Genomic DNA, 57,671 nt, shown 5'->3' with positions numbered 1-57,671 from the left:
GGTGTCGTATTCCTCGGCGACGGCGGCGGCCCAACGCGCAGCGGCGATGCTGCGCTCCGATCCGTCGATCCCGACGACGACCGGTGAGGTGGTGTTCGGCATGTGCTGTCCCTTCGGTGGTGGCGTCGATGCCTCAGGTGCGGGTGAGGAGGACCTTCAGCGCGCCGGTATCACCGGGCCGGCTGAAGACGTCGTAGGCCAGGTCGAACTCTTCGAGGCCGAAATGGTGGGTGATCATGGGCGAGGTGTCGAGCTGCCGGCCCGCCACCAAGCCGATCAACCTCGGAGTCGAGCGGGTGTCCACCAGACCCGTGGTGATGGTGAGATTCTTGATCCAGATGTCTTCCAGATGCAGAGTGGCGGATTTGCCATGTACCCCGATGTTGGCGACATGGCCGCCGGGGCGCACCAGCCGGACGCACTGCTCGAATGTCTCGGGGATGCCGACTGCCTCCATCGCCACATCGGCCCCCAGGTCGCCGGTCAATTCGTCGATGACCGCCCGCGCATCCTGGTTGGAGGCATTCACCACGACGTCCGCGCCGACGTTTTTCGCCGCCTCCAGCCGGCTGTCGGCAATGTCGATCACGACGACGTGGCTGGGACTGTAGAGCCTTGCGGTCAGAATCGCCGCCAGGCCGATGGGGCCGGCGCCGACGATGGCGACCACGTCGCCGGGCCGCACCGTCGCGTTGAGTACACCCACCTCGTAGGACGTCGGGAGGATGTCGGCCAGCATGACCATCTGCTCATCGGTGACGCCCGGGGGCACCCGGTGGGTGGAGTTGTCGGCGAACGGGACACGAACGTATTCGGCCTGGGTTCCGTCGATGAGGTGACCGAGGATCCAGCCCCCACCGCCCAGACACTGACCGTACTGCCCGTCCCGGCAGTACCGGCAACTGCCGCAGGCGCTGATGCAGGATACGAGGACCCGGTCCCCAACAGCGAGTTTCTGTACCGCCGAACCGATTTCGATGACAGTGCCCACCGCTTCGTGGCCGAGGATGCGGCCTGGTTGTACTTCGGGAACGTCCCCGTTGAGGATGTGCAGATCGGTGCCGCAGATCGTCACCGCATCGACACGGACGACGGCATCGGTGGCTTCTTCGATCACCGGATCAGGCACCTCCTCCCAGGACCGGCTTCCGGGGCCGTGATAAACCATCCCGTGCATGCTGTTCTCCTTCAGGGCAGTTGGATCAGATGGCCAGGCAGCAGATCTGCTGAGCCTCGGCCAGCGACTCGGCCAGCGGACGGCCGGTGTCCACGTGGTGGGCGTCCGGCCAAGGGGGCGTGGTGAGGTCGGCGGCGATCTGCGCAGTGGCGTCCGACGTCGTCGACGCCCGCTGTTGGATGCGTTGTTGCGCGGCCGCCAGCGTCGTCGTACACGCCAGCTCGACGTACGCCGCCGATGTGCGCTCGGCCGTCTCCCGCGCCGCCCTGCGGTGAGCGGGATCGCGCCAGGTCCCGTCCAGGATCACCGACTGGCCATGATCCAACAGGGTCTGAGCGCGGAGCAGCACGGTGTCGTAGACGAACTCGACGCTTTCGGGCGCATAGAGGCCGGCGTTCAGGGCGCCGGTTTCTCCGTCGAGGAGTCCGCGCGTCTGCAGCTCCCGGCGGACGACATCGGTCGAGATGACCTGAGCGCCGAGCGCTGTGCCGAGGCCGCCGGCCAGGGTGGTCTTGCCGGTGCCCGGCCCTCCGCCGACGAGCACGAGTCGGACCGTGGTGGCCCTGAGATGGTTGGCGGCCAGCTCCAGATGCCAGCGGGCGTCCGCAGCCGCAGTGCCGTGCCCCTGGCTCACCCGGATGCAATCGACCTTCGCGCGCACGACCGCGCGGTAGGCGATGTAGAAGTCGATCAGCGAGCGCGGAGCGGTGTCGCCGGCGCGCTCGCGGTAGGCGTCCAAGAAGAGGTCGGCAAGGTCTTTTCGACCCAGGTATTCGAGGTCCATGGCCAGGAAGGCGGCGTCGTCGATGGCGTCGACGAACCGGAGTCGATCGTCGAACTCCAGGCAGTCCAGCAAGACCGGACCGCCGGGCGTGCAGAAGATGTCGTCGGTCAGCAGGTCGCCGTGTCCGTCGACGATGCGGGAGTCGGCGATGCGGCCGGCGAACAGGGGCTCGCGACCGGCGAGGTAGCGGATGGCCAGACGGCGGATCTCGGTGACGGTCGTTTCCGGCAACACGGTGTCGGTGTAGTCGTCGAGGACGTCGAGGGTGTCGGTCCAGCGCCCGGTGACGGCGACCGCCGTGCCGCTCGCGTCGATGTCGGCCGACCGGGGGGACCTGGCATGGAAATCCGCCAGCAGGCCGGCGATCCCGATCAGGTGGCGATCCACGGATTCGCCGCGCAACACCATGTGTCGCAACCGATCGTGATCTGGGTAACGTCGCATCACGACCACCGGCTCGGCCGTGGTCCGGCCGGGCAGCTGGAGATGGCCGACACCGAGATAGCTCTCGGCCGCCAGGCGGCGGTTGAGCTCCACTTCACGCCGGCAGGCGCGTTCGCGGCGTTCGGTCGTGCTGAAGTCGAGGAAGTCGGTGAGCACCGGCTTCTTGATCTTGTACGCGCGGTCGCCGAGCAGGACCACCACACCGGTGTGTGTCTCGTGAGCCGCGGCGGCCATGTCGACGGCGGGCGAAGTCTCGTCGGCGGCGGGGGAGTCCTCGATCGTCGTCATAGGACGATCCTGGTCTCCTCAGGCCGACTGCCACAGCGGCCTTCTGCCCTCTGACCTGGTCAGAAGGTCCTCGCCACACAGGGCCGAAAGTCCTCCGTGCGGCGCGCGGTGACGAAGGACCCTTACGTCCCGACGGCCATCCTGTGACCCTGAGGCCAACGGTGACAGGAGGACCAGCCATGACCAGGACATGTCCGCAGATCGAGACGATCCAGGACGCCGTCGAGCTGGCGTGCCGGGCGCCGTCGGTGCACAACAGCCAGCCGTGGCGTTGGATCGCCGACAAGATCGGGCTGCAACTGTTTCTCGACGCCGATCGGGTGGTGCAGACCGACCGTTCGGGCCGCGAAGCGCTGTTGAGTTGCGGTGCGGTCCTGGATCACCTGCGGGTGGCCATGGCCGCCCGCGGCTGGATCGCCCACATCGACCGGTACCCCGATCCCTCCGATCACCGCCACCTGGCCAGCATCGACTTCTCGCCGATGACCTACGTCACCGACGGGCACCGTGCCCGGGCCGAGGCGATTCCCCGCCGGTACACCGACCGATTGCCGTTTGGGCCGCCGCCGGACTGGGAGTCGATGGAGGTGATGCTGCGAAGTGCGATCGACGAATCGGTGGCCATGGTCGATGTGGTCTCCGATCAGGACCGGCCGCAACTGGTGAAGGCAGCCAGACTCAACGAGTCGCTCCGCTTTTACGATTCCGAGTACCATGCCGAATTGAGTTGGTGGAGTAGGGCGTTCGCCGTTTCCGATGGAATTCCCCGCAGTGCCCTGCTGTCCGCTGGGGAGCAAGAGCGGGTCGACATCGGCCGCGTCTTCCCGGCCAACGGCGATCGCAGCGAGCGGCGGCCGAGCATTCCGGAGGACCGCGCGAAGATCCTGGTCATCTCCGCCCACTCCACCGCCGCGCGCGACATCCTCGGCTGCGGTGAGACGCTCTCCCAGCTCCTTCTCGAGGCGACGATGGCAGGAATGGCGACGGGCACGCTGAGCCACCTGACCGAGCTGCACACCATCGAACGACTTCTCGCGTCGGTGATCGGGCGTGACCATCCGCAGTTGGTGATCCGCGTGGGCCTGGTCCCATCGCTGGACGGCGTACCGCCCCCCACTCCGCGCCGCCGGATCGCCGACGTCCTGGAAATTCGGCAGTGATGCGGTGACTTCCGGCCCTAATGCCGTCACCGCACCACCCCTACCGTCGAGTCAACCGATAAGGACTGGGGACGCCATGAAGCACTCGTCACACCTACCGTCCCGGGCCGTCGTCGTCGGTGTGGACGGCTCCCGTTCGGCCGTCACGGCCGCCCTGTGGGCGGTCGACGAGGCGATCAGCCGGGACATCCCGCTTCGGCTGCTGTGCGCGATCGCGCCGCAGGACGACCCACCTCGGGTGCAGGACGCCGCGCGTGACCTCGCGACGGCCGAGATCGCGGTGCGGGAGGTGTTCATGGCGGTCGAGTCGCTGGAGCGACCGGTCAAGATCGAGGTCGAAATCGTCCAGGAGCGCCCCGATCGCGCGCTGATCCTGGCATCGCGCACGGCAGAGATGGTCTGCGTCGGCGCGTTGGGGCGCGATCACGCCGCGGGCCGGCGGGTGGGTTCGGTCGCGGCAACATTATCGAGGGCGGCACACTGCCCCGTCGCCATCATCCGTCAGCACGATCCGGTCGCGGCCCGAGGGTGCTCGGTGGTGGCCGAATTGGACCAATCGCCCGACAGCATCAGCGTTCTGGAGACGGCGTTGCAGGAGGCGCACCTGCGCGGCGCGCCGCTGCGGGTGCTGACCACCTGGCAGTCCCGGCCCGCCGAGAGATTCGACCCGCGCGCCGTGCGCGACAACGACAGGCTCAGCCGCGCACACCTGGAGAGGCGACTCGAGCGCTTCCGGCGGGCATATCCCGAGCTGGAGGTCACGGCGGTGGCTGAGCCCGGTGCGACCGCCGACTATCTCGCCAGGCACGTCGATTCGATCCAGCTGCTGGTGGTCGGGCAACAGCGCGGAGGTGGTCTCGCCGCGGTGGCCGGCCCGGCCGCTCAAGCTGCGCTTCACGACACGAACTGCTCGGTGTTGATCTGCGAACGGCGCAGCGCATTATGAGGGCCTCAGAGGTCATAATGTCCTCGCAGCGGCCGCGCTTCGCTACGCCAGAGCCGGTCGGCACGATCCCGAGAGGCGAGGAGTCGTCCATGGTCACGGTGTTCCTTGTCGATGATCACGAAGTGGTGCGCCGTGGTCTGATCGACTTGCTCAGCGCCGATCCGGAACTCGAGGTCATCGGTGAAGCCGGTTCGGTGTCCGAGGCGATGGCGCGCATTCCCGCGCTGCAACCGCAGGTCGCCGTGCTCGACGTCCGACTGCCCGACGGCAACGGCATCGAACTGTGCCGCGACCTGCTGTCCCGGCTGCCCGATCTGCGTTGCCTCATGCTGACCTCGTTCACCTCCGACGAGGCCATGCTCGATGCGATCCTGGCCGGTGCGAGCGGATACGTGGTCAAAGACATCAAAGGAATGGAACTGGCCAAGGCGATCAAAGAGGTCGGGGCCGGGCGTTCGCTACTGGACAATCGCGCCGCCGCGGCTCTGATGGCCAAACTGCGCGGCGCCGTCGAACGGTCCGATCCGCTGTCGGGTCTCAGCGAGCAGGAGCGGGTGCTCCTCGGTCTGCTGGGGGAGGGCCTGACCAACAAGCAGATCGCCGCCCGCATGTTCCTCGCCGAGAAGACGGTGAAGAACTATGTATCCCGGTTGCTGGCCAAACTGGGAATGGAGCGCCGCACCCAGGCCGCCGTGTTCGTCTCCAAACTCGACCGACGGCATCTGCCCGGCGAGAGCTGAAAAGCCGGTCGAGAGGTACCGGACTCTTCACCCGCGCCCATCGGTGGTGCCAGACTGGGTGCCATGACCGGGGTCGGGCCGGACGACGACCGAAACGTACGTCCCATTCGCGAAACGCTGTCACAGTTGCGGCTGCGCGAACTGCTGGCCGAAGTGCGCGACCGTGTCGAGGAGATCGTCGAGGGACGGGACCGCCTCGACGGTCTGGTGGACGCGATGCTGACCGTGACGTCGGGTCTCGATTTGGACGCGACGTTACGCACCATCGTGCGCACGGCGATCGAACTGATCGATGCGCGATACGGGGCGCTGGGCGTCCGCGGTCACGACCACGAACTCGCCGAGTTCATCTACGAAGGCATCGACCACCAGACGCGGGAACTGATCGGGCCGCTGCCGCAGGGCCGCGGTGTCCTGGGGGTCCTCATCGACGATCCGCAACCCATCCGGCTGGAGAACATCCTCGATCACCCGGCATCGGTGGGCTTCCCCGCCCATCATCCGCCGATGCGGACCTTTCTCGGCGTGCCCATCCGGATCCGTGACGAGGTCTTCGGCAACCTCTACCTGACCGAGAAGATTTCGGGTCAGCCGTTCAGCGAGGATGACGAGGTGCTGACCCAGGCGCTGGCCGCGGCCGCGGGTATCGCGATCGACAACGCCCGCCTGTTCGAGCAGTCCCGTATGCGTCAGGCGTGGATCGAGGCGACCCGCGACATCGCCACCGAACTCCTCGGCGGGGCCGACCCGGCCAGTGTCTACCGATTGCTGACCGAGGAGTCGCTCAAGCTGACCGACGCCGACGTGGCATTCGTCGCCGTGCCCGCCGATGGCGATGCGCCGGCCGGCGAGATCGACGAGCTGGTCATCGTCGAGGCCGCGGGGGATCTGCGCCGCGACGTGTGGGCGTCGGCGGCGGTGCCCATCGTGGGCAACGTGGTGGGAGGGGCCTTCGTCAGCCGGAAACCGTTGTCCTCGAGCAGGATCGATGTCCAGACGAGTGTGCTCGACGACGCCGGTCCGGCGCTCGTGCTGCCGATGCGGACCACCGAGGCGGTGGTCGGCGTCGTTGTCCTGCTACGGCGCACCGGCAGCCAGACGTTCACCGCGGAGCAGTTGGAGGCGATGGCGGCTTTTGTCGACCAAGCGGCGCTGGCCTGGCAGGCGGCGGTGGCGCAGCGTCGCATCCGCGAACTCGACGTGCTCAGCGATCGCGACCGCATCGCCAGGGATCTGCACGACCACGTGATCCAGCGGTTGTTCGCGGTCGGTCTGGCGCTCCAGGGCACCATTCCGCGCACCCGCGCGCCGGAAGCGCAACGTCGCCTGAGCGAATGCGTCGACGACCTCCAGAATGTCATCCAGGAGATCCGCACCGCGATCTTCGATCTGCAAGGTGGCGCCGTGGGCAGTACCCGGTTGCGCCAGCGTCTCGACGAGGCGATCGCCTTCTTCGCCGGCGCCGATCTGCGGACGACCGTTCAATATGTCGGGCCGCTGTCGGTGGTAGACGCCGAGCTCGCCGACCACGCCGAAGCCGTTGTCTCCGAAGCGGTCAGCAATGCGGTACGTCATGCCCACGCGACGGAGCTGACGGTGCTGGTGAAGGTGGACGACAACCTGAGCATCGAAATCGCCGACAACGGAATCGGCATCCCCGACAACCTCACCGAGAGCGGTCTGGCCAACCTGCGGCATCGCGCCGAAGAGTCCGGCGGGGAACTCACGGTGGCCGCCAACGACGGCGGCGGAACATGTCTGCGCTGGACGGCCCCCCTGCCCTGACCGCCGCAGTCCACCGCCCGGCGGCGCCTCAGGCCTGTCGGGCGACGATCACCGGCATCCGAGCCGATTGCACGACCGCGGAACTGACCGAACCGAGCAGCATCCCGGCGAACCCACCCCAACCGTGACTGCCCACCACCGTGAGCTGGGCGCTCTCGGATTGTTTCAGTAGTTGGTGGGCGGGGTGATCGTGGACCGCCAGCCGCCGCACCGACACGTCGGGATATTGCTCCTGCCATCCCGCCAGCCGTTCGGCGAGCACCTCGGCCGCGGGCGCCGTGACGGCGGCCCCGGCATCGTCAGGTGAGGAGTAGTACGTCGGATTGCTCCACGCGTGCACCGCCACCAACTCCACCCCACGACGAGACGCCTCATCGAATGCGATGGCCACGGCCTGCTCGGATGTCGGCGATCCGTCGACGCCGACGACCACCGGAGCCTCGCTGGGATGGGGCATCAACGGATCCTCGTCGTGAATGACCGCGACCGGGCAGTGCGCGTGGTGAACCACCCCTGCACTGACCGAGCCTAGGAGCGCGCGCCCCACCTTGCCCAGGCCCCGGCTACCCACGACGACCAGGCGCGCCTCCTTGGACAGATCCACCAGGGTCGACACGGCGTTGCCCTCGACCATGCGTGAGCTGATGGAGACGGGCTGTGCACCCGCCGCAGCGTCCTCGGCGACCTTCACGGCATTGTCGAGTATCGCCCTACCGTCTCGCTCGGCGGCCTGCCAGAACTCGGGCGGAATCGGTATGTCCAACCACATCCGAGCATCAGCGCTCGGTAACGCGTACACCAGCGTCAGCGGTACCCGGTGCAGAGCTGCTTCGCGGGCCGCCCAATCGACGGCGACCTTTGCCGCCGGTGACCCGTCGACGCCTACCACGACGCCCTGATGCGTTGCCGTCGAGTCCATTTCGTCTCCTTAACCTGTTGAGAAATCCCCGTTAGGTCGCCGGATTCGCCGGCGTCGAGGGCCAATGGTCATCAGTGCGCAGGCCAACGGCCCCGCGCCTGGGCCAGCTCGTTGTCCCACTGTCTGAATCGGGTGCGGTCGGAGAAGCGGTGAACCAGGTACATGATCAGCAGGGCGGTATTCAGAACGGCCAGCCAGCTCAGCACCGCCACGCCCGTGGCCACCTTGGCCGCATCCGATGGCGATTGTGGTGCCGGCATCGGCTTTCCGTCCGCATTCACCCAGATGGTGATTTCCTCGCCGGCGCTGACGCGGCGCGAGGAAGGGAACACGGCCGTGTGAACGCTGCCGGCGGCGGTCCACCGCGCCGACACCGCGTGGGTCGTCGCATCCGGGTAGGTGGGCATGGTGCTGTCCTTGACGGCCACGGCCGTGATGGGATGGCGGTCCTGGGATTGCCGCGCGTACTGCTCGGACTTCTGGTCGTACACCGTGGTGCCGATCGCCCCCGCGACAGCGACGAAAGACACCACCACAGCCGTCAGGGTGATCGCCACCAACGACTCGAAGCGATCGATGGCTCGGATGAGCGGATTGCGACTCCACAGCCGAGTCAGTCGGTTGGTGCCGACAGTGACCGCCGTCTCGGACATGAGAGCCTCCTGAGGTCGACGCCGTGCGGCGATAACCAGGGTGCCGCGCGGTAACGACCGGGGCGAAGGGCCAGATGTCCCTTGGCCGGGGGTCATTGGTAGTGAACGGCGGTTTCGGTGTTCTTCGGTGACTTTGGTCCCTTCGACTGGGGGACAACGTATCCGTGGTGCAACGGTCCGGATCCGTATGGTCGGTCTGCGCGACGCCGAGGAGAGGATCGACCATGACGACCGATCGTGGTGCGGCTGTGGTGGTCGGTGTGGACGGATCGGATGCGGCCCTAGCTGCCGTTCGCGGGGCGTCGGAGGAAGCGGTGGCCCGCGGTGTCCCGCTGCGCCTGGTGCATGCAACGGGGCGGACGCAAACCACGTCGCAGTCAGTGACGGAAGGTCGGCCGGAACTGGGGTATGCGGAGGCCGTACTGCACGCCGCCGCCAGCGTGGTCGACTCCCGGGCCGGCTCGCTCGTCCAGACCGAGATTCTATGGGGCGCAGCCGTTGACGAGCTGGTCGCGGAGTCGACCCACGCCGCGCTGCTGGCGGTCGGCAGCCTCGGAATGGGGAGGATCGCGCGAACCATCCTCGGTTCCACCGCCGCTGCGGTCGCCGGTGCAGCGGCGTGCACCGTCGCCATAATCCGCCCCGATGCCTACGGCGTAGCCCCCGCCGGCTGGCTGACGGTCGTCTTCGACGAGTCCCCGGACAATGACAAGGTCGTGACAGCCGCGATGCAGGAGGCCCGACTGCGCGGTAATCGGGTATTCGCGGTCGCTGCGCGTCGAGATGGACCGGAGTTGAGCTATGACGCATTGGACCGCCGGGTCGCCGAGCTGACCACGCGGTTCCCGGACGTTCGGGTTGCGCTGGTGGCCACCTCGAACGGGATCGCCCGCTTCGTCGCGGAGAACTGGCACGAAGGCATCTGCATGGTGGTCATCGGCGACACCGATGCCGACGCGATCCCCCGACTGGTGGGGCCGTGCGGCGACGGACATGTCAGGCATGCGGGCTGCTCGGTGCTGCTCGTGCGCTGAGCCGACCAGCTGGATGAACCGTTACTCGAAGGGTGATCCGTCCAGCCAGGTCGCCACCTCGGCCAACGGACGCCGCGGTGTCGAGGGCAGCGGATCGGCGTTGACCGGCGCCCAGCCGAGTCGAAGCAGCATCTGCGGGAAGGCTGCGCTTCCGAACGCATCCTGCCGGAGCGCGTCGCGGGTGCTGCTGATCTCCAGCGGCTCGGTCACCGGACAACTAGCCAGCCCCAGCGCCGTGGCCGTCAGCATCACCAGACTGCTGGCCTCTCCGGCGCGCAGCCGTGCCACCGTGTCGTCAGTGGCGGTACCCAGGGCGAGCAGGATGGCGTTGTCGTCGACCGGATCGGTGCCGGCCGGTTGCTCCATCGCCGCCCCGGGGAACATGCGGCCCGGGATCGATGCGTCGGCGACCGAGACGGGAATGTTGCGTGCCGGAACGCCCGCCGTCGAGGCGTGTCGTCCGCTCCACATCGACAACTCGCGTAGATAGTCGTCGTCCGACACATGTTCCCAGACCGATTGCGCCACAATGTCCCTGAAGTGTGCCGTGGCGTCGATCCGGCGCAGGGTCACCCCGGCCCGGGCCGCGCGGGCCCCCATCAGGGCCACGTCGCCCACCGCGACCGGCCATGCGTTGAAGTGGCGCCGGTCGGTGCGCCGCCGCGGAATCGCCGCGGCGAGGCTGATATCGGTGTGATCGGGCGTCTGCCGGTGCAACTCCAGCGACGCCAGATGCAGCGGGTCGCCCGGGTTGGGCAGCCGGTGGATCACCGAGCGCCAGCCAAGGGCTGCGAGGGCGATCGTGCAATGGTTCAGCGCGGCACCACAACTGACCACCAATTCCCGCGCGTCAGGGTCGGTGTGTTCGAGGTGCAGTGATGGCTCGGCATAGAGATGCAGGCTTTGTTCTCCGACCCGCCATCGCCATGGCTGCGAATTGTGCACCGACGGAGCGCGGACAGCCAGAGACAGCGCGGCCCGTAGGGTCGGAACGTCGGGTCCGTGTGCCGTCATGTCGACGCCTCCCGCGCCAGGAATGACGCGAGCCTCGGCGGCGTGGACGAGCTGGTCATGTCATCTCCTGGTTTCAGGTGGTCGGCAGCTCATCCGAGTCCACCGCATCGCGCCCAGGGCGGCTAGGGACCATCGGCCCTCGTGTGGCGGCGAAAGCCACTGCGACAGTGAGATCAGGCCGGCCCGATCGCGTCTGCACGATCCGGCCCGCAGAGCAGAACGCGGCCGCATGCTGATCGTGACGGTTGCTCGGAAGCGGGGTTCGATGGCTCGATGTCTGCGCTCGACGGCGTACCTGGTGGCCATGCCGCTGGCCTTCGGGCTGGCGGTGCTGGCCGGACGTGCCACCAGGCTGGCTGGTGGCGAAGTCGCCCTGGTGTGGCCTGCAGCTGCGGTGGCGGTCATCTGGCTCCTCGCGATCCGATCGTGCGGACGCCGCGAACGGGCGCTCCACGTCGGCCTGCTCGGCCTGACGACCGTGGCGATGAACATCGTGACCGGCGCTTCGTTGGCGCTGAGCCTGTGGTTCGTGCTGGTCAACGTGTCCCTTGCCGTGGTGACGGTCGGGGTTCTGACCTATCGGCGGTCCGAGGTCGCACTCCGCGATCCCGCGGATCTGGGGCGCCTGCTCGTCGCGCTGACCGCCGGCACCTGTTCGGCGGCCCTGGTCGCGACGGCGTTCCTGGCGCCCGTGACCGGCGCCCCGGTGGGGGAGACGTTCGCGCTCTTCGCCGTCCGTAATGGCGCGTCCGCACTGCTGGGTGTGGCCATCTGGTTGCGGTTGCGCGACGTCACGTGGTCGCGCCCCCGCTGGTCACCGGCCGAGCTCGGCGAGGCGCTGCTGTACGGGATCGGCGTCGGTTTCGTGTTCGTCTGGGTCTTCTGGTGGAACACCGGTCTGCCGATGGCCTTCCTGCCAATGGTTCCCGCGATCCTGTTGGCCCTGCGGTACAGCACCACGGTCAGCACACTCTTCCTGGCCGCTGCCGGTGTCTGGATCGTCGTGGCCACCCTGCTGGACCGGGGTGTCTTCATCGTCGCGGAGATGCAGACGCGGGCATTGCTGGCCCAGGCCATGGTGTGCAGTTTGACGGTGGTGGTTCTGACCCTGGCTCTCTACCGCGACTCCCGCGCTCGGCTGATCGGCGAACTGCGAAGGGCGCGCGACCGGGCGGACCGGGATTCGGAGCTGTTGGCAGCCGTACTCGACAGCATCCACGACAGTGTGATCCTGGTCGATCCCGCCGGCGATGTCGTTCTGCAGAACGCGCGGGCCGCCGACACCGATCTGGTGAACGCTGTCGTCTCGGCGGCGCTGATCGATCAGCCCGGCGCTGAGCCGGTACGGGCGATGTCCCGCGACGTCGAGGTGGCCACGGACACATCGCGCGTCGTCGAGCTGACCGTGGCCCCGCTGGCGCGGGAAGCGCTGTTCAGGGTCATGGCTTTCCGCGATGTGACGCATGAACGCAGGAGTGCTCAGCAGCTGCGGGAGGCGCGCGATCTGTTCGCGGGAGTGCTGCAGGCCGCGTCCGAGCAGGCCATCATCGGCACCGACCCGGGCGGGCGCATCACCGTGTTCAACAACGGGGCGGAACGGCTGCTGGGTTGGACGGAATCCGAGATGATCGGTGCCGCGGCGATGGACTTCCATCTCCCCGCGGAGGTGGCGGCGAGAGCCAAGGCATTGTCCGTGCCCGCGGGGTTCGACGTTCTGGTGCACAATGTCCGGCCGGCGCGCGCCGAGGTGCGTCAGTGGACATACGTGCGGCGCAACGGAACCCACGCGACTGTCAGCCTGGCGGTGTCGCAGATGACCGCCCCCGACGGCAGCTGTGCGGGATATATCTGCGTCGCGACCGACATCACCGATCAGAAGGCCGCCGAGCAGGCGCTGGCCGAAAGCGAGGAGCGATTCCGGCTCGCCTTCGATACGGCGCCGATGGGGATGTTCATGTTCGAGGCTGCGCCACGCCGGGCGGCGCACATCACGCGCTGCAATCACGCCATGGCCGACATCCTCGGATGTACGACAGCCGAGGTGCTGGGCATGACGGTGACCCAGCTGGTCGAGCACGGAATCGGACCGGACTCCTCGGGTCTGCAGAAGCTGCTCCTGCTGGAGGCCGGACAGTCTTTCGAGGGCGAGACGCAGTTCCGACGCGCCGACGGGACAACCGTGTGGGGCGCGGTGTCCGCGTCGGTGGTGTCGCCCGGAGGCTCACGCCCGTACGGGATCTGCCTGGTCGAAGACATCACCAGCCGTAAACGTGCCGAGGCCGAACTGCAGTACCTGGCCCTGCACGATCCGCTGACCGGGCTGGCCAACCGCGCGTTGCTGCTCGATCGTGCCCGCCGGGCCCTTTCCGAGGTCGCGGCCGGGCAGGGCGCCGGTGACGTCGGATTGATCTTCCTCGACCTGGACGGGTTCAAGGCGGTGAACGACACCTGGGGTCACGCTCAGGGCGATCATGTCCTCGAGGAGGTCGCCCGGCGGATCGAAGCTCTGGTCCGCGACCGGGACACCGTCGCGCGGCTGGGTGGCGACGAATTCGCGGTGCTGTGCCCCGGCATCTCCAGCGTCGACCAACTGCGGGGCGTCGCCGAGCGCATCCGCGCCGACGTGCGAGGGCCCGTCGCGCTGGCCACCGGAGACGTCTACGACGGGCTCTCGGTCAGTGCCGGTGTGGTGACGTCGCGTCCGGGTTGGACCGCAGAGACGCTGCTGCAGCGCGGCGATGCGCTGATGTATGACGCCAAGCGCGCGGGTAAGGATTCCGTGACGATCGACGAGCTGGGCAGCGGTGACCGGGTGACCGGCGATGCCCCGGCGCGAGCGCGCGACGGTGGGCGGGACCACGGGCAGAGTCCTACTCCACGGTGAGGACGATCTTGCCCTGGATATGTCCCCGTTCGGCCCGTTCGTGAGCAGACCGGGCGTCCTGGAGCGGCGCCGTGCTGTCGATCACCACCCGCACCGTCCGGTCGTCGAGCAGGGCCGCCAATTCCCCGAGCTGCCGACCGTTGGATCGCACCTGGGTCATCGACACCGTCACGCCCAGTTCGGCGGCAACCGGTGCTTCGGAGAAGCCGGGGAAAACCGGGAACAGCGCTCCGCCCCGCTTGAGGGTCCGCAGAAAGCGGCCGGTGGTGGGGCCACCCACGGTGTCGAGGACGAGATCGGCATCGCGCACCAGGTCCTCGGGCCGGCGCTTCGTGTAGTCGATGACCTCAGCGGCACCCAATTCGCGCAACAGCGCTTCGTGCCTACCGGATGCGACCGCGATGACGCGTGCGCCCCGCGCCGCGGCCAGTTGCACGGCGATATGCCCCACTCCACCGCCGGCGCCGTTCACCACAACGGTGCTGCCCTCCAGTGGTACGGGCCGATGTGCCTGCTGTTGAAAGGGATTGGCTTCTTCGTGACCGACGTCGATGAGGAACTGCCATGCGGTCAGCCCGGACATCGGGGTCGCCGCGGCATGCACATGATCGATGCCGCGGGGCTTGTGCGCCACATCAGATGCGGGCGCGGCGACATACTGGGCGTAGGCGGCACTGTCGCCGAAGCTCGGGAACCGCAGCATGCCGAAGACCTCGTCGCCGGCCGCGAAGCCCACCACGTCATCGGCCACGGCCGCCACGACGCCCGACACGTCCGATCCCGGGATCGCGGGCAGCGAGATCAACGGCTTCACCTCAGCCGGCAACTGCTGACCTTCGTAGCCGTCCCTCAGATACCAGTCGGGTGGGTTGAGCCCGACGGCGTGCACGCGTACCAGGACCTCGCCGCGCCGCAGCTGGGGGACCGGCACCGCCTCGTAACGCAGCACCTCCGGGCCGCCGAACTCATGCAGTCGAACGGCCATCATCTCGGTCGGCATCGGCAGCTTCCCTTCTCCGGTGCGTCGGCGGCTGTTCGCCGATCGCGGCTGTCGCCGACTCAACGCAACTTGGCGGGGCTTTAAGATGTTCCCCTCTTGCGCCGAGCTGGCCTGAGTCGGCGCCGGGCGTGACGTGACGAGAGGTGTGCGATGACGACTTCGGACGAGCCGCCGGTGGCTGTCGTGACCGGAGCCAGCCGCGGGGCCGGCCTGGGAATCGCTCGAGCGCTGCGGATGTCGGGTTGGCGGGTCTATCGCACCGGCCGTTCGGTCACCGACATCGGTGACGGCTCCATCGCGGTGCCGCTGGACCACACCGACGATGTGGCGGTGGCGGAATTCTTCACCCGCGTCGAACAGGACAGCGGCCGACTGGACCTGCTGGTCAACAACGCCGCCGCCGTCCATGAAGCGCTGTCGAGACCAAAACCATTCTGGGAGAAGCCGATTGCACTGGCTGACATCCTCGACGTGGGACTGCGGTCGGCCTATGTCGCCACGTACTTCGCTGCGCCACTACTGCTGTCGAGTGCGCGCAGCCTCGTGGTCTTCACATCGTCACCGGGCTCGGTCTGCTACATGCACGGTCCGGCCTACGGTGCCCAGAAAGCCGGTATCGACAAGATGGCCGCGGATATGGCCGTCGACTTCCGGGATTCGACCGTGCGGACGGCGGCGATCTGGATGGGCATTCTGCTGACCGAGAAACTTCGCCGCGCTTTCGACGCGGATCCGGCCGGCCTGCAGGCGTTCTCCGAACACGCCGAGACGCCCGAGCTGACCGGACACGTCATCGACGCCTTGTTCGCCGATCCGCATCTCGACGAGCTGAGCGGCCACACGCTCATCACGGCCGAACTCGCCCGGCGCTACCGGATCACCGACGAGGGCGGCCGGACGCCGCCGTCCCATCGCGACACGCTGGGGGCACCCCGAGTGCCCAGCGATGTCGTGGTGCGCTGAGGCGCGTCGCTCGTGTCCTAGCCGGCACGGCTGAGGAACGACAACACCGTCGCCTCGAAGGCGGTCTTCGCCTCGATCATCGCCCAGTGTCCGCACTTCGGGAACACGTGCAGCTCGGCATCGGGGATGGTGCGCATGGGAAGGAGCGCCATGTCCAGGGGGCTGACCCGGTCGTCGCGGCCCCAGGTCAACAGGGTCGGTGCGGCCACCCGGTGCATCTGTGCCCAGGGCATCGGTGCGTCGGAACTGCGCATGAACGCCATCATCTGGGCGAACGCGGCCTTGCCGTACATCCGGCGGGCGGCGGCCAGGGTCTGCGGATCGGTGGCCAACCGCCAACGCTCCTCGATCAGCTCCTCGGTCACCAGCGCCGGGTCGTACACCATTGACTGCAACCAGTCGACCAGCCGCTGCCGGGTCGGGTCCTCGGTGAACTCCTGTAGCAATCGGATGCCTTCACTGGGGCCCGGGCTGAAGATGTTCGTGCCGATACCCCCGATCGTCACCAGGCGCCGCAGGCGCTGCGGGTGGTGGATGGCGAACGTGATGCCGACGCCGCCGCCCATGGAGTTGCCCACGATGTCGACGCGCTCGACACCGAGTGCGTCCAGGAACGGCGGGACCACGCCCTGCGCGGTGACCATGGGATGACCACCCTGGTCCTCGGTCACGCCGAATCCGGGGAATTCGAGAACCAGGCAACGGAAGTGCGCGCGGAAGGCGGGCAGGACGCCCCGGAAGTTCCGCCAACCGGTGACCCCCGGTCCGGATCCATGCAAGAACAGCAGCGGGGGACGGTCGCCACCGGTGTCGTAGTAGCGCAGCGTGCCGGCCGGCGTCGTCACGTCCTGCAGGGCGTCCTCGCGGACAAAATCACCGTCGGTCATCGGTCAAGCCTGTCACCCGTTGCCGGGCCCGCACCGAACCGGTGCCGGTCAGTTGCCGGGCACGGGGTCGAACACCCCGCCCGGCACCGGCGGCGGTGTCCTCACCGGCGGCGGCGGCGCCAGATCACCACACCGGCGACGACAGCGAGGATCGCCGCGACCGCGGCCGCGGGGATCGCCGGCTGCTGGCGGGCGGTCTGCTGCGCGGTGTGCGCGGTGTCGGAGACGCGCTGTTTGGTCTCGTCGACCTTGTCGTGCGCGCGCTGTTTGACGTCGAGCTTGGCCTGCAGCGCCTCGACGGTGTCGCCGAGCTCCTGACGGGTGGCTTCGATGTCAGCCTCGATGTCGTCCTTGCCGGCGTCGGGTCCGGGCTCAGGACGAGGTTCCGGTGCGGTCATCAGGTGCGGTCCTTGATCTCTTGGAGGTCGGCCTTGACGGTCTGCGCGGTCCGGGGTGCCGTCGGCGTGACCTCCTCGACCTGCTTCTTACTCACCAGAGCGGCGACGCCGGCGACGACGAACAACACGGCCGCCACGATCAGCGCGGCCGCCCACACCGGCAGAATCAGCGACAACGCCGCGACCGCGGCCGCGATCACGGTGACCAGGCCGAGAAACGCGAACAGTCCCGCGACACTCAGCAGCCCCGCCCCGATACCCGCGTGTCTGGCGGACTCCTGGAACTCTTTCTGCGCCAAGCGCAGTTCGTCGCGCACCAGACGCGACGTCTGCGCCGACAGCTGACCCATCAACTCACCGACCGACGCATCGGTCGTCGGTTTCGATTCAAGACTCATCACTACCAACCCCTGCGTTGCCGTTACGGGCTTTGTGGTGCCCCCGAGTAGGGGGTGTGAAACACCGTCGGCCACGGGGCAGGCTCTCGAGAGTGCAGTCATCGCGCCGAGTGTGAACTCACGGTGGCTGCGGGGCCCCGATCGCCGCCATGGGTTCACACTCGGAAACCACGGCGCACACTCGACAGCTCAGCCCTCGGGCTTGGCCCCGGCCACCAGATCGGTGGCGATCCGGATCAGCGGCACGTTCGAATCCTGGGACAGTTTGCGCAGCAGCTCGAAGGCCTGCACGGCGTCGACGGCGTACCGCTCCATCACCATGCCCTTGGCCTGACCGATCACATCTCGGCTGGACAGGGCCTGCTGGAACTGCTCGACGCGCCGCGCCGACTTCCACGCCACCGACGAATGGACGGCGAAGATGCGGCCGATCTCCCTGGTCTGCGGTCCGAACGCATTCGGTTGTTCGGCGTAGACGTTCAGCGCCCCCATCGTCTCGCCGGCGATGAACATCTGAAACGCCATGATCGAGCGGATCGGAGTCTGTTCGACCGCATCCCGCCGGTACAGCGGGAACCGGTCGTCCTGCTCGAGATCGGCGACGTGCACCAGCCGCTCCTCCCACGCGGCCGACAGACACGGACCCTCGCGGTGGCGTTGCTGGATTTCGTCGAGCAGGATCGGCCACTTGTCCGTCGCCGCAGGCGTGTCGATGCGTCGATCGTCGCGGGTGATGGTGACCCCGGCGTATTCGGCGCCGGGAATCTCGACCGCCGCGTGCTCGACGAGTTCGGCGATCACGGTGTCGGCGTCAGCATCCAACCGGCCGTGCAATTCCTGTACCAGATCCGCGATCCGGCTGTGCACTCCGTCGACCTCGGCAGATTCGTTCACCAGGACCATCCGATCAATGCCCTCCGATAAGTTGCTCAAGGCTACTCAACACACGCGCTGGAGGAAGCATGGACAGCGTTGCGCACGGCCGCCGCGGTCCGATCACCCGCGATGCGACCGGCTCGGCGAACGCCGAGGCCTTCGTCCTGATCGCGATCGCCACGATCCTGATCACCCGGCTCTATCTCGAGCTGACCGGATATCCGCAGATCGGCGGCGGCACCCTGCACATCGCGCATGCGTTGTGGGGCGGGGCTCTGATGATGTTCGCCCTGCTCATCGGGTGGCTGACGCTGGGCGCCGGGACGCGGACGCTGGCCGTCCTGCTCGGCGGTATCGGCTTCGGCCTGTTCCTCGACGAAGTCGGCAAGTTCGTCACCAAGGACAACGACTACTTCTACGGGCCGTCGGCCGAGATCATGTACATCCTGGTGGTTGCCATCCTGGTCGGCGCCCGCATCGTCCGCGACATCCGGCCGCTGACCGCCCGGGAGTGCCTCGCCTCGGCCACCGCGATCGCCGCCGACGGCGTGGCCCGGGGATTGGCCGACCACCGCCGCGAGGTCGGCCTGGCGCTACTGTCTCAGGCCGACAGTGGCGGCGCGTCGGGTGACGAGGTGGCCCACGTCCGCTCCCTGCTGCTGACTGCTGACCACGCACCCGACCGTCTCTACCGCCTGCAGCGCTGGGCGCCCCGGCTGATCCCCGGCTTCTTCCGCAGCCCGCGGTGGGTCCCGGTGGTCGGCTGGCTGCTGGTGCTCAGCGCCGTGGGCGGACTGGTGTTCGGCGTGCTGGGTATCGCCCTGGGCGGCTATTACTACGAGGACGACGCCGTGGTCCTGGAACTCGACGGACCCACCCCGGCATCGGTGATGCTGCTGGTCGTCGCCGCCACCACGGCCGCGATCGCGGTGCCGGCGATGATCGCCCGCCGGCGCACCGATCGGGTGTGGCCGCTGCGCTGGCTGCGCAACGCAGCGCTCATCTCCACATTCCTCAATGCCTTCGTCGATTTCGCGACCGACGGGTTCGGCGCGCTGGTGGGGGTTTCGATCGGGCTGTTCACGTTGGCGATCCTCAACCACCAGATCAGCGTCGCGGTGCTCCACGATGTGCGAGAAGAACTCACAGCGCCCGCAGATAGCGTGCGGTGACCACCCGCTGCAGCACCGACGTCACCGGTCCGGCGAGCCGGCTCCACCACGTCGCGTGCCGGGAGAACGCCGCGACCTCCGCGTAGACCCGTTCGGTGGCCGGGTCGTAGCGCACCGCGAACAACTCCTCGCCCGATTCGGCGTGCCCCGGCAGAGTGCCGTAGGCGAAGCCGCGCCGGTCCGGCTCGTCGATCACCCAGACCACCCGGCACGGCGCCCGCACCGGACCCATACCGACGATGACCTCGGAGCCGACCGTCGCCACCTCCGTCGTGGCGACGACCGCCAGCCCCGCACCGCGCAGCATGCCCCACCGCATCACCGCCTCGGCGGCCTCCTCGAACCGGCGACGGCCGGAACCGATCTCACGGGACCTGCGCACGTGGTGGTATCCGGCGGGCAGCGGGCCGGCGGTCGCGCCCACCTCGTCGTAGGTCAGCGGTAGTGCGGCCAGCTCGCTCAACTTCACCCCGCCACCATGCCAGCACCGCGCGTACGGTCGGGGCATGACCACCTTCTCCCTGGGCGGCGACCTCACCGTCGCGCGACTCGGCTTCGGCGCGATGCGCCTCACCGGCAAGGGCGTGTGGGGCCCGCCCGCCGACCGCGACGAGTGTCTCCGGGTGCTGCGCCGGGCGGTCGAACTCGGCGTCAACTTCATCGACACCGCGGACTCCTACGGGCCCTATGTGTCCGAAGATCTCATCCGGGAGGCGCTGCACCCGTACGGCGACGGCCTCGTCATCGCCACCAAGGCCGGGCTGCTGCGCACCGGACCCGACGAGTGGACGCCGCTCGGGTTCCCCGCCTATCTGCGGCAGGAGTGCGAGATGAGTCTGCGCCGCCTCGGCGTCGACACCATCGACCTGTTCCAGCTGCACCGCATCGACGACAAGTTCCCCGCCGAGGACCAGATCGGCGAGCTGGCGGCACTGCAGCAGGAGGGCAAGATCCGGCATATCGGGCTCTCCGAGGTCAGTGTCGACCAGCTCGTGGCCGCGCAGCGGACCGCGACGATCGTCTCGGTGCAGAACATGTACAACGTCGGGGCGCGCGGATCTGAGCCGCTGGTCGACAAGGCTGCCGAGGAGGGCATCGCGTTCATCCCGTGGTTCCCGCTGGCGGCCGGCCCGCTGGCGGCCCCTGACGGGCCGCTGCAACGCATCGCCGCCGACCACCACGCCACCCCGTCGCAGCTGGCGTTGGCGTGGCTGCTCAAGCGCTCGCCGACCATGCTGCCGATTCCGGGCACCTCCAGCGTCGCCCACCTGGAGGAGAACGTGGCCGCCGCGCAGATCACACTGTCCGACGACGAGTTCGAGACCCTCAGCCGAGCCGGTGCGGCCCAGTGACGCAGCGCCCCATATCTTGAGCGGTGTGGCGACTGACCCGACCGAGACGCCGTCCGGTGGCGGATTCAACCCGCCGGTGCCGACCACGCGCGGCGGTCCGGACTACGGGCGCTTCGTCGAGGCGGTGCGCACCCTGCAGGACCTGGCCCGCAGCGCGGACGCGCCCGACGAGGTGATCGCCGACGCGGCCGGGATGATCGGCCAGGTCAACGATCTGCTGGACGCCTACCGGGCCGACGAATGGCATTCGCCGTCCGGCCGGCGCGTCGACCTGCCCAACCGCGGCAACATCCTGCAGGTCCCGATGGTGCTCGAGCGCACGGCCGACGGCCGCATCGCCGGCGAGGCGGTGTTCCGGCGCTTCTACCTGGGCCGCAATGGGGCGGCGCACGGCGGGGCGATCGCGCTGCTGTTCGACTCGGTGCTCGGCTACACCGCATACAAGCTCACCGAGAGCCGCTATCAGCGCACCGCCTTCCTGCACGTGAACTACCGCAACATCGTGCCGGTGGAGCAGCCGCTGCGGGTGGAGGCCGGGATCGATCGCATCGAGGGCCGCAAGATCTTCGTCGACGGCCGGCTGCTCGACGGGGACACCGTGCTCGCCGACGTCGAAGCGCTCTTCGTCCGCCTGAAGCCGGGACAGCCGTGAGCGACACAGCCTCCGATGACGCCGAGGAGACGGCGCGGTTCGCCGGCGTCCGGCGCCGGTGGGGCCGGTGGCGTGACGGTCTGCGCGAACGGCCCCGGCTGGAATTCTGCTACCGCATCGCCGTCGGCGTCGTCGGCACCGCGGTGCTGGCGGTCGGTATCGTCGCGATCCCGTATCCGGGTCCGGGCTGGGCCATCGTGTTCATCGGCCTGGGCATCCTGGCCACCGAATTCGACTGGGCGCAGCGGCTGCTCAAGTACGCCAAAGAGCGCTACGACACGGTGATGGACTGGTTCCACCGGCAGGGCGCCATCGTGCAGATCCTCGGCGGGCTGCTCACAGCGCTGGTGGTGTTCGGCACGCTGTGGCTGCTGGGCGCGCTCGACTGGGCCGGCGAGATCCTGGGAGTCGAACAATCGTGGTTGAACAGTCCCATCGGGGTCGGAGACTGATCGCCCGCACCGATAGCATGGTCGCGTCTCGCCACACCCCGAACGCTTGGAGAACCACCGATGACCGCCGTCGCCAGCCCCGCCCCAGCAGCCCCGATCCGGGTCGCTGCCGGGACCACCGCGGGAGCGGCGGTCCGCGAAGCGGGACTGCCCAGCCGCGGCGCGCCTGACGCCGTGGTCGTCGTGCGTGACCCGGACGGTCGCCTGCGTGACCTGTCGTGGGCGCCGGAGACCGACGTGGAGGTGACGCCGGTCGCGGCCGACACCGAGGACGGCCGCAGCGTGATCCGGCACTCGGCCGCCCACGTGCTGGCCCAGGCCGTGCAAGAGCTGTTCCCGCACGCCAAGCTCGGTATCGGTCCGCCGATCACCGACGGCTTCTACTACGACTTCGATGTGCCGAAGGCCTTCACGCCCGAGGACCTCGAGGCGCTCGAGAAGAAGATGCGCCAGATCGTCAAGGACGGGCAGCTCTTCTCGCGCCGCGTCTACGCCTCAAGGGACGAAGCCCGCGAGGAACTCGCCAACGAGCCCTACAAACTCGAACTCGTCGACGACAAATCCGGCGCCGACGATCCGGAGGTCATGGAAGTCGGCGGTGACGAGCTGACCGCCTACGACAATCTCAATCCCCGTACCCGCGAGCGGATCTGGGGCGACCTGTGCCGCGGCCCGCACATCCCGACCACCCGCTACATCCCGGCCTTCAAACTCACCCGCAGTTCGGCTGCCTACTGGCGCGGCAATCAGGACAACGCCAGCCTGCAGCGCATTTACGGCACCGCGTGGGAGTCCCAGGAGGCACTCGATCGCCACCTCGAGCTGATCGAGGAGGCGCAGCGCCGCGACCACCGCCGGCTCGGCGCCGAACTCGACCTGTTCAGCTTCCCGGACGAATTGGGTTCGGGCCTTCCGGTTTTCCACCCCAAGGGGGGCGTGGTGCGACGCGAGCTGGAGGAGTACTCGCGCCGCAAGCACATCGAGGCCGGCTACGAGTTCGTCAACACCCCGCATATCACCAAGGAACAGCTGTACATCACCTCGGGCCACCTCGAGTGGTACGCCGACGGCATGTTCCCCCCCATGCAGATCGACGCGGAGTACAACGCGGACGGCACGGTGCGCAAGCCCGGGCAGGACTACTACCTCAAGCCGATGAACTGCCCGATGCACCATCTGATCTATCGCTCGCGGGGGCGCTCCTATCGCGAACTTCCCTTGCGGCTCTTCGAGTTCGGCAGTGTCTACCGGTACGAGAAGTCCGGGGTCGTGCACGGGCTGACCCGGGTGCGCGGGATGACACAGGACGACGCGCACATCTACACCACCCGCGAGGAGATGCGCGAGGAGCTGACCCGGATCCTGCAGTTCGTTCTCGAGCTGCTCGCCGACTACGGACTCGACGACTTCTACCTCGAGCTCTCCACCAAGGATCCGGACAAATTCGTCGGCTCCGACGAACTCTGGGAGGAAGCCACCGACACACTGCGGGAAGTGGGCGAGAGTTCAGGGTTGGAACTCGTCCCCGATCCCGGGGGCGCGGCGTTCTACGGCCCGAAGATCTCGGTGCAGGTGCGCGACGCGCTGGGCCGCAGCTGGCAGATGTCGACGATTCAGCTCGACTTCAACATGCCCGACCGTTTCGAACTCGAGTACACCGCGGCCGACGGAACCCGCAAGCGGCCCGTGCTGATCCACCGCGCGTTGTTCGGCTCGATCGAGCGGTTCTTCGGCATCCTCACCGAGCACTACGCAGGAGCGTTCCCGGCCTGGTTGGCGCCGGTGCAGGTGGTCGGCATCCCGGTCGCCGACGCCCATGTCGCCTACCTCGACGAGGTCGCGGCCCAGCTGCGGGGTCGCGGAGTGCGCGTCGAGGTGGACGCCAGCGACGACCGGATGGCCAAGAAGATCGTCAACCACACCAACCAGAAAGTGCCGTTCATGCTGGTTGCGGGCGATAAGGATGTGGAGGCGGGCGCCGTGTCCTTCCGCTTCGGGGACCGCACACAGATCAACGGCGTGCCGCGCGAACACGCCGCCGACGCCATCGTGAAATGGATTGCCGACCGCCAGAACGTCGCTCCCACAGCCGACCTCGTGAAGGCGGACCCAGGCGCGTGAGCGATAACGACGAGCGCTCGATCGTCGACCACGGGGTCGGCGACCCCGACCATCTGCAGCGGCTGTGGACTCCACACCGGATGAGCTACATCGCCGAATCGCCGATGAAGAAGGGTTCGGACTCGTCGCAGTCGGCGCAGCCGTTCACCGACATCCCCACCATGGCCGACGAGGACGGCCTGGTGGTCGCGCGGGGAGCCGAGGTGTACGCGGTGCTCAACCTGTATCCCTACAACCCCGGCCACCTGATGGTGGTGCCGTACCGCCGGGTATCGGAGCTCGAGGACCTCACCGCCAGCGAGAGCGCCGAGCTGATGGCTTTCGCGCAGCGCGCCATCCGCGTGATCAAAGCCGTGTCGCGGCCGCACGGGTTCAACGTCGGCCTCAACCTCGGCCACTCGGCGGGCGGGTCGCTGGCCGAGCACCTGCACATGCATGTCGTGCCGCGGTGGGGTGGGGACGCGAATTTCATCACCATCATCGGCGGCTCGAAAGTGATCCCGCAGCTGCTGCGCGAGACGCGGGAACTGCTCGCCGACGAGTGGACCAGACAGGCCGGCGAGGACGGCCCGTGAGCAACTTCTATTTGATGACGCGCGCCGCCTACACCAAACTGTCGCGGCCCGTCGCCCGCGGCGCGCTGCGGCTGGGGTTCACCCCGGACAGCATCACCATCCTCGGCGCGGCCGGCAGTGTGCTGGCGGCGCTGACCCTGTTCCCGATGGGGCAACTGTGGTGGGGCTCCTTCACCGTCGCGGTATTCGTCCTTGCGGACATGCTCGACGGCGCGATGGCCCGCGAGCGGGGCGGCGGACGGCGTTTCGGCGCCGTGCTCGACGCGACCTGCGACCGCATCGCCGACGGCGCGATCTTCGCCGGCCTGCTGTGGTGGGCGGCCTTCGGCATGCAGAGCCGCTCTCTGGTGGTGGCCACGTTGATCTGCCTGATCACCTCGCAGGTGATCTCCTACATCAAGGCCCGCGCCGAAGCCAGCGGGCTGCGTGGCGACGGTGGCTTCATCGAACGGCCCGAAAGACTGGTCATCGTGCTGACCGGCGCCGGTCTTTCCGGGGTGTCGTTCCTGCACGTGCCGTGGCTGGTGCATGTGGCGATGTGGCTGCTGGCCGTCACCAGCGTGATCACCGTCCTGCAGCGCGTGCATGCGGTGCGCACCTCGCCGGGAGCGACCGACCCGATCGAACCGGCCGGCGGGCAGAAGCCGGCGGCGGGGGAGCAGTGACCCCATTCGTAGGTCGGCTGCCCACCTCTGACATGCTGTCGGACTGGGGATATGCCGCCGGGTGGCGCGTCGTGCGCGCCGTACCGGATGTCGTGGCCCGCACCGCATTCGACGCCGGTGCCCGGTATTCGTCGCGCAACGGTGGACCCGAACAGCTGCGCAAGAACCTGGCCAGGGTGACCGGGGTGGCCCCGGCCGAGGTGCCGGATTCGCTGATGCAAGCGTCACTGGCGTCGTACGCCCGCTACTGGCGCGAGGCGTTCCGGCTGCCGGGTATGGACCACGCCAAGATCGGCCGGGACCTGTCGGTGACGGGTATCGACAACCTGTGGGCGGCGCTGCGCGACGGGCGCGGCGCGGTGATCGCCCTGCCGCACAGCGGCAACTGGGATATGGCGGGGGTGTGGCTGGTGCAGAACCACGGCGAATTCACCACCGTCGCCGAACGCCTGAAACCGGAGTCTCTGTTCAACCGGTTCGTCGCCTACCGGGAGAGCCTCGGATTCGAGGTGATACCGCTCTCCGGCGGAGAGCGCCCGCCGTATCAGCTGTTGCGGGATCGACTGCGGGACAACCGGGTGGTCTGTCTGATGGCCGAACGCGATCTGTCCCGGCACGGGGTGGCGGTCGACTTCTTCGGTGAGCCGACCCGCATGCCCGCCGGCGCGGCCAAACTCGCGATCGAGACCGGTGCGGCCCTGTTGCCGACGCACTGCTGGTTCGACGGCGACGGCTGGGGCATGGAGGTGTTCGGCGAACTCGACACCTCCAGCCGCGACGTCGCGGTGATCACCCAGGCGCTGGCCGACCGATTCGCCGTCAACATCGCCGCCCATCCGCAGGACTGGCACATGGTCCAGCCGCAATGGCTGTCTGATCTGTCCGAGGGGCGCCGCGCCCGGATCGCCGGGGCGCGATGAGTGCTCGCGCGAAGAGCAGAAAGCGCTGGTAGACCGTGCGCATCGGCATGGTGTGTCCGTACTCGTTCGACGTGCCGGGCGGGGTGCAGTCGCATGTTCTACAGCTCGCCGAGGTGATGCGCCGGCGGGGCCACGACGTCAGCGTGCTCGCACCGTCCTCACCCGACGCCGATCTGCCCGACTACGTCGTCTCCGGCGGGAAGGCGGTGCCCATCCCGTACAACGGATCGGTGGCGCGGCTGCGATTCGGACCCGCCACCCACCGCCGGGTCAAGAAGTGGCTATGCCACGGCGATTTCGACGTTCTGCACCTGCATGAGCCGAATGCGCCCAGCCTGTCGATGCTGGCGCTGCAGGCCGCGCAGGGTCCGATCGTCGCGACGTTCCACACCTCGACCACCAAATCGCTGACGTTGTCGGTATTCCAGGGGATCCTGCGGCCCTACCACGAGAAGATCGTCGGACGCATCGCCGTCTCGGACCTCGCGCGCCGCTGGCAGATGGAGGCGCTCGGCTCCGACGCGGTCGAGATCCCCAACGGCGTCGACGTCGCCTCGTTCGCGACCGCGCCCCTGCTGCCCGGCTATCCCCGGCCCGGCCGCACCGTGCTGTTCCTGGGCCGCTACGGCGAACCCCGCAAGGGCATGGCGGTACTGCTGCGCGCCCTCCCGGCCCTGGTGGCGCGCTATCCGGACATCGAGATCCTCGTCGTCGGCCGCGGTGCGGAGGACGAACTGCGCGACGAGGCCGGGGAGCTGGCCGGTCATCTGCGGTTCCTCGGGCAGGTCGACGATGCCACCAAGGCGTCGGCGATGCGCAGCGCCGATGTGTACTGCGCGCCCAACACCGGGGGGGAGAGCTTCGGCATCGTGCTCGTCGAGGCCATGGCCGCCGGCACCGCGGTGGTGGCCAGCGATCTCGACGCCTTCCGGCGGGTGCTGCTCGACGGGGCGGCGGGCGCGCTGGTGCGCGTCGACGACGCCGACGACCTGGCCGCCGGGGTGATCGGGATGCTCGCCGACGACCCCGACCACGTGGCGGCGCGGGATCGGATCGTCGCCGCGGCGGCCGAGGCGGTGCACCGCTACGACTGGTCGGTGGTGGCCAGCCAGATCATGCGGGTCTACGAAACGGTGGCCGGCGCGGGGGTCAAGGTGTCGGTGGTGTCGTGACCGCGTGGTTGATCGTCGCGGTCGCCGTCCTGGCCGTGGTCGTGCTGCTGATCGCCGGCTGGGCGTATCAGACCGCCCACCGGCTCGATCGCCTGCACGTGCGCTACGACCTGAGCTGGCAGGTCCTCGACGGTGCGCTGGGCCGGCGTGCGGCCGTGGCCCGGGCCGTCGCCGCCGACGCGTACGGCGGTGAAGCGCCGGGCCGACGCCTCTCGGCGCTGGCCGACGCCGCCGAACGGGCGCCGCGCAGCGCCCGGGAGGCCGCCGAGAACGAGCTCTCCGCCGCGCTCGCGGTGGTCGACCCGGCGGCACTGCCGACGGCGCTGGTGGCCGAGCTGGCCGACGCCGAAGCTCGGGTGTTGCTGGCGCGGCGCTTCCACAACGACGCCGTGCGCGACACCCTGGCCCTGCGTGAGCGGACCCCGGTACGGCTGCTGAGACTGGGCGGAACCGCCGCGCTGCCCACCTATTTCGAGATCGCCGAACCCTCGTCGCGCGACACCGAGCCGGTCAAACCGCGGATGTCGGCACGCGTGGTGCTGATCGACCGCGACGGCGCGGTGCTGCTGCTGTGCGGATCCGATCCAGCCGCGGCGGCCGGCTCAGCACCGCGCTGGTGGTTCACCGTGGGTGGCGCCGTGGAACCGGGGGAGACACTGACCGAGGCCGCGGCCCGGGAGCTGGCCGAGGAGACCGGTCTGCAGGTCGATGCCGGATCGTTGATCGGGCCGGTGTGGCGGCGTGACGCGGTGTTCGACTTCAACGGGGCGGTCATGCACAGCCAGGAGCTGTTCTTCGTATGCCGCACCGACCGCTTCGAACCGACCGCGATCGGTCACACGGCCCTCGAACGCCGCTACATCCACGGCCACCGCTGGTGTGACGCGACGGCGATCGGCGAGCTGGTCGCCGCGGGCGAGGCCGTATACCCGCGCCGGCTGGCCGAATTGCTCGACCAGGCCGTCGCCCTCGCCGACTCGCCCGCATCCCGGCCGGCGGGACCGCCGGTGCAGATCCGCTGACCGGCCTCAGCCGGTGACGATCAGATCGTGGGCACCGGTCGCCCAGGCCCGTTCGAAGACGTCGATCGGCACCTGCTCGCCGTCGCCGTCCTCGGTGCCGCTGTCGGAGAGGAAGACCAGCCCGGCCTCCGGATCGACGCCGCTGATCACCACGGAGTGGTCGTCGTCGGTGTAGCCGCCCTCCTCGGCCCAGATGGTCTCGGCGTTCACGCCGGCGATCAACCGGCGTCCGCTGTCCAGATAGCCGGAGAGCGCCGGGATCCCAGTGGCCAGGCCGGTCTCGGCGGCCAGGTCGTCGCTGGTGGCGGTGGCGGCGATCCCGTAGTGCTCAAGCAGCAGGACCTGATCGTCGGAGGTGGTCCCGTTGTCGGAGTTCGGGTTGTTCGGGTCCGGCGGCGTGTAGATCGGCCGGTCACCGCCCGGGCTCGGCAGACTCGACGCGACCGCGACGATCTCCTGCTCGGTGGGTGCGGTGCCCGTCGTCAGGCCGACGACGGTCGCGACCGCCATCAGACCGCAGTCCTGGAAGTTCTGTTGGTTCCAGTAGTCGCTCGCCTCCGCCGGGTCGCCGTGCAGCTCGATCTTCAGCAGCACCGGGCTCTCGGCGATGGTGTAGGCGCCCGACACGGTTGTCAGCGCGACACGGTGCTCGGGAACGGCCGTGCCTGCGCCGTAGGCGGTCACGGCCAGCGCCGCGACGGCGGCGCAGGCGAAGATGGTGTGTGCTGGACGATGCGAAGTCGGCATCATGTCTCCCCTGGATTCGGCCGTACCGGCCGTGTTACGCCACCACTGCGCCCCTATGGCAACACGCGTCAAATTCAACCACAGCGTTTTCGCAGCTTCAGCGCATCGCGGAAAGGATCTTCTCGGCCACCGCACACCTTGCCTTCTGGGACGGGGCCCGCATCCGGGGCCGACCCATTCACCGATCAGGTGACGGCTGGGAAAATATTTTCTGAAGTCGAGGCCTGAGCTCGAGCGACCGTTGTTATAGTCGGTGCGCCTGTGGTGGGGCATATCGGCCGAAATCCCGTCTAGTCAAGGACTTCCCATTACCGACATCCTCGCCCAGTCGACGTTCGAACCCGACGAACGCTGGATCCCCGTAGACCGCCGATGGCTCGGCTTCGACCGGCGCTCCATCGGCCCGGCCGTCACCGTGCTCGCGTTGGCGTTCGTCATGTCCATCGTGCTGCCGAACATCGATGACTTCATCGGATACGACGATGAGGTCGCCGCCGGTGACGTCATCGGACTGGACGGAGGCGTCACCTTCGTTCCCGAACCTGGCTGGGGCATCACCTCGGGGGTGCGAATCGGCAGTCCACAAGCCGGCGGCGGATATCCGCAGAGCGCGACGGTCGCCGATGGCGACGTCACGCTCACCGTCAAAGTGGACAATTTCGACGGTGACGCCAGCGCGCTGCTCGACCAGGTCGAGACCACCGGCGGCGGCGTGCTCGACGGCGACACGACGGTGATGAGCGAACGCGCCACCGTCACAAGCGATTCCGGCGATTCGGGAGTCGTCGAGGAAATCGGCACCCTCACCACTGACGGGTTGCTGGTGGCCTACGTCTTCGATGGCGTGGGGGTCGTCGCCGTCGCCCTCGGACCCGACGATCCTTCGTCGGACGAGACCGATGCCGTCCACCGGATGATCACCAGCATCCGCGGGGACAAGGGAGCGGCGGCGTGACCGATCTGTCCGACCTCGAAACTGCCCGTGCCGCCGCTCTCGACGCCTCCGGATGGGGTCGGCGCTTCGTGCTGTTCCAACCGCGCAATCTGGCGTTCTGGGTGTACGTGCTGCTGGTGGGGTTCGGTGCGATCACCGTCTTACCGATGCTGCAGAGCCAGCCCGCGTCGTTCGACACCGCGGTCGCGGCTGCGGTCGTGCTGTTCGTTCTCTACGGCGCCTTGCTCTGGTGGTTCACTCAGCGCGCCGACCGGTACGCCAAACTGCCGGTGAATCTGCTGGTCACCGCGCTGGCCTGGGGCGGATTCGCGGCCACGTCGCTGATGGCGGGCACGGCCAACAGCGCGTTGAGCGATCTCTACGCCAAGGCGTTCGGCCAGGCATGGTCGCTGGATTGGTCGGCCGCGCTCTCCGCGCCCTTCGACGAGGAACTGGCCAAGGGCTTCGGCCTGCTCCTGCTGATCGCTCTGGCGCCCCGCGTGATTCGAACCGCGTTTGACGGTTTCATCCTCGGCGCGGCGATCGGTCTCGGCTTCCAGATCGTCGAAGACGTGCAGTACGCGTTGGATGCCGCCGGTGCACAATTCGGCGCCGATCCGCTGGCCTCCGAGCTGCAGACGATCTGGACGCGGATGGCCTTCGGCGTCGCCGCGCACATCTTGTACAGCGCGATTTTCTGCGCCGGCCTGGTGTATCTGCTGGGTCGTCCGGCCGAGCCCCGCCGGGTCGGTCGCGGACTGCTGCTCATGGTGATTGCCATGCTGCTGCACGGCGTTTGGGATGCAGTCGACGCCATCGCGGGTGGCAGCCCGTCGCTGCAGACCGGGCTGTACGTCGGCATGGTCGTGGTCGCGCTGCTCATCGTCGCGAAGGTCTACAGCTCGACGGTGGTGCGCGAGCGCGACGTCCTGCGCGCTGTGATGGCGCCGGAGGTCGAGCGAGGCGTGATCACCCCGGCGGAACTCGACGTGCTGGCAGGATCGTGGAAGGCCCGGCGCGGCCATCGTAAGCGCGGGGTTGGCGCGCAGCGCCGGACCGCCGTTCTGGTGCTCCAGGCTGCCGACGAGCTGGCCAACGAGCTGGCGGCGGCGCGGGGAGCCGACACCGACCGCGTGCGGTTCGCGCGTTCGGAGGTGGAGCGGATCCGGCAGGGCGCGCCGTCGCGTTGGTGATGCCGGTTCAAGGTGCTGCCCAGCGGGCAACCCAGGAGGGCAGTACCGCTGGATTCTGGGACACCGCCGGTGTGATGCGACAATAGGCCGCGAACTGGTCACCGGTGTGAGGCCGAACCCGCAATATTGCGGATTCAATCGATTTTGCGGTGCCACTACACTGGATCGGTAGCGATTCTGAGGAGAAGGCAGTGGAAACCGCAGCAAACGGCTCGCAGCACAACGGCTCGTCGCAGGTCGGAACCGCTCGCGTCAAGCGGGGCATGGCGGAAATGCTCAAGGGCGGCGTCATCATGGACGTCGTCACCCCCGAGCAGGCCCGCATCGCCGAGGCCGCCGGCGCCGTCGCGGTCATGGCGCTCGAGCGGGTGCCCGCCGACATCCGAGCCCAGGGCGGCGTGTCGCGGATGAGCGATCCGGACATGATCGAGGGCATCATCGACGCGGTCACCATCCCTGTGATGGCCAAGGCGCGCATCGGTCACTTCGTGGAGGCGCAGATCCTGCAGAGCCTCGGCGTGGACTACGTCGACGAATCCGAGGTGCTCACCCCGGCCGACTACACCAATCACATCGACAAGTGGAAATTCACCGTGCCGTTCGTGTGCGGGGCGACCAATCTGGGCGAAGCGCTGCGGCGCATCACCGAAGGCGCGGCGATGATCCGCTCCAAGGGCGAGGCCGGCACCGGCGACGTCTCGAACGCGACCACCCACATGCGCAAGATCGGCGGCGAGATCCGCCGGCTGACCTCGCTGAGCGAAGACGAGCTGTTCGTGGCGGCCAAGGAACTGCAGGCGCCCTACGACCTGGTTCTCGAGGTGGCCCGCGCGGGCAAGCTGCCGGTGACGTTGTTCACCGCGGGCGGTATCGCCACCCCCGCCGACGCGGCCATGATGATGCAACTCGGCGCCGAGGGCGTGTTCGTCGGCTCGGGCATCTTCAAATCCGGCAACCCCGCCGATCGCGCCGCGGCGATCGTGAAGGCCACGACCTTCTACGACGATCCGGACGTGCTGGCCAAGGTGTCGCGGGGCCTGGGTGAGGCGATGGTCGGTATCAACGTGGAGGACATCGCCCAGCCCCACCGGCTGGCCGAACGCGGCTGGTAATCGCAGATGGCGATCGAGGAGATCCTCGACCTCGAGCAGCTGGAGGTCAACATCTACCGCGGTGCGGTGTTCAGCCCCGAGTCGGGATTCCTGCAGCGCACCTTCGGCGGTCATGTGGCCGGGCAATCCCTGGTGTCGGCGGTGCGCACGGTCGACCCGAAGTTCCTGGTGCACTCGCTGCACGGCTATTTCCTGCGGCCCGGGGACGCCCGCGCGCCGTCGGTCTACATCGTCGAGCGGCTGCGCGATGGCGGATCGTTCGTCACCCGACGGGTCAACGCCATCCAGCACGGCGAGACGATCTTCTCGATGTCGGCGTCCTTCCAGACCGACCAGAGTGGCATCGAACACCAGGACGCCATGCCGGCGGCGCCGCCGCCGGACGACATGACCGACTTCAAATCCGTGAGCAAGGTCTTCGACGACGCCAGCTTCGCCCAGTTCGACGAATGGGATGTCCGGATCGTGCCGCGTGATCTGGTGAAGCGGTTGCCGGGCAAGGCATCTCAGCAGCAGGTGTGGTTCCGTCACCGGGACCCGCTGCCCGACGACCCGGTGCTGCACATCTGCGCACTGGCCTATCTGAGCGATCTCACGCTGCTCGGTTCGGCGCAGGTCAACCACGCCGACGTGCGCAAGCATCTCAACATCGCCTCTCTCGACCACGCGATGTGGTTCATGCGACCGTTCCGTGCCGACGAATGGCTGCTCTACGACCAGTCCTCGCCGTCGGCATGCGGCGGCCGGGCGCTGACCCAGGGCAAGCTGTTCAACCAGTACGGCGAGATGGTCGCGGCCGTCATGCAGGAGGGACTGACCCGGTATCCGCGCGATTTCACGCCGGGACGGGCGTGAGCGTCCGCATCGGGGTGCTGGCGCTGCAGGGTGACACCCGCGAACACCTCGCGGCGCTGACCGAGGCCGGCGCCGAGGCCGTCACGGTTCGGCGGCGGGCCGAACTCGACGCGGTCGAGGCGCTGGTGATCCCGGGCGGCGAATCGACGGCGATGAGCCATCTGCTGCGCGAGTTCGACCTGCTCGAACCGCTGCGCGAGCGTTTGGCCGACGGTATGCCCGCGTACGGCTCATGCGCGGGGATGATCCTGTTGGCCAGCGAGATCCTCGACGCCGGCGCCGCCGGCCGGGAGGCCATGCCGTTACACGGAATCGACATGACGGTGCGCCGCAACGCATTCGGACGCCAGGTCGACTCGTTCGAAGGTGATATCCCGTTCGCGGGACTCGACGAACCCGTCCACGCGGTGTTCATCCGGGCGCCGTGGGTGGAGCGGGTCGGCGCGGGTGTCGAGGTGCTGGGCCGGGCGGGGGAGCACATCGTCGCGGTGCGGCAGGGCCGGACGCTGGCGACGTCGTTCCATCCGGAGATGACCGGCGACCGCCGGGTGCACAAGCTGTTCGTGGAGATGGTTTCGGCGTGAAAAGGCGCGCAGAGCAGACCTTTTCACGCCGAGATCACCGGTAGCAACAGGCGGGAGGATGAGCGGACGATGTTGCGGCTGCTGGTCCCGACGCCGGCGTGCCGGAAGTTCATGATCGCCGGTGTCGACGGATCCTGATCGTCGCTGGTGAGCACCAGGCGGATCCGGTGTCCGGCCCGGAAGCGACGGGCGTTGGGCACCAGCGGAATCCGGTATTCGACGTTCTCGCCGATCGGCACGGCGCGCGGTTCCCGGCAGGGCAGTACCGGCGCGCCGTCGCGGCTGGCGGCCTCGTCGACCGTGCGCAGACTCGCCCGCAACCAGCCGGCCGTGACGTCCTCGACCGTGCCGTCGGGGGCCACGTCCTGCAGGGTGGCGATCCATGCCGTGTCGATCGCGGTGGCCGATGCCACAAGGCGTAATTCGACGTCGCCCACCATGTCCACATGGTCGTCCAGCGCAGCGCTGGTCCACTCGAGTCGGTCCGGCGGATCGACGGGGCTGGCGGTGACCCGGTTGAGTCCGGCACCGAGCACCAGATACGCCCGCTGCCCCGGTTCACCCTCGTCGTCGTCGAGCGCCCCGTCGGCACGCAGCGCGAGGCTGCGGTGGCTGCTCTGTTCCGGTGGCCAGCAGTTCGCGATGTGCCAGCCACCCTCGTCGCCGGGCAGCACGTACCGGATCGGCGGTCCGTCGAGGATTCCGGTGTCGTGGCCCTTGAGCCAGTGGTCGAACCAGGCCAGCGCCTCGGTGTGCAGGCTCTCCCACGGCCAGGTCAACCCGTAGCGCCCGAGCAGTCCGATGCGTACATCGCTGCTGTGGCGCAACCTTTTCCAGGTCTGGAACGTCGACGGGAGATGCAGCGGCACGTTCTCCCAGTCGCAGCCGAGATAGACCGGGATGTCCACGCGGTCCAGCAGCGGCAGCAGGTCGCGTTCGTCCCACCATTCATCGCGCACAGGGTGTTCGACCGCCACGTCATGCCACAGGTCGTCCCACGGATGGGGATTGTGCGGCAGCTTGAGCAGCTGGCGCATCATCGTCACCGCCGCCTCACCGTTCATCGTGGCGAATCGGCGGTGGAGCGGCGGCAGACTGAGGATGCGGCGCGCCAGGCCGACCACCGGGCCGCGCCACAGTGCATCGCTGCGCTCGGAGGTCAGCCCCATCATGGACAGGAACGGCGTGACGAACGACGAGTTCATCAACCCGTGGTGGGATGCGGCCTCGTACAGGTCGGCCGTGACGGCGACCGGGAAGATCGCCCGCAGATGCGGGGGCCGTTCGACGGCGGCTTCGAGCTGCGTCATGGCGAAATAGCTGATGCCGATCATTCCGACGGTGCCGTCGCACCACGGCTGAGCGGCCACCCACTCCACGAGGTCGTACATGTCGCGGCGTTCCTGAGCGTCGAAGAACCCGAACCGGCCGCCGGAGCCGCACGTGCCACGCACGTTGGCGATGACGTGGACATATCCGCGACGGACCCAGAAGTCGGTGACGCCGGCCTCGATGAACCCGGCCGGCGCGCCGAGGTTCTGGATCTGACGGGGATACGGGGACGCGGCGATCAGAGCCGGGTGACGCCCGTCCCCGGCCGGACGGTGCACGTCGGCGAGCAGGGTGACGCCGTCGCGCATCGGCACAGTGACATTGACGTCGTGCGCGACGGTGTGGCGCGGCTCGCTGAGGTTGCGATAGGTGCGTCCGGTGGTCTGCGGCCCGTTCAGCGCGTTCACAAATTTCACGCTACGGTGAAACTAGTCTCAACGCAACGTGAAATCGGCGGCTATGCTCGACCGGTGCCGAAGCGAACCGCACCCGGCCCCCGCGACGAACGGGGCGTGCTCTCTGCGCGCATCCTCGCCGCAGCCCGCCACGAGTTCGCCGACCAAGGCGTCGCCGGCACCACCATCCGGGCGGTCGCGCGGGCGGCCGACGTCGATCCGGCGCTCGTCTATCACTACTTCGGATCCAAGGAGAAGCTGCTCGACGCAGCCACCGATCCGCCGCAGCGCTGGCTGGAGATGGTGGCCACCACCTGGTCGACGCCCCGCGCGGACCTCGGTGAGCGCCTCGTGCGGACCGTGTTGGGCAGCTGGACCGACGACGAGATAGGGCCCACACTGCGCGCCGTCGTGATGACCGCCGCCCACGAGCCGCGCACCCGGGAGAAGCTCGCACTGGTGGTGAGCCGCAGCCTGATCGGGACGTCCACACTGGGCACCGACGAGGCCGACCGGATGCGGCGCAGCGGCCTGATCGCCACGCAGCTCATCGGCCTGGCACTGATGCGCTTCGTGTGGCGGATCGAACCGGTCGCCTCCATGACCGAGCCCGAGGTCGTCGCGGCGATCGCGCCGAACCTGCAGCGCTACATCGACGGCGACCTGAGGTGATTTCGGCGTGCAAAGGCGCGCTCACCGCTCGCGATCACGCCCGAATCGCGGCTGCACGTAGACTCGTCAGGCGAGATCGCGACAAGAAAGTAGGTTCACCCCTGATGAGCGGCCATTCCAAGTGGGCGACCACGAAGCACAAGAAGGCGGTCATCGACGCCCGTAGGGGTAAGAATTTCGCCAAGTTGATCAAGAACATCGAGGTCGCCGCCCGCACCGGCGGCGGAGACCCCGGCGGCAACCCGACGCTGTTCGACGCCATCCAGAAGGCCAAGAAGAACTCGGTGCCCAACGACAACATCGAACGCGCCCGTAAGCGCGGCGCGGGTGAAGAGGCCGGCGGCGCCGACTGGCAGACCATCACCTACGAGGGCTACGGCCCCAACGGCGTGGCCATCCTGGTCGAGTGCCTGACCGACAACCGCAACCGCGCCGCGGGGGAGGTGCGGGTGGCGATGACCCGCAATGGCGGCAACATGGCCGATCCGGGGTCGGTCTCCTATCTGTTCACCCGAAAAGGCGTGGTGACTCTCGAGAAGAACGGTCTGACCGAGGACGACGTGCTCGCCGCGGTACTCGACGCCGGTGCCGAGGACGTCACCGATCTCGGCGACAGCTTCGAGATCATCTCCGAGCCCACCGACCTGGTGGCTGTGCGCAGCGCCCTGCAGGACGCCGGTATCGACTACGACTCCGCCGAGGCGAGCTTCCAGCCGTCGGTGACCGTGCCGGTGGACGCCGAGGGTGCACGCAAGGTGATGAAACTGGTCGATGCCCTCGAGGACAGCGACGACGTGCAGGACGTCTACACCAACGTCGACATCCCCGACGAGATCCTCGCGCAGATCGAGGCCTGACCCCGCACATAGTTGCCCCGCCGGCTCTAAGCTCTGAGGCCATGGCGGTGGTGGTCGACCCCGACGGCGCGGCGCGGTCCGGACGGTTCGTGATCTGACGCCATGCCCGAATTCAAGGACGCGCAGGGCGTGCGGTGGCGGGTGCGGCGCCGCTGGATGCCGCTGATCGACTACATCGACATGGCCTCGTGGGGCGACAGCTGGTTCGGGGTGTTGATGTTCGTGATCGCGCTGCCGTTCATCCTGGCGTGGCCGTTCTGGTTCCTGGCCAAGTTCTGCGGCGTGCCGTGGAAGATCGAGATCACCCGGGACGGCGAGGAGCAGGGCGTCGAGAAGGTCAGGGGCTGGCGGGCATCGAGGCGGCGCGTCGAGGAGATCGACCGCGCGATCCGGTCGTTCGGTGAGGTGCCCGCGGCGGATCTGAATCCGGACCTGCGCCCGTACACCTGATCCGGTGTGTCCTTCCGCGATGCAGCCGCGCCGCGCGTTAAGGTATCGAACACGTGTTCTGGCGAAGGGGTGTGGCGTGCGGGTGATGGGAGTCGATCCCGGCTTGACGCGCTGCGGGCTCTCGGTCATCGAGAGCGGCCGTGGACGGCAGGTGATCGCGCTGGACGTCGACGTCGTGCGCACCCCCTCCGACGAGCAGTTGCACCGCCGGCTGCTGACGATCAGTGACACCGTCGAATACTGGATGGACACCCACCGGCCCGACGTCATCGCGATCGAGCGGGTGTTCGCCAACCAGAACGCCAACACCGCCATGGGCACCGCGCAGGCCGGTGGCGTGATCGCGCTCGCCGCCGCCCGGCGCGATATCGACGTTCACTTCCACACGCCCAGCGAGGTGAAGGCCGCCGTCACCGGCAACGGCCGGGCCGACAAAGCCCAGGTCACCACGATGGTCACCAAAATCCTTGCGCTGCAGGCCAAACCGACCCCCGCGGATGCCGCCGACGCCCTGGCGCTGGCGATCTGCCACTGCTGGCGGGCGCCGATGATCGCCCGCATGGCCGCCGCCGAGGCGATGGCGGCCGAGCAGCGCCGCAAATATGCGGCTCGGCTCAAGGCGGCGAAGTGATCGCGTCGGTACGGGGTGAGGTCATCGACATCGCGCTCGACCACGCGGTGATCGAGGCGGCCGGTGTGGGCTACAAGGTGATGGCCACCCCGTCGACGCTGGCGACGTTGCGGCGCGGCGCCGAATCCCGGCTGGTCACCGCGATGATCGTGCGCGAGGACTCGATGACGCTCTACGGGTTCGCCGACGCCGAGGCCCGTGACCTGTTCAGCACGCTGCTCGGGGTGTCCGGCGTGGGCCCGAAGATCGCGCTGGCGACGCTGGCCGTGCACGACGCCCAGGCGTTGCGGCAGGCCCTGGCCGACGGTGACGTGACCGCGCTGACCCGGGTGCCGGGCATCGGGAAGCGCGGCGCCGAACGGATGGTCCTCGAACTGCGCGACAAGATCGGCCCGGTCTCGGCGGGTCCGGGCGTCGCGGCCGCCGGCGGGCACGCGGTACGCGCCCCGGTCGTCGAGGCGCTGATCGGTCTCGGCTTCGCCGCCAAAGCGGCCGAGGAAGCGACCGACAAGGTGCTCGCCGACGATCCCGACGCCACCACGTCCAGCGCGCTGCGGGCTGCGCTGTCGATGCTCGGGAAGAAATAGAGATGGGTCGCTTCGAGACCGACGAACCCGAGGAGCGCGACGTCTCACCGGCGTTGACGGTCGGTGAGGGCGACATCGACGCCAGCCTGCGACCGCGCTCGCTCGGCGAGTTCATCGGCCAGCCTCGCGTCCGCGAACAGCTCCAGCTGGTGCTCGAGGGCGCCAAGAACCGCGGCGGCACCCCCGACCACATCCTGCTGTCGGGGCCGCCGGGTCTGGGCAAGACGTCGCTGGCGATGATCATCGCCGCCGAACTCAACTCGTCGTTGCGGGTGACGTCGGGTCCGGCGCTGGAACGAGCCGGTGACCTCGCGGCCATGCTGTCGAACCTCGTCGAGGGCGACGTGCTGTTCATCGACGAGATCCACCGCATCGCCCGGCCGGCCGAGGAGATGCTCTATCTGGCGATGGAGGACTTCCGGGTCGACGTCGTGGTGGGCAAAGGACCCGGCGCCACCTCGATTCCGCTGGAGGTGGCCCCGTTCACCCTCGTCGGTGCCACCACCCGGTCCGGCGCGCTGACCGGACCGTTACGCGACCGGTTCGGCTTCACCGCACACATGGACTTCTACGAGCCCGCCGAACTGGAACGGGTGCTGGCGCGCTCAGCGGGGATCCTGGGCATCGAACTGGGTCGTGAGGCCGGCGCCGAGATCGCGCGGCGGTCACGGGGCACACCACGGATCGCGAACCGGCTGTTACGCCGGGTGCGTGACTACGCCGAGGTGCGGGCCGACGGTGTGATCACCCGCGACATCGCCAAGGCCGCCCTGGAGGTCTACGACGTCGACGAACTCGGTTTGGACCGCCTCGACCGGGCGGTGCTCTCGGCGTTGACCCGCAGTTTCGGTGGTGGTCCGGTCGGGGTGTCGACCCTGGCGGTGGCCGTGGGGGAGGAGGCCACCACCGTCGAGGAGGTCTGCGAACCGTTCCTGGTGCGGGCCGGGATGATCGCCCGCACCCCGCGCGGCCGCGTGGCCACCTCCCTGGCGTGGACCCACCTCGGGCTGACGCCGCCCAGCGGCGTCAGCGCACTGGGTCAGCCCGGCCTGTACGACTGACGATTCAGCCGAGCCACGACATCGGCGCCTCGGAATGGCGGACCTGGTTGCCGCCCGCGCGTTTGGCCTCGTACATGGCGATGTCGGCGGCCGCGATGAGACCGTCGATCAGATCCCGGGTCCGGCCGGCGACCCGGGTCAGCCCGATGCTGGCCACGCCGAGGCTGGCGGTGACGTTCCACGAGGTGCCGGCGATGCCGGCGCGTAGTCGCTCGGCGGTGTGGGTGGTCTCGGCATGCGCTGTGCAGATCGCGACCAGGAACTCCTCGCCGCCGACCCGGCCCAGCACCGCCTCCTCGCCGGCGGCCGCACGCAGGCTGTCGGCGACGGCGATCAGGATCATGTCGCCGACCGCGTGGCCGTAGGTGTCGTTGGCCTGTTTGAAGGCATCGAGATCGGCCATCACCACGGTGAAGCACCGATCTGGGTCACCGGCGGCGCCGGTGAGCAGATCGCGTGCCGCCCGGTGGAAGCCCCGGCGGTTGCGCAGTCCGGTCAGGGCGTCGGTCGACGATCGCAATGCGTCGACCGACAGCCAGTGCACCAGGATCTGCCCGCAGAACGGCACCACGAGGATGCCGCCGCTCATCACCATCAGCTTGGCGGCGGCCATGGCCGGATCGCCGTCCATGGCGACCCGCGCGGCGCACACCGCGGCCGTGGTCAGGGAGATGCCCAGCGTCAGCGTCAGATACCGCGCGCAGTGGAAGAAGCCGACGTAGCCCGCCAGACCGATGAACGCCGCACAGCCCAGCATGCCGGCGCGTGGATCCGAATCGGCCAGACAGGCCGCCGAGAGGGCGACGGTGCCCAGCACCGAGAACGCCTGGGAGCGGCGTCGGTCCGGCCAGCCACGGAGATAGCCGGCGGCGACCACGGAGAGCGCGATGATCACCACGGTGGACGTCACCCGCGCGGCGGTATCGTCCGGCCCGGCCGGGCTGAGCCGCATCAGCGCTGTCGACACGGCGAGCAGTAACAGGATGGCGGCCAGGATGTAGCGGGTGACTCCGGTCAGGCCGCGGGCGGCAAGGTATCCCGATAACCATTCGTAGTGGTCCGGCTGGCGCCACCACAGACGGATTCCGCGCAATCGACGCTCCCGACTCCCGCCCGAATGCTACCCGCGCACACGAGGGCGGGCGCGGCCTTCGACGACGATGTCGAGGGCCACGCCCGTCCAGGTCGATCCGGTCTCAGAGCAGTCCGAGCAGCTCCAGATCCGTGGCGTACTTGACGATGATCGGCGCGCTGATGTGCGGGATGTCCTTGTCCGGCCCGATCTTGGCCTCCTGCACAGCGGAGCGGAAGCGTTCGGTCGGCGCCATCGCCCCGTTCAACGGACGTTCCGGCCGCTGATAGTTGTGCAGCAGGGGCAGCAGCGAGTACTGACGCTGCCGCTCGGGCAGGGCCCGCACCGCCGTCTCGAAACGCGCGAGCCAGCTGTCGTAGCCGGAAACGCGGTCGATCCGGTAGCCGGCGTCCACCAGCCAGTCGACGAACTGGTCGAGACCGATGCCGTCGTCGTACGGGTTCATCACGTGGTAGGTCGCGAAACCCGTTCCCGACTCACCGACCGCCTGCGCCCCGAGCGTGTCGATGGCCTCGGCGATGAACTCCACCGGCAGCCCGTCGTAGTGGGCGCGCTGCCGGCGACCCGCGTCGTCGAGTTCGTAGAACGACTCGGGAGCGATACCCGTGGCGACCAGGCTCAAGATCGTGCGGGTGAACATGTCCGGCAGGTTGAGTTGGCCCGCATAGGTGGTGTCGGCCAGGATCATGTCGCAGCGGAACACCGCCACCGGAAGCCCGCACAGATCGTGCGCCTCGCGCAGCAACACCTCACCGGCCCACTTGCTGTTGCCGTAGCCGTTGGCATAGGTGTCGTCCACCTTGCGGGTCGCGCTGATCTTGCGGATGTCGCCGTCCTCGGTGAACTGGCCCGGGGTAACGCCCGCGCCGACACCGATGGTGGAGACGTAGGTGAACGGTTTGATCTTCGTCGTCAGCGCCAACCGGATCAGCTCTGCGGTGCCCAGCGCGTTGGGGCCGAACAGCTGGCTGTAGGGCAGCACGTGGTTGACCAGTGCGGCCGGGTCCACGATCAGGTCGACGGTGTCGGCGAGACGTTGCCAGACGTCGCGGGACAGCCCGAGGTCGGCCTCGCCCTTGTCACCGGCGAGCACCTCGAGCGAGCCCGACAGCTCGCGGTAGTGCTCGAGCAGCTTCGGGTCGCCGCTGTCGAAGGTGTCGTCGAGGCGCTGCCGCGCGGCGACGTCGTCTCTGGCGCGCACCAGACACACGACCTTCCCGCCGACCAGCGACATCCGCTCGAGCCAGTCCAGGGCCAGGTAACGACCGAGGAATCCGGTGGCGCCGGTCAGCAGCACCGTCCGTACCTCACCGGTCGGAGCAGGCAGAGTCTTTGCCGCCGAGAGGGTTTCGGCGTCGATGAACTTGTCCAGGGTCAGGTCGCGGGCGTGCACCTCGGTGGCGTCCCGGCCGTGCACCGAGTCATAGGTCGGCCGTTTCCCGCCCGCGGAGCGCTGCGCCTCGATGTAGCCGGCGATCGCGGCGAGATCGTTGGCGGGGCTCACGATCACGCCCACCGGCACATCGATGCCGAAGATGTCGTGCAGCAGATTTCCGAACGTCAACGCCGACAGCGAGTCCCCGCCGAGGTCGGTGAAGTGGGCATCCGGCTCGACGTCGGTACTGGTGGCGCCGAGCAGGGCGGCCGCGGCCCGGCCGACGGTCTCGAGGACCGGCCGGTCGCCGGCACCCTCGCGCACCGCCCGCAGTTCACTGGCCTGTCCTTCTGCCAGCGAGACGTAGAGCTCTTCGAGCAGCGGGCCGTAGTGCTCCTTGAGCTTCGGACGCGCCAGCTTGCGGATCCCGGTCAGCAGACCGTTCTCCAGTGTGAACGGCTCGGTCTCGACCACGAAGTCCCGCGGGATCTCGTAGGACTGCAGTTCGGCCTCACGGGCTTGGGTCAGCAGTGCCTCCGACAGCGCCGAGCGCAGCGCGTCGGCATCGCCGCCGGCGCGGGTCAGGGCCTCGTCGGTGGGCACGATGACCGCCAGCAGATAGGACCGGGCGCTGTTGCCGTACACGTAGATCTGCCGGATCAGCGGGCTGGCGCCGAACGACGCCTCCAGCTTGGACACGGTGACGAACTCGCCCTGGGAGAGCTTGAGCACATTGTTGCGCCGGTCCAGGTACTTCAGCTGGTCCGGACCGATCTCGGCCACGACGTCACCGGTGCGGTAGAACCCGTCCTCGTCGAACACCTCGGCGGTGATCTCGGGTCGCTTGTAGTAGCCGGGGATCAGATCGTCGGATTTGACCAGCAACTCGCCGCGGGGATAAGGCCGATCGGTGTGGAAATAGCCGAGATCGGGGACGTCGACCAGCTTGTAGTCACGCACCGGCGGCCGGCGCACCTGGCCGTCGACGAAGACCGCGCCGGCCTCGGTGGAACCGTAGCCTTCGGTGAGCGGCAGGTCGATGAAGTCCTCCGCCCAGGCCTTGAGCTCGGGGCTGATCGGGGCCGAGCCGGTCATGGCGGCGACGCCGCGGCCACCGATGACGCGGCGGCTCACCTCGGTCAGATCCGCGCCGTCCCGTTCGATCTCGCCCTGGACCTCCTGGAAGATCATCTCCCAGATGCGCGGGACGAAGTTCATATGCGTCGGGCGGACGAGGGCGACGTCCTCCAGGAACGTCGACAGGTCGCTGCGCGCGGCGAAGTAGACGGTGCCGCCGGTGGCCAGCGCCGCGTAGAGGATGCCGCGCCCCATCATGTGGCTCATCGGCATGAATGACAACACGATCGACGGCGTGACCGTCTGCAGACCCCACGCCTGACGCGCGGAGGCCCGCCACGAATTGGCGATCAACCGTTCCGGGTACATCGCGCCCTTGGGAGCCCCGGTGCTGCCCGAGGTGTAGATGAGCAGCATCAGTGGATCCGGATCGCTCGAGACGTGGGGTGCCGCGGCGGGCAGTGTCCGTCCCCGCTCGATCTGATCGGCGAGGATCTCGACGGAGATGCCGGCGTCGCCGAGCGCTTCGGCCGCCGCTGCCACGGCGTCCCGGTGGTCGTCGACCCGGGGGTCGTGATCGAAGACGACCACTCGCGCCGGCGCGAAGCCGGTCTGGACGAGTTCGACCGCGTCGCTGAGGAAGTCGACGCTGGAGAAGACGGCGACGGGCTCGGTCTCGGCGAGGATGGGCCGCAGTGCGGCGACCGGGGCGCTGGTCTGCAAGGGTACGGCGACGGCCCCGACATGGTTGAGCGCCATGTCGACGATGGTGTAGTCGACGCTGGTGAAGCCCAGCACCGCCACCCGATCGCCTGGTTGCACGGCGCCGTCGGCCAGTGCGGTGGCCAACGCGCGCACCCGGTCCCAGGTCTGGCGGTAGGTGATGGTGTCGAAGCGGGGAAGGAGTCGGGCGGAGGTGCGCCCGGCGGCATCGGTGACGTAATCGACCGCGCGGGCGCCGAGCGCGGGCCGATCGGCGTAGGCCTCCATGATGGTGCGCACCATGTCGGACAACCGGACGCCGGGCTGATCGACGGCCTCGCCGACGGCGGGGTCCGGGCGCGCAGCGGCGAACTGGGGGTCGTTGGCGTAGAGGTCGGCGATGCGCTGCTCGAGGCGCGCTTCGCGGCCGTCGGTGGAATTCGAAGTCGGCACAGCGGCTCCTCACGACGTTGGAATGGGGGGACCGGCGCCACGTTGCGCCTACCTGAAAGTACGTTAGCAAAGCTAAAAGCATTCCCCATGGCGCTGTGGATTGGCTGTGAAGAATCCCGGTTAGGCGGGGGTCGGGGCGGGGTATCCGACACCCACGACTCCAGGAGGCATCATGATCGGCTCACAGCACCCAGAGCATCCACGCGGTGGACGGCTGCGAATTCCCCGCAGCCGCGGCGCGGCCAGCGGTTTCCTGTTGATCCTGCTGGGTCTGTGGGGTGCGCTGATCCCCTTCGTCGGGCCGTACTTCGATTTCGCCTTCACGCCCGATTCGGCGTGGAGTTGGACCACCGGCCGGGGATGGTTGGAGGTGCTGCCCGGTGTGGTGACCATCGCCGGTGGCGTGCTGCTGCTCATCTCGCGTAACCGCGCGACCGCGATGCTCGGTGGCTGGCTCAGCGTGGCCGGTGGAGCCTGGTTCGTGATCGGCCGCGCACTGGCCGGACCGCTCAACCTCGGTGAGGCCGGCACCCCGGTGGCGTCGGCCGAGACCAAGCGGGTCTGGCTGGAGCTGACGTACTTCTACGGCCTCGGCGCGCTCATCGTCTTCCTAGGCGCGCTGGCCGTCGGCCGGCTGTCGATCCGTAGTGCCCGCGACATCGCGTACGCGCAGCGTCCGGTCGCCACCGCACCCGCTGCCACCGACGCCCCGGTGTCGCAGCCGCTGCCGCTGGCCGAGCAGAAGACCGAGGTCGTGGGACCGACCTATGAGAACCGCCCGCGCCGCGGCCTGCTGGACCGGCTGCGTCCCGGCCGCCGCCGCCGCGACACCCTCGTCCATCACTGAGCCGAATGGCTATCGCCCTCAGAGGTCGCGGAGCAGCTCGGCCAGGACGTCGAGCCCCTCGTTGAGCAGCTCGTCGCTGATGGCCAGCGGGGGCAGGAAGCGCAGCACGTTGCCGTAGGTGCCGCAGGACAGCACGATCACCCCGGCTGCGTGGGCGCCGGCGCTCAGGGCCCGAGTCAGGTCGGCGTCGGGGTCGACGGTGCCGGACTTCACGAGTTCGACCGCGATCATCGCGCCCCGGCCGCGCACGTCACCGATGCGGTCGTCCTCGGCCTGCATCCGGCCGAGCCGGTCCTTCATCAGCCGCTCGATCGCGGCGGCCCGCTCGACCATCGCCTCGGCCTCGATGGTCTCGATGGTGGCCAGCGCCGCCGCGCACGCCACGGGATTTCCGCCGTAGGTGCCGCCGAGCCCGGAGACGTGCGGAGAATCCATGATCTCCGCGCGACCGGTCACCGCGGACAGCGGCATCCCCCCGGCGATGCCCTTGGCCGTCACGATCAGATCGGGTTCGATGCCCTCGTGCTCGCAGGCGAACATCCGTCCGGTGCGGGCGAAGCCGGTCTGCACCTCGTCGGCGATGAAGACGACGCCGTTGTCGCGGCACCATTGCAGCAGCGTGGGGAGGAAGCCCTCGGCGGGCACGATGAACCCGCCCTCACCCTGGATCGGCTCGATGATCACCGCGGCGAGGTTGTCGGCCCCGACCTGCTTGTCGATCACCGAGATCGCGCGCCGGGCGGCCAGCTCACCGTCGGTGGCCAGCTCCTTACCGAATTCGGCGTCCCGGAACGGATAGGACAGGGGAGCCCGGTAGATCTCCGGCGCAAACGGCCCGAACCCGTGCTTGTAGGGCATGACCTTGGCGGTCAGCGCCATCGTCAGGTTGGTGCGGCCGTGGTAGGCGTGGTCGAACGACACCACCGCCTGCTTGCGGGTGTAGGAACGGGCGATCTTGACGGCGTTCTCCACCGCCTCGGAGCCCGAGTTGAACAGGGCCGAGCGCTTCTCACCGGTTCCGGGGGTGAGTCGGTTGAGCGCCTCGGCGACGGCGACGTATCCCTCGTACGGCGTGACCATGAAACAGGTGTGGGTGAACTTGGCCAGCTGCTCAGCGGCCTGCTCGACGACCCGCGGGGCCGCGTTACCGATGGTCGTCACCGCGATGCCCGATCCGAGGTCGATGAGGCGATTGCCGTCGACGTCCTCGACGATGCCGCCGCCGGCCCGGCTGGCGTACACCGGCATCGTGGTACCCACCGCGCGCGACACCGCGGCCGTCTTGCGGGCGATGAGCTCCTGCGACGTGGGTCCGGGGATTGCGGTCGCGAGGTGGCGGCTCTGCTCGAGGGTGGTCACGTCAAGGCTCCTGCGGACGGTGCGGGGTGGGGACGAGCATCAGCCTAGTCGCCGAGAGGGGCGGTGCGCGAGGGAAACAGCCGTCACTACGCGTGTCAACTATGGATTCCGCATCGAAATCGACCAGAAAGTGCGATATCCGTGGTTTACGTCGGTCGTTGTCCCCGGGGTGCGCATGGTCGGGTGGTACGGCGTGAGCCGCGACAATGGCACACTGGTGACCGGCGAGGTGCCGTTTCCCGGGATTCCTGGCGCCGTACCGCACCGAAAACCCGACACGAAAGACGCTTGCTGTTATGGATCTCGTTGTTTTCCTACCTCTGCTCATCATCCTCGGCGCGTTCATGTTCTTCGCGTCCCGACGTCAGCGGAAGGCCATGCAGGCGACGATCGACCTGCACAACTCGCTGCAGATCGGCGACCGGATCCACACCACGTCCGGCCTGCAGGGCACCATCACCGGCATCACCGATGACAACGTCCAGCTCGAGATCGCGCCCGGGGTCGTGACGACCTGGATGAAGCTGGCGGTCCGCGACCGCATCGAAGACGACACCACCGATGTCGAGGCGGGCACCGCCGCCGACGTGCTGGACAGCCCCACCTCCACCGAGGCCGTGGCCGACCCCGACCGGCTGAAGAAGGACTGACAGCTGGACACTCAGCACCGCCCCGTACCCTTTGCGGTGCTGTCGATCTGAATCCGAGGGGACCCAAGCAACGTGGCATCGTCTTCGGCGCCGGTACATCCTGCCCGTTATCTGACGTTTTTCCTGGTCCTGCTGGTAGGCACCTACCTTCTGGTCTTCCTGACCGGTGACAAGCAGGCCGACCCGAAGCTCGGTATCGATCTTCAGGGCGGCACCCGGGTGACGCTGACCGCGCGTACGCCGGACGGTTCGGCGCCCACGCGGGAAGCGCTCGACCAAGCGCAGCAGATCATCAGCGCGCGCGTCGACGGTCTGGGTGTGTCGGGTTCCGAGGTGGTCATCGACGGCCAGAACCTGGTCATCACGGTCCCCGGCAACGACAGCAGCGAGGCGCGCAACCTCGGCCAGACGGCCCGGCTCTACATCCGTCCGGTCATCCAGGCCTTCCAGGCTTCGGCCATCAACCAGCAGGCGCCCCCGGCCGGCCAGGCGCCGCCCGGGGGAGCCCCGGGTCAGACCCCGCCGGGCGGAGCGCCGCCGGGAGCCCCGCTGCCCGGACAGGAGGGCATGGTGCCCCAACCGGGCCAGCCCGCCCCCGGCCAGCAACCGGCCCCACAACCGCGGCCGTATCCGCAGCAGCCGGCCCCGCCGGCGCCCCCGACTCCGCCGGCCCCGCCGAACCCGCAGGCTCCGGCCACCGGCTCGGGCACCCCGGCCCCGGCCACGCCCGGTCCCGACCAGCCCGGCGAGCGGGCCGACCTGGCTCAGCGCATCGCCGACGAGAAGCAGCTGCGCCAGAGCACCGACCAGTCGGTGCAGATCCTGGCGCTGCAGTTCCAGGCCACCCGCTGCGATGACGACGACGTCCTGGCCGGCAACGACGACCCCAATCTGCCGCTGGTCACCTGCTCCACCGACGGGCAGACCGTCTATCTGCTGGACAAGTCGATCATCAGCGGTGAGCAGATCCAGAACGCGACGTCCGGGCTGCAGCAGCAGCGCGGCGAATACGTCGTCGACCTCGAGTTCAAGGGCGACGCGGCCAACACCTGGGCCGATTTCACCGCCGCCAACGTCGGTACCCAGACCGCCTTCGTACTGGACTCCAAGGTGGTCAGTGCTCCCGAGATCCAGGAGGCGATCCCGGGCGGCCGCACCCAGATCACCGGTCGGTTCACCCAGCAGAGTGCGGCCGAACTGGCCAACGTGCTGAAATACGGCTCGCTGCCGCTGTCGTTCGAGTCCTCCGAAGCCGAGACGGTGTCGGCCACGCTGGGCTTGCAGTCGCTGCGCGCCGGTCTGATCGCGGGCGCGGTGGGCCTGGCGGCCGTGCTGCTGTACTCGCTGCTCTACTACCGCATGCTGGGTCTTTTGACCGCGCTGTCACTGGTCGCGTCCGGCGCGATGGTATTCGCGATCCTGGTGCTGCTCGGCAGGTACATCAACTACACCCTCGACCTCGCCGGCATCGCCGGTCTGATCATCGGCATCGGCACCACGGCCGACTCGTTCGTGGTGTTCTTCGAACGCATCAAGGACGAGATCCGGGAGGGCCGGTCGTTCCGCTCGGCGGTGCCACGAGGCTGGGCCAGGGCGCGCAAGACGATCGTGTCCGGTAACGCGGTGACCTTCCTGGCCGCTGCGGTGCTGTACTTCCTGGCGGTCGGCCAGGTCAAGGGCTTCGCCTTCACCCTGGGCCTGACCACGATCCTCGACATCGTCGTGGTGTTCCTGGTCACCTGGCCGCTGGTGTACCTGGCGTCGAAGTCCACGCTGCTGTCCAAGCCCGCCTTCAACGGCCTCGGGGCGGTTCAGCAGATCGCCCGCGAACGGCGGGCCGCCACCCACGCGACCACGGGACGGGGTTAGACGATGGCCGCCGACAAAGCCAACCGGGTCAACAAGGTCAACCGACGAAGCTCCGCCGCAACCGAGGCGCCGCCGCTGGAGAGTGCCGCCGGCGCGGCGCCCCAGCACGGCTTCTTCGTCCGCCTCTACACCGGCACCGGTGCGTTCGAGGTCATCGGGCGACGCAAGCTCTGGTACACGGTCAGTGGCGTCATCGTCGCGATCTGTCTGATCAGCATTCTGGTGCGGGGGTTCACCTTCGGCATCGATTTCGAAGGCGGCACCAAGGTGTCGATGCCCGTCGCGGGAGCCAACGGAAACGCCCAGGTCACCCAGGTCGAGACGGTGTTCAACGACACGCTGGGCACGCCGCCGGAGACGGTGGTCATCGTCGGCAGCGGCGAATCGGCGACCGTGCAGATCCGGTCGGAGACGCTGACCAACGAGCAGGCCAGCCAGCTGCGGGACGCGCTGTACGACCGCTTCCAGCCGCGCGGTGAAGGCGGCCAACCGGACAAGCAGTCGATCAGCGATTCGGCGGTCTCGTCGACCTGGGGTGACCAGATCACCAAGAAGGCGCTGATCGCACTGGTGGTCTTCCTGGTTCTCGCCTCGATCTACATCGGGATCCGCTACGAGCTGTGGATGGCCGTCTCGGCGATGGTCACGCTGTTCTTCGACCTCATCGTGACCGCCGGGGTCTACTCGATCGTCGGATTCGAGGTCACCCCGGCCACGGTGATCGGGCTGCTGACCATCCTGGGCTTCTCCCTGTACGACACCGTGATCGTGTTCGATAAGGTCGAGGAGAACACCAAGGGTTTCGAGCACACCACCCGGCGCACCTTCGCCGAACAGGCCAACCTGGCGGTCAACCAGACCTTCATGCGGTCGATCAACACCAGCCTGATCTCGGTTCTGCCGATCGTCGCGCTGATGATCATCGCGGTGTGGCTACTCGGTGTCGGCACGCTGATGGACCTCGCGCTGGTTCAGCTGGTCGGTGTCATCGTCGGCACGTATTCGTCGATCTTCTTCGCCACCCCACTGCTGGTGACGCTGCGTGAGCGCACCAAACTCGTCCGCGACCACAGCCGGCGGGTGGCCAACCGGCGCAAGAACGCGGCGAACAAGGCGGGCGCCGCCACCACAGATCCGGAAGACACCGCCGACGCCGGGGCGGACGCCGACGCCGACGCCGGGGCGGACGCCGACGCCGAGCCGGTGGCCGCCGGTTCGGTGGGCGATACGCCCGCACCGGGCGCCCGGCCCGCCGGCAAGACCGGTAGGCCCTCGGGTAAGCGCACGCCGCGGGGCCGGTAGTCCGCATGGCAGTCCGGACCCGGCGCGCCTCGGTGGTCGCCTCGGTGGTGACGCTGGTCGGTGCCCTCGGGCTGAGTTCGTGCATGGGCAGTGCCGCCGATTCGGTGGACTATGCCGTCGACGGTGCCCTGGTCACCTACAACCCGAACACCGTCGCCGGTGCCGGCTCCGGGGCCGCGCAGGCCTTCGCCCGCGTGCTGACCGGGTTCAACTATCACGGTCCCGACGGGCAGGTCGTGGGCGACCACGACTTCGGCTCGATCGCGGTGGTCGGGCGCGCCCCGCTCATCCTCGACTACACGATCAACGACAAAGCCGTGTACTCCGACGGCAAACCGATCACCTGCGACGACATGGTGCTGACGTGGGCGGCCCAGTCGGGGCGCTTTCCGCAGTTCGACGCCGCCAGCCGAGCCGGATACGCCGACATCGCCCGGGTGGACTGCCAACCCGGCCAGAAGCGGGCACGGGTGTCTTTCGCCCAGGACCGCAGTCTCGTCGACTTCGGTCAGCTGTTCGCGGCGACGACGCTGATGCCGTCGCATGTGCTGGCCGACCAGCTCGGCGTAGACGTCACCGCGGCGCTGCAGTCCGCTGACCTGCCGGCGGTCGACCGTATTGCGCAAGCGTGGAACACCACCTGGGACCTGCGGGCCGGCCTGAGCGCCGACGATCTCAAGCGGTTCCCGTCGTCGGGGCCCTACAAGCTGGACTCGGTGACCGACCAGGGCGCCGTCGTGCTGGTGGCCAACGACAAATGGTGGGGGGCACCGGCGATCACCGACCGGGTCACGGTGTGGCCGCTGGGTGCCGATATCCAGGAGCGGGTCAATGAGGGCGCGTTCGACGTCGTCGACATCGCCACCGGGTCCTCGGGAACCTTGAACCTGCCCGAGGACTACGTCCGCAGCGACAATCCGTCCGCCGGTGTCGAGCAGCTGATCTTCGCTCCGCGCGGGCCGCTGGCCGCGCCGCCCGCGCGCCGGGCGCTGGCGTCCTGCACCCCGCGCGATGTGATCGCCCGCAACGCCGAGGTGCCGATCAGCAACTCGCGGCTCAACCCGGCCAACGAGGATGCGTTCGGTACGGCCGAGGCGACGCCGGACGCGGCGCAATTCGTGGCCGCCAATCCGGTCGCGGCCCGGGAGGCGCTGGAGAACCGGCCGCTGACGGTGCGTATCGGATACCAGAGTCCCAACGCCCGGCTGGCCGCCACGGTCGGTGCCATCGCCAAGGCGTGCGAGCCTGCGGGTATCACGGTGCAGGATGCCGCGGGCGCCGGCGTGGGACCGCTTTCCTTGCGCAACAACGAGATCGACGTCCTCATCGCGAGTACCGGCGGCGCGGCGGGTAGCGGTTCGACGGGTTCCTCGGCCTTGGACGCCTATGCACTGCACACCGGCAACGGCGACAATCTCAGCGGGTACAGCAACGAGCGCGTCGACGGGATCATCGCAGCGCTGGCCGTGACCTCGGATCCGAAGGAACTCGCACGCCTGCTGTCGGAGGGGTCGCCGATTCTCTGGGCGGACATGCCGACCCTGCCGCTGTACCGTCAGCAGCGCACATTGCTGACGTCGTCGAAGATGTTCGCGGTGAGCAGCAATCCGACGCGGTGGGGCGCCGGCTGGAACATGGACCGGTGGAGGCTCTCGCAGTGACATCCGGTGGGCAGGAGCGAATCGACATGGGGCAAGGCGCCCAGATATCCGAGCTCATCGCGTCCCTGATGCGCGAGGTGCCCGACTTCCCGGAGCCCGGCATCGCGTTCAAGGATTTGACGCCACTGCTGGCGGATCCGAAAGGGCTGTCCGCGGTGACCGACGCGTTGGCGGCCACCGCCGAGGGCGCCGATCTGGTGGCCGGGATCGACGCGCGCGGATTCCTGCTGGGCGCAGCGGTCGCGCTGCGGCTCGGGACCGGTGTGCTCGCCGTCCGCAAGGGCGGCAAATTACCCCCGCCGGTGCACAGCCAGACCTATGACCTCGAATACGGCAGCGCCACCCTGGAGATTCCGGCCGACGGCACCGACATCTCCGGGCGCACCGTGGTGATCATCGACGACGTGCTGGCCACCGGCGGCACGGTGGCCGCGGCCGAGCGGCTGCTGACCAGTGGTGGGGCCGCCGTGCGCAATGCCGCGGTGGTGCTCGAACTGACCGCCCTGGGCGGGCGCGAGGTGGTGGCACCGCTGGAGGTCACCAGCCTCTACACCGTGTGAGGTCTATCCTCGAATTCTGTCCCTGACCCAACAGTGACTGGGAGGTGTGCTGATGGCGGACTCGACGGGCACCACCGATGCGAGCTCCAACGCACCCGTCACTGCGCCGCTGCCGGTGATCGACATCCCCGAGCCGCCGCCGGATCCGCCCAAGAGCACCTCCAGCGCGTCGCGGCGGGTGCGCGCGCGGCTCGCCCGCCGGATGACCTCGCAGCGCAGCACGGTCAACCCGGTGCTCGAACCGCTGGTGGCGGTGCACCGGGAGATCTACCCGAAGGCCGACCTGAGCCTGCTGCAGCGAGCCTACGAGGTGGCCGACAAGCGCCACGCCGATCAGTTGCGTCGCTCCGGCGACCCGTACATCACCCACCCGCTGGCCGTGGCGAACATCCTGGCCGAGCTGGGCATGGACACCACCACACTGGTGGCCGCTCTGCTGCACGACACGGTGGAGGACACCGGCTACACCCTGGAGGCGCTGACCGCCGAGTTCGGCAGTGAGGTCGGCCATCTCGTCGACGGGGTGACCAAACTCGACAAGGTGGTGCTGGGCACCGCCGCCGAGGGCGAGACGATCCGCAAGATGATCATCGCGATGGCCCGTGACCCGCGGGTGCTGGTGATCAAGGTGGCCGACCGGCTGCACAACATGCGCACCATGCGCTTCCTGCCGCCCGAGAAGCAGGCCCGCAAGGCCCGTGAGACCCTGGAAGTCATTGCGCCCCTTGCGCATCGGCTCGGAATGGCGACGGTCAAATGGGAGCTGGAGGATCTGTCGTTCGCGATCCTGCACCCCAAGAAGTACGACGAGATCGTGCGGTTGGTCGCCGACCGCGCCCCGTCGCGGGACACCTATCTGGCCAAGGTCCGCGCCGAGATCGTCAACACGCTGACCAAGTCGAAGATCAACGCCACCGTCGAGGGCAGGCCCAAGCACTACTGGTCGATCTACCAGAAGATGATCGTCAAGGGCCGCGACTTCGACGACATCCACGACCTGGTCGGTGTCCGCATCCTGTGCGACGAGATCCGCGACTGCTATGCAGCCGTCGGGGTCGTGCACTCGCTGTGGCAGCCGATGGCGGGCCGGTTCAAGGACTACATCGCCCAGCCCCGCTACGGGGTCTACCAATCGCTGCACACCACGGTCGTCGGGCCCGAGGGCAAACCGCTCGAGGTTCAGATCCGCACCCGCGATATGCACCGCACCGCCGAATACGGCATCGCGGCACATTGGCGCTACAAAGAGGTCAAGGGACGCAACGGAGTTCCCGCGGGCAACGCCGCCGCCGAGATCGACGATATGGCCTGGATGCGTCAGCTGCTCGACTGGCAGCGGGAGGCCGCCGACCCGGGTGAGTTCCTGGAGTCGCTGCGCTACGACCTCGCGGTGCAGGAGATCTTCGTCTTCACCCCCAAGGGCGACGTGATCACCCTGCCCGCCGGGTCCACTCCGGTCGACTTCGCCTACGCGGTGCACACCGAGGTCGGACACCGCTGTATCGGCGCCCGGGTCAACGGACGGCTGGTCGCGCTGGAGCGCAAGCTGGAGAACGGTGAGGTCGTCGAGATCTTCACCTCCAAGGCGCCCAACGCCGGGCCGTCGCGGGACTGGCAGACCTTTGTGGTGTCTCCGCGGGCCAAAGCCAAGATCCGGCAGTGGTTCGCCAAGGAACGCCGCGAGGAGGCGCTCGAGGCGGGTAAGGACGCGATCGGCCGCGAGGTGCGCCGCGGAGGGTTGCCGCTGCAGCGACTGATGAATGCCGAGTCGATGGCGGCGCTGGCGCGTGAACTGCGCTACGTCGACGTGTCGGCGCTCTACACCGCAGTGGGTGAGGGCCACGTGTCGGCGCGTCACGTCGTGCAGCGCCTGCTTGCCCAGTTCGGTGGCGACGACGCCGCCGAGGACGAACTCGCCGAACGTTCGACACCGGCGACCATGCCGGTGCGTCAGCGCAACACCGAGGACACCGGCGTCGCGGTGCCCGGTGCGCCCGGCGTGCTGACCAAGCTGGCCAAGTGCTGCACCCCGGTGCCCGGCGACCAGATCATGGGTTTCGTCACGCGCGGCGGCGGGGTCAGCGTGCACCGCACCGACTGCACCAACGCCGAATCGCTGCAGCAGCAGGCCGAACGGATCATCGACGTCGAATGGGCGCCGTCACCATCGTCGGTGTTCCTGGTCGCCATCCAGGTCGAGGCGCTCGATCGGCACCGGTTGCTGTCCGACGTCACCCGGGTGCTGGCCGACGAGAAGGTGAACATCCTCTCGGCATCGGTCACCACGTCCAACGACCGCGTGGCGATCAGCCGGTTCACCTTCGAGATGGGTGACCCCAAGCATCTGGGTTATCTGCTGCGGGTGGTCCGCAACGTCGAGGGCGTGTACGACGTGTACCGCGTCACCTCCGCGGCCTGACGATGCCGGCGAGGTACGAGCTCGGAGGAGGACGGCCGCAATCAGGCCCGGCGGCCTGACGATGCCGGCGAGGTACGAGCTCGGAGGAGGACGGCCGCAATCAGGCCCGGCGGCCTGATTACGTCGGTCAGTCCAGCCGGGCCGAGGCGATGATCACCGGGTTGGCGGGCCTGCCGTCGTCGGCGCCGCCGGCAACACCGGCCGCGGCGATCCGGTCCAGCGTCGCCAGACCGGTGCCGTCGACCGCCCCGAACACCGTGTATCGCGGTGGCAGCAGGGTGTCCTCGTAGATCAGATAGAACTGGCTGCCGTTGCTGTTCGGACCGGTGTTGGCCATTGCGACGGTGCCGCGCGGATACAGCGTCTTGCCCCGCAGTTCGGGATCGGCCATCCGGTATTGATTCGTCGGGTACTCGTCGGCGAAACGGTAGCCCGGTCCGCCGTTCCCGTCCCCGCTCGGGTCGCCACACTGCAACAGGCGCATATCCGGCGCTGCGGTCAGCCGGTGGCACGTCGTCCCGTCGTAGAAGCCCTGCTGGGCCAGGCTGACGAAGTTGTTGACGGTGCACGGCGAGATGCCGTTCTTCAGCGACAGCCCGATATTGCCCGCCGAGGTGGTGATGCTGACGCTGACCCGTTCCGGCTGGGTCGGAACCCGGCCGCTGCGGGGCGGGGCGACGGGCCGGGGGGCCGGGGCGCCGCCGGTCGGGTACTGGCAGTTCGCGCCCACCGTCGGCGACGGCCGGAACGGCGGGAGGTCGAGGGGAATCTGCGGCGCCGCGGTCACCGTGGGGCCGTCACGGCGCAGCCGGTCGTTCTCCACGCTGTCGACGACCGCCATGATGAACAGCACGCTGAGGATGATGACGACGATCGCCACCACGGTCAGCACATACCCGAGGACCAGCCCGGCGACGGCGAGCCCGCGACCCTCCTCGCCGGTGCGCTTGATCTGCCGCAGCGAGATGTGGCCGAACAGGATGCCCAGCGGCGCGAACACGAACGCGCACACCAGCGACGCGATGGCCAGCGCGTTCGTGCCGCGCGGAGCCGGTGGCGGCGGGTAGCCGACGGGCCCTGCGGGCGGGTAGCCGCCCGGATACCCCGGGGGATACCCGGCCGGCTGGTCGGGATACTCCGGATAGTCGGGATACGGGTTCGGCGGGTAGGTCACGGGGTGGGGGTCAGTCCAGCAGCACCGACGTCACCTTGACCGGGGTGGCCGGCGGTCCGTCCTGGCCGCCGCCTTCGACGCCCGCTGCGGCGATCTTGTCCAGGGTCGCCAGCCCGGTGTCGTCGATCCGGCCGAACGCGGTGTAGGCGGGCGGAAGCTGGGAGTCCTGATAGACCAGGAAGAACTGGCTGCCGTTGGTATTGGGCCCGGCGTTGGCCATGGCCAGCGTGCCGCGGGGGTAGACGACCGGTTCCTGCAGGGCCGGGTCGTCGGGCTGGTACTGGTTGGTCGGATATTCATTGGCGAACTCGTAGCCCGGACCGCCGGTGCCCTTACCGGTCGGGTCACCGCACTGCAGCACCGACAGGCTGGGGCTGGTGGTCAGCCGGTGGCACGGTGTGTTGTTGAAGTAACCCTGCTGGGCCAGGCTGGCGAAGCTGTTCACCGTGCACGGCGCCTTCGCGTTGTCCAGGAGCAAGCCGAGGTTGCCCTGGTCGGTGCTCATGCTGGCGCTGATCTCACCCGGATCGGTCGGCACCTTTCCGCTGCGCGGCGGCTTGACCGGCTTGCTCGCCGGGCCGGCCGCGGGGTACTGGCAGTCCGAGCCCAGGCCGGCGGGGGCGGCGAAGGCGGGCAGCTGGCCGTTGCCGCCGCTGGGCGCGGGCGGGGTGAGCGAGCCTTCGACCGGGGTCGGCGTGGTGGTGGCGGCCGATGCGGTGCCGCCGGTGCCCGAGTCGTCGCGGGTGAACACGACGGTCGCCACCACGGCGGCGATCACCACCACCGCGGCGGCGGCGGACCCGGCGATCGTCAGGATCTTGCGTTTGCGGGCCTGCTGCTCCCGGCGTTCGAGCTGTCGCTCCAGCTTGCGCTTGGCCGCTTCACGCCGTTGTTCGTTGGTCGGCACCGCCGCTATCCCTCCTCGCACGTGCGATCGGTCGACCGCACCGGTTTCGGCAACGAGTGTGCCAAAGCTTGCTGAGGAACAGGTGAAGGACCCGGTTGTGCGGGGGACCCGCGGTGGCGCCGCAGAGACAACGCTGAAGGCATGGGAAACTTGCTCACGTGTTGATCACCGGATTCCCGGCGGGTGTGCTCGCGTGCAACTGCTACGTGTTGGCGCAGCGGCCGGGGTCGGACGCCGTCGTCGTCGACCCGGGCCAGCGGGCGATGGGGCCGCTACGGCGCGTCCTCGACGAACACCGGCTGACCCCCGCCGCGGTGCTGCTCACCCACGGACACATCGATCACATCTGGTCGGCGCAGA

Annotated in this window: 55 protein-coding genes (2 of these 55 only partly in view); 36 read left to right on the top strand and 19 right to left on the bottom strand. The window is 68.6% G+C overall.

Translation table 11 applies throughout. The annotated features are described in order from the left end of the window. The 3 genes in view from ACN27E_RS07430 to ACN27E_RS07420 are tightly spaced (at most 31 nt apart) and all read right to left on the bottom strand, a layout consistent with a single transcriptional unit that may run on beyond the window. A protein-coding gene (locus ACN27E_RS07430; RefSeq protein WP_422747866.1) for a universal stress protein crosses the window boundary here: on the bottom strand, positions 1–102 show its beginning. Its footprint begins 789 nt before the window's first position; only the first 102 of its 891 coding nucleotides appear in the window; the start codon lies at positions 100–102; the stop codon falls past the left edge of the window. 31 nt (positions 103–133) lie between these two features. Continuing rightward, positions 134–1,177 carry a zinc-dependent alcohol dehydrogenase family protein gene (locus tag ACN27E_RS07425; protein WP_422747864.1) on the bottom strand — a complete coding sequence of 348 codons (1,044 nt, stop codon included), beginning with the start codon at positions 1,175–1,177 and terminating at the stop codon, positions 134–136. 25 nt (positions 1,178–1,202) lie between these two features. Then, complete coding sequence (locus ACN27E_RS07420; protein WP_422747862.1) at positions 1,203–2,693, bottom strand: AAA family ATPase; 1,491 nt, start codon at positions 2,691–2,693, stop codon at positions 1,203–1,205. Between the two features lie 179 nt (positions 2,694–2,872). On the opposite strand from ACN27E_RS07420, the gene ACN27E_RS07415 reads away from it, so the two are divergent. The 4 genes from ACN27E_RS07415 (at position 2,873) to ACN27E_RS07400 (ending at position 7,324) form a co-directional block, all read left to right on the top strand. Then, positions 2,873–3,853: an Acg family FMN-binding oxidoreductase gene (locus ACN27E_RS07415; RefSeq protein WP_422747860.1), complete on the top strand. Its 981-nt coding sequence runs from the start codon at positions 2,873–2,875 to the stop codon at positions 3,851–3,853. A 76-nt stretch (positions 3,854–3,929) separates the two neighbouring features. Then, entirely contained in the window at positions 3,930–4,799 is an 870-nt protein-coding gene (locus ACN27E_RS07410; RefSeq protein ID WP_422747858.1) for a universal stress protein, read from the top strand. 89 nt (positions 4,800–4,888) lie between these two features. Next, entirely contained in the window at positions 4,889–5,539 is a 651-nt protein-coding gene (gene dosR / locus ACN27E_RS07405) for a hypoxia response regulator transcription factor DosR/DevR (protein WP_422747856.1), read from the top strand. 63 nt (positions 5,540–5,602) lie between these two features. Continuing rightward, entirely contained in the window at positions 5,603–7,324 is a 1,722-nt protein-coding gene (locus tag ACN27E_RS07400; protein WP_422747854.1) for a GAF domain-containing sensor histidine kinase, read from the top strand. Positions 7,325–7,352: 28 nt separating this feature from the next. Here the strand turns inward: ACN27E_RS07400 and ACN27E_RS07395 are convergent, their stop codons facing one another. Continuing rightward, positions 7,353–8,243: a universal stress protein gene (locus tag ACN27E_RS07395; RefSeq protein ID WP_422747852.1), complete on the bottom strand. Its 891-nt coding sequence runs from the start codon at positions 8,241–8,243 to the stop codon at positions 7,353–7,355. Positions 8,244–8,314: 71 nt separating this feature from the next. Continuing rightward, positions 8,315–8,800 carry a hypothetical protein gene (locus tag ACN27E_RS07390; protein ID WP_422747850.1) on the bottom strand — a complete coding sequence of 162 codons (486 nt, stop codon included), beginning with the start codon at positions 8,798–8,800 and terminating at the stop codon, positions 8,315–8,317. A 320-nt stretch (positions 8,801–9,120) separates the two neighbouring features. On the opposite strand from ACN27E_RS07390, the gene ACN27E_RS07385 reads away from it, so the two are divergent. Further along, a complete protein-coding gene (locus tag ACN27E_RS07385; protein ID WP_422747848.1) occupies positions 9,121–9,930 on the top strand; it encodes a universal stress protein in 810 nt (269 codons plus the stop codon). Positions 9,931–9,951: 21 nt separating this feature from the next. Here the strand turns inward: ACN27E_RS07385 and ACN27E_RS07380 are convergent, their stop codons facing one another. Beyond that, positions 9,952–10,944, bottom strand: a complete 993-nt coding sequence (locus ACN27E_RS07380; RefSeq protein ID WP_422747846.1) for an Acg family FMN-binding oxidoreductase — start codon at positions 10,942–10,944, stop codon at positions 9,952–9,954. Between the two features lie 238 nt (positions 10,945–11,182). Between ACN27E_RS07380 and ACN27E_RS07375 the strand changes: the two genes are divergently transcribed. Continuing rightward, positions 11,183–13,828, top strand: coding sequence for a diguanylate cyclase domain-containing protein (locus ACN27E_RS07375; RefSeq protein ID WP_422747844.1), 2,646 nt, complete (start codon positions 11,183–11,185; stop codon positions 13,826–13,828). Here ACN27E_RS07375 and ACN27E_RS07370 read toward each other — a convergent pair. Next, complete coding sequence (locus tag ACN27E_RS07370) at positions 13,815–14,828, bottom strand: NADP-dependent oxidoreductase (RefSeq protein ID WP_422747842.1); 1,014 nt, start codon at positions 14,826–14,828, stop codon at positions 13,815–13,817. The genes ACN27E_RS07375 and ACN27E_RS07370 overlap by 14 nt on opposite strands. Positions 14,829–14,978: 150 nt before the next feature. On the opposite strand from ACN27E_RS07370, the gene ACN27E_RS07365 reads away from it, so the two are divergent. Next, the gene (locus ACN27E_RS07365; protein ID WP_422747839.1) at positions 14,979–15,791 is read left to right on the top strand and encodes an SDR family NAD(P)-dependent oxidoreductase; all 813 of its coding nucleotides are present in this window, start codon (positions 14,979–14,981) and stop codon (positions 15,789–15,791) included. A gap of 17 nt (positions 15,792–15,808) precedes the next feature. Here ACN27E_RS07365 and ACN27E_RS07360 read toward each other — a convergent pair whose 3' ends face one another. The 4 genes from ACN27E_RS07360 to ACN27E_RS07345 form a co-directional block, all read right to left on the bottom strand. Continuing rightward, entirely contained in the window at positions 15,809–16,678 is an 870-nt protein-coding gene (locus ACN27E_RS07360) for an alpha/beta fold hydrolase (protein ID WP_422747838.1), read from the bottom strand. Between the two features lie 101 nt (positions 16,679–16,779). Then, a complete protein-coding gene (locus ACN27E_RS07355) occupies positions 16,780–17,076 on the bottom strand; it encodes a DUF3618 domain-containing protein (RefSeq protein WP_422747835.1) in 297 nt (98 codons plus the stop codon). After that, positions 17,076–17,474 (bottom strand): phage holin family protein, encoded by a 399-nt coding sequence (locus ACN27E_RS07350; protein WP_422747833.1) that lies wholly within the window; start codon positions 17,472–17,474, stop codon positions 17,076–17,078. Before ACN27E_RS07350 ends, ACN27E_RS07355 begins: the two co-directional genes overlap by 1 nt. A gap of 189 nt (positions 17,475–17,663) precedes the next feature. Further along, entirely contained in the window at positions 17,664–18,377 is a 714-nt protein-coding gene (locus ACN27E_RS07345) for a GAF and ANTAR domain-containing protein (RefSeq protein ID WP_422747832.1), read from the bottom strand. A 59-nt stretch (positions 18,378–18,436) separates the two neighbouring features. Here ACN27E_RS07345 and ACN27E_RS07340 point away from each other — a divergent pair, with 59 nt between their 5' ends. Further along, the gene (locus ACN27E_RS07340) at positions 18,437–19,522 is read left to right on the top strand and encodes a hypothetical protein (protein ID WP_422747830.1); all 1,086 of its coding nucleotides are present in this window, start codon (positions 18,437–18,439) and stop codon (positions 19,520–19,522) included. Here the strand turns inward: ACN27E_RS07340 and ACN27E_RS07335 are convergent. Continuing rightward, positions 19,494–19,991, bottom strand: coding sequence for a DUF1990 domain-containing protein (locus ACN27E_RS07335; RefSeq protein ID WP_422747829.1), 498 nt, complete (start codon positions 19,989–19,991; stop codon positions 19,494–19,496). The two genes, ACN27E_RS07340 and ACN27E_RS07335, sit on opposite strands and share 29 nt — an antisense overlap. Positions 19,992–20,028: 37 nt before the next feature. On the opposite strand from ACN27E_RS07335, the gene ACN27E_RS07330 reads away from it, so the two are divergent. The 9 genes from ACN27E_RS07330 to ACN27E_RS07290 are packed head-to-tail and all read left to right on the top strand — an operon-like array spanning position 20,029 to position 28,453. Then, on the top strand, positions 20,029–20,874 hold the full coding sequence (locus ACN27E_RS07330) for an aldo/keto reductase (protein WP_422747828.1): 846 nt from the start codon (positions 20,029–20,031) through the stop codon (positions 20,872–20,874). 25 nt (positions 20,875–20,899) lie between these two features. Further along, positions 20,900–21,526, top strand: coding sequence for a PaaI family thioesterase (locus ACN27E_RS07325; RefSeq protein WP_422747826.1), 627 nt, complete (start codon positions 20,900–20,902; stop codon positions 21,524–21,526). Next, a complete protein-coding gene (locus ACN27E_RS07320) occupies positions 21,523–21,978 on the top strand; it encodes a TIGR02611 family protein (RefSeq protein ID WP_422747824.1) in 456 nt (151 codons plus the stop codon). Before ACN27E_RS07325 ends, ACN27E_RS07320 begins: the two co-directional genes overlap by 4 nt. A 60-nt stretch (positions 21,979–22,038) precedes the next feature. After that, positions 22,039–24,099 carry a threonine--tRNA ligase gene (thrS, locus tag ACN27E_RS07315; protein WP_422747822.1) on the top strand — a complete coding sequence of 687 codons (2,061 nt, stop codon included), beginning with the start codon at positions 22,039–22,041 and terminating at the stop codon, positions 24,097–24,099. Then, on the top strand, positions 24,096–24,674 hold the full coding sequence (locus tag ACN27E_RS07310; protein WP_422747820.1) for an HIT family protein: 579 nt from the start codon (positions 24,096–24,098) through the stop codon (positions 24,672–24,674). Before thrS ends, ACN27E_RS07310 begins: the two co-directional genes overlap by 4 nt. Continuing rightward, positions 24,671–25,339: a phosphatidylinositol phosphate synthase gene (gene pgsA, locus ACN27E_RS07305; RefSeq protein WP_422747819.1), complete on the top strand. Its 669-nt coding sequence runs from the start codon at positions 24,671–24,673 to the stop codon at positions 25,337–25,339. The genes ACN27E_RS07310 and pgsA overlap by 4 nt, the downstream gene beginning before the upstream one ends. Positions 25,340–25,371: 32 nt before the next feature. Beyond that, a complete protein-coding gene (locus tag ACN27E_RS07300; protein WP_422749694.1) occupies positions 25,372–26,259 on the top strand; it encodes a phosphatidylinositol mannoside acyltransferase in 888 nt (295 codons plus the stop codon). A 35-nt stretch (positions 26,260–26,294) separates the two neighbouring features. Further along, complete coding sequence (locus tag ACN27E_RS07295; RefSeq protein ID WP_422747818.1) at positions 26,295–27,431, top strand: glycosyltransferase family 4 protein; 1,137 nt, start codon at positions 26,295–26,297, stop codon at positions 27,429–27,431. Further along, complete coding sequence (locus tag ACN27E_RS07290) at positions 27,428–28,453, top strand: NUDIX hydrolase (protein WP_422747816.1); 1,026 nt, start codon at positions 27,428–27,430, stop codon at positions 28,451–28,453. Before ACN27E_RS07295 ends, ACN27E_RS07290 begins: the two co-directional genes overlap by 4 nt. 6 nt (positions 28,454–28,459) lie before the next feature. On the opposite strand, the gene ACN27E_RS07285 is transcribed toward ACN27E_RS07290, so the two are convergent. Beyond that, positions 28,460–29,200: a hypothetical protein gene (locus ACN27E_RS07285; RefSeq protein WP_422747814.1), complete on the bottom strand. Its 741-nt coding sequence runs from the start codon at positions 29,198–29,200 to the stop codon at positions 28,460–28,462. A 253-nt stretch (positions 29,201–29,453) separates the two neighbouring features. Here ACN27E_RS07285 and ACN27E_RS07280 point away from each other — a divergent pair, with 253 nt between their 5' ends. The 5 genes from ACN27E_RS07280 to pdxT all read left to right on the top strand — a co-directional run bounded on the left by ACN27E_RS07280 (position 29,454) and on the right by pdxT (position 33,878). Then, entirely contained in the window at positions 29,454–30,155 is a 702-nt protein-coding gene (locus ACN27E_RS07280) for a hypothetical protein (protein WP_422747812.1), read from the top strand. Then, positions 30,152–31,327 carry a PrsW family intramembrane metalloprotease gene (locus ACN27E_RS07275; RefSeq protein WP_422747810.1) on the top strand — a complete coding sequence of 392 codons (1,176 nt, stop codon included), beginning with the start codon at positions 30,152–30,154 and terminating at the stop codon, positions 31,325–31,327. Before ACN27E_RS07280 ends, ACN27E_RS07275 begins: the two co-directional genes overlap by 4 nt. A 191-nt stretch (positions 31,328–31,518) precedes the next feature. Continuing rightward, a complete protein-coding gene (gene pdxS, locus ACN27E_RS07270; protein ID WP_422747809.1) occupies positions 31,519–32,439 on the top strand; it encodes a pyridoxal 5'-phosphate synthase lyase subunit PdxS in 921 nt (306 codons plus the stop codon). A gap of 6 nt (positions 32,440–32,445) precedes the next feature. Beyond that, a complete protein-coding gene (tesB, locus tag ACN27E_RS07265; RefSeq protein WP_422747807.1) occupies positions 32,446–33,294 on the top strand; it encodes an acyl-CoA thioesterase II in 849 nt (282 codons plus the stop codon). Further along, complete coding sequence (gene pdxT, locus ACN27E_RS07260) at positions 33,291–33,878, top strand: pyridoxal 5'-phosphate synthase glutaminase subunit PdxT (RefSeq protein WP_422747805.1); 588 nt, start codon at positions 33,291–33,293, stop codon at positions 33,876–33,878. Before tesB ends, pdxT begins: the two co-directional genes overlap by 4 nt. A 23-nt stretch (positions 33,879–33,901) precedes the next feature. Here the strand turns inward: pdxT and ACN27E_RS07255 are convergent, their stop codons facing one another. Next, entirely contained in the window at positions 33,902–35,617 is a 1,716-nt protein-coding gene (locus ACN27E_RS07255; RefSeq protein ID WP_422747804.1) for a CocE/NonD family hydrolase, read from the bottom strand. Positions 35,618–35,680: 63 nt separating this feature from the next. Here ACN27E_RS07255 and ACN27E_RS07250 point away from each other — a divergent pair, with 63 nt between their 5' ends. The 6 genes from ACN27E_RS07250 to ruvB all read left to right on the top strand — a co-directional run bounded on the left by ACN27E_RS07250 (position 35,681) and on the right by ruvB (position 39,863). After that, a complete protein-coding gene (locus ACN27E_RS07250; RefSeq protein ID WP_422747803.1) occupies positions 35,681–36,277 on the top strand; it encodes a TetR family transcriptional regulator in 597 nt (198 codons plus the stop codon). Between the two features lie 104 nt (positions 36,278–36,381). Beyond that, positions 36,382–37,134 carry a YebC/PmpR family DNA-binding transcriptional regulator gene (locus ACN27E_RS07245; protein WP_422747801.1) on the top strand — a complete coding sequence of 251 codons (753 nt, stop codon included), beginning with the start codon at positions 36,382–36,384 and terminating at the stop codon, positions 37,132–37,134. A 102-nt stretch (positions 37,135–37,236) separates the two neighbouring features. Further along, positions 37,237–37,584 (top strand): hypothetical protein, encoded by a 348-nt coding sequence (locus ACN27E_RS07240; protein ID WP_422747799.1) that lies wholly within the window; start codon positions 37,237–37,239, stop codon positions 37,582–37,584. Positions 37,585–37,660: 76 nt separating this feature from the next. Next, on the top strand, positions 37,661–38,215 hold the full coding sequence (ruvC, locus tag ACN27E_RS07235; RefSeq protein ID WP_422747797.1) for a crossover junction endodeoxyribonuclease RuvC: 555 nt from the start codon (positions 37,661–37,663) through the stop codon (positions 38,213–38,215). After that, entirely contained in the window at positions 38,212–38,802 is a 591-nt protein-coding gene (gene ruvA, locus ACN27E_RS07230; RefSeq protein ID WP_422747795.1) for a Holliday junction branch migration protein RuvA, read from the top strand. Before ruvC ends, ruvA begins: the two co-directional genes overlap by 4 nt. 2 nt (positions 38,803–38,804) lie before the next feature. Next, positions 38,805–39,863, top strand: a complete 1,059-nt coding sequence (gene ruvB / locus ACN27E_RS07225) for a Holliday junction branch migration DNA helicase RuvB (protein WP_422747793.1) — start codon at positions 38,805–38,807, stop codon at positions 39,861–39,863. A 4-nt stretch (positions 39,864–39,867) separates the two neighbouring features. Here the strand turns inward: ruvB and ACN27E_RS07220 are convergent, their stop codons facing one another. Then, the gene (locus ACN27E_RS07220; RefSeq protein WP_422747792.1) at positions 39,868–40,956 is read right to left on the bottom strand and encodes a GGDEF domain-containing protein; all 1,089 of its coding nucleotides are present in this window, start codon (positions 40,954–40,956) and stop codon (positions 39,868–39,870) included. A 103-nt stretch (positions 40,957–41,059) separates the two neighbouring features. Then, positions 41,060–44,563, bottom strand: coding sequence for a carboxylic acid reductase (gene car, locus ACN27E_RS07215; protein ID WP_422747790.1), 3,504 nt, complete (start codon positions 44,561–44,563; stop codon positions 41,060–41,062). A 172-nt stretch (positions 44,564–44,735) separates the two neighbouring features. Here car and ACN27E_RS07210 point away from each other — a divergent pair, with 172 nt between their 5' ends. Further along, positions 44,736–45,410: a hypothetical protein gene (locus tag ACN27E_RS07210; protein WP_422747788.1), complete on the top strand. Its 675-nt coding sequence runs from the start codon at positions 44,736–44,738 to the stop codon at positions 45,408–45,410. 18 nt (positions 45,411–45,428) lie between these two features. Here the strand turns inward: ACN27E_RS07210 and gabT are convergent, their stop codons facing one another. Continuing rightward, entirely contained in the window at positions 45,429–46,769 is a 1,341-nt protein-coding gene (gene gabT, locus ACN27E_RS07205; protein ID WP_422747787.1) for a 4-aminobutyrate--2-oxoglutarate transaminase, read from the bottom strand. 296 nt (positions 46,770–47,065) lie between these two features. Here gabT and yajC point away from each other — a divergent pair, with 296 nt between their 5' ends. From yajC to ACN27E_RS07175, 6 genes are all read left to right on the top strand, one after another. After that, complete coding sequence (yajC, locus tag ACN27E_RS07200) at positions 47,066–47,419, top strand: preprotein translocase subunit YajC (RefSeq protein WP_422747786.1); 354 nt, start codon at positions 47,066–47,068, stop codon at positions 47,417–47,419. Between the two features lie 72 nt (positions 47,420–47,491). Continuing rightward, entirely contained in the window at positions 47,492–49,288 is a 1,797-nt protein-coding gene (gene secD / locus ACN27E_RS07195) for a protein translocase subunit SecD (RefSeq protein WP_422747784.1), read from the top strand. A 3-nt stretch (positions 49,289–49,291) separates the two neighbouring features. Beyond that, positions 49,292–50,590, top strand: coding sequence for a protein translocase subunit SecF (gene secF / locus ACN27E_RS07190; RefSeq protein WP_422747782.1), 1,299 nt, complete (start codon positions 49,292–49,294; stop codon positions 50,588–50,590). A 5-nt stretch (positions 50,591–50,595) separates the two neighbouring features. After that, positions 50,596–52,251 carry an ABC transporter substrate-binding protein gene (locus ACN27E_RS07185; RefSeq protein ID WP_422747780.1) on the top strand — a complete coding sequence of 552 codons (1,656 nt, stop codon included), beginning with the start codon at positions 50,596–50,598 and terminating at the stop codon, positions 52,249–52,251. Positions 52,252–52,277: 26 nt separating this feature from the next. Further along, positions 52,278–52,811, top strand: a complete 534-nt coding sequence (locus ACN27E_RS07180; protein ID WP_422749692.1) for an adenine phosphoribosyltransferase — start codon at positions 52,278–52,280, stop codon at positions 52,809–52,811. A 52-nt stretch (positions 52,812–52,863) separates the two neighbouring features. Beyond that, positions 52,864–55,230: a RelA/SpoT family protein gene (locus ACN27E_RS07175; RefSeq protein ID WP_422747778.1), complete on the top strand. Its 2,367-nt coding sequence runs from the start codon at positions 52,864–52,866 to the stop codon at positions 55,228–55,230. Between the two features lie 127 nt (positions 55,231–55,357). Here the strand turns inward: ACN27E_RS07175 and ACN27E_RS07170 are convergent, their stop codons facing one another. Both ACN27E_RS07170 and ACN27E_RS07165 read right to left on the bottom strand, forming a co-directional pair. Beyond that, positions 55,358–56,404, bottom strand: coding sequence for a peptidylprolyl isomerase (locus ACN27E_RS07170; protein ID WP_422747776.1), 1,047 nt, complete (start codon positions 56,402–56,404; stop codon positions 55,358–55,360). A gap of 10 nt (positions 56,405–56,414) precedes the next feature. Next, entirely contained in the window at positions 56,415–57,311 is an 897-nt protein-coding gene (locus tag ACN27E_RS07165; protein WP_422747775.1) for a peptidylprolyl isomerase, read from the bottom strand. Between the two features lie 158 nt (positions 57,312–57,469). Here ACN27E_RS07165 and ACN27E_RS07160 point away from each other — a divergent pair, with 158 nt between their 5' ends. Next, on the top strand, positions 57,470–57,671 hold the beginning of the coding sequence (locus tag ACN27E_RS07160; RefSeq protein WP_422747773.1) for an MBL fold metallo-hydrolase. It continues 464 nt past the right edge of the window; 202 of the gene's 666 nt are visible here — the first part of the coding sequence; the start codon lies at positions 57,470–57,472; its stop codon lies off the right edge, out of view.

This window comes from Mycobacterium sp. WMMD1722 (genome assembly GCF_049315205.1).
Classification (GTDB): Bacteria; Actinomycetota; Actinomycetes; order Mycobacteriales; family Mycobacteriaceae; genus Mycobacterium.
The sequence above is the reverse complement of the archived record's forward strand: the minus strand, read 5'-3'. Positions and strand labels throughout refer to the sequence as shown.

Coding starts and splice junctions, on each gene's coding strand:
- dosR (WP_422747856.1), top strand. CDS start 4,889: ATGGTCACGGTGTTCCTTGTCGATGATCACGAAGTGGTGCGCCGTGGT.
- secF (WP_422747782.1), top strand. CDS start 49,292: ATGGCCGCCGACAAAGCCAACCGGGTCAACAAGGTCAACCGACGAAGC.
- ruvB (WP_422747793.1), top strand. CDS start 38,805: ATGGGTCGCTTCGAGACCGACGAACCCGAGGAGCGCGACGTCTCACCG.
- ACN27E_RS07385 (WP_422747848.1), top strand. CDS start 9,121: ATGACGACCGATCGTGGTGCGGCTGTGGTGGTCGGTGTGGACGGATCG.
- ACN27E_RS07415 (WP_422747860.1), top strand. CDS start 2,873: ATGACCAGGACATGTCCGCAGATCGAGACGATCCAGGACGCCGTCGAG.
- ACN27E_RS07355 (WP_422747835.1), bottom strand. CDS start 17,076: ATGACCGCACCGGAACCTCGTCCTGAGCCCGGACCCGACGCCGGCAAG.
- ACN27E_RS07340 (WP_422747830.1), top strand. CDS start 18,437: ATGGACAGCGTTGCGCACGGCCGCCGCGGTCCGATCACCCGCGATGCG.
- ACN27E_RS07210 (WP_422747788.1), top strand. CDS start 44,736: ATGATCGGCTCACAGCACCCAGAGCATCCACGCGGTGGACGGCTGCGA.
- ACN27E_RS07370 (WP_422747842.1), bottom strand. CDS start 14,828: ATGCCGACCGAGATGATGGCCGTTCGACTGCATGAGTTCGGCGGCCCG.
- thrS (WP_422747822.1), top strand. CDS start 22,039: ATGACCGCCGTCGCCAGCCCCGCCCCAGCAGCCCCGATCCGGGTCGCT.
- ACN27E_RS07345 (WP_422747832.1), bottom strand. CDS start 18,377: ATGGTCCTGGTGAACGAATCTGCCGAGGTCGACGGAGTGCACAGCCGG.
- ACN27E_RS07285 (WP_422747814.1), bottom strand. CDS start 29,200: ATGCCGACTTCGCATCGTCCAGCACACACCATCTTCGCCTGCGCCGCC.
- ACN27E_RS07350 (WP_422747833.1), bottom strand. CDS start 17,474: ATGAGTCTTGAATCGAAACCGACGACCGATGCGTCGGTCGGTGAGTTG.
- ACN27E_RS07395 (WP_422747852.1), bottom strand. CDS start 8,243: ATGGACTCGACGGCAACGCATCAGGGCGTCGTGGTAGGCGTCGACGGG.
- ACN27E_RS07175 (WP_422747778.1), top strand. CDS start 52,864: ATGGCGGACTCGACGGGCACCACCGATGCGAGCTCCAACGCACCCGTC.
- ACN27E_RS07245 (WP_422747801.1), top strand. CDS start 36,382: ATGAGCGGCCATTCCAAGTGGGCGACCACGAAGCACAAGAAGGCGGTC.
- ACN27E_RS07300 (WP_422749694.1), top strand. CDS start 25,372: ATGCTGTCGGACTGGGGATATGCCGCCGGGTGGCGCGTCGTGCGCGCC.
- ACN27E_RS07185 (WP_422747780.1), top strand. CDS start 50,596: ATGGCAGTCCGGACCCGGCGCGCCTCGGTGGTCGCCTCGGTGGTGACG.
- ACN27E_RS07360 (WP_422747838.1), bottom strand. CDS start 16,678: ATGACCGACGGTGATTTTGTCCGCGAGGACGCCCTGCAGGACGTGACG.
- ACN27E_RS07420 (WP_422747862.1), bottom strand. CDS start 2,693: ATGACGACGATCGAGGACTCCCCCGCCGCCGACGAGACTTCGCCCGCC.
- ACN27E_RS07365 (WP_422747839.1), top strand. CDS start 14,979: ATGACGACTTCGGACGAGCCGCCGGTGGCTGTCGTGACCGGAGCCAGC.
- ACN27E_RS07425 (WP_422747864.1), bottom strand. CDS start 1,177: ATGCACGGGATGGTTTATCACGGCCCCGGAAGCCGGTCCTGGGAGGAG.
- ACN27E_RS07410 (WP_422747858.1), top strand. CDS start 3,930: ATGAAGCACTCGTCACACCTACCGTCCCGGGCCGTCGTCGTCGGTGTG.
- ACN27E_RS07330 (WP_422747828.1), top strand. CDS start 20,029: ATGACCACCTTCTCCCTGGGCGGCGACCTCACCGTCGCGCGACTCGGC.
- tesB (WP_422747807.1), top strand. CDS start 32,446: ATGGCGATCGAGGAGATCCTCGACCTCGAGCAGCTGGAGGTCAACATC.
- ACN27E_RS07180 (WP_422749692.1), top strand. CDS start 52,278: ATGGGGCAAGGCGCCCAGATATCCGAGCTCATCGCGTCCCTGATGCGC.
- ACN27E_RS07400 (WP_422747854.1), top strand. CDS start 5,603: ATGACCGGGGTCGGGCCGGACGACGACCGAAACGTACGTCCCATTCGC.
- ACN27E_RS07240 (WP_422747799.1), top strand. CDS start 37,237: ATGCCCGAATTCAAGGACGCGCAGGGCGTGCGGTGGCGGGTGCGGCGC.
- ACN27E_RS07380 (WP_422747846.1), bottom strand. CDS start 10,944: ATGACGGCACACGGACCCGACGTTCCGACCCTACGGGCCGCGCTGTCT.
- yajC (WP_422747786.1), top strand. CDS start 47,066: ATGGATCTCGTTGTTTTCCTACCTCTGCTCATCATCCTCGGCGCGTTC.